The 57,671-nt window shown below is 59.9% G+C and carries 49 protein-coding genes; 38 read left to right on the forward strand and 11 right to left on the reverse strand.

Annotated features, from left to right (window positions below; genetic code table 11):
* Nucleotides 1-761, forward strand: a 761-nt coding sequence (locus ACTHV6_RS04315; protein ID WP_441386044.1) for an FAD:protein FMN transferase, incomplete at its 5' end; no start/stop codon positions are given.
* A gap of 7 nt (nt 762-768) precedes the next feature.
* Here the strand turns inward: ACTHV6_RS04315 and ACTHV6_RS04320 are convergent.
* On the reverse strand, nt 769-1,389 hold the full coding sequence (locus ACTHV6_RS04320; protein WP_441386045.1) for a hypothetical protein: 621 nt from the start codon (nt 1,387-1,389) through the stop codon (nt 769-771).
* Between the two features lie 18 nt (nt 1,390-1,407).
* The gene (locus ACTHV6_RS04325; protein WP_441386046.1) at nt 1,408-2,016 is read right to left on the reverse strand and encodes a hypothetical protein; all 609 of its coding nucleotides are present in this window, start codon (nt 2,014-2,016) and stop codon (nt 1,408-1,410) included.
* 279 nt (nt 2,017-2,295) lie between these two features.
* Between ACTHV6_RS04325 and dapA the strand changes: the two genes are divergently transcribed.
* From dapA to ACTHV6_RS04345, 4 genes are all read left to right on the forward strand, one after another.
* On the forward strand, nt 2,296-3,201 hold the full coding sequence (dapA, locus tag ACTHV6_RS04330; protein WP_441386047.1) for a 4-hydroxy-tetrahydrodipicolinate synthase: 906 nt from the start codon (nt 2,296-2,298) through the stop codon (nt 3,199-3,201).
* Between the two features lie 63 nt (nt 3,202-3,264).
* On the forward strand, nt 3,265-4,605 hold the full coding sequence (locus tag ACTHV6_RS04335) for an AI-2E family transporter (RefSeq protein WP_441386048.1): 1,341 nt from the start codon (nt 3,265-3,267) through the stop codon (nt 4,603-4,605).
* Nucleotides 4,606-4,632: 27 nt separating this feature from the next.
* On the forward strand, nt 4,633-6,291 hold the full coding sequence (locus ACTHV6_RS04340) for a ribonuclease J (protein ID WP_441386110.1): 1,659 nt from the start codon (nt 4,633-4,635) through the stop codon (nt 6,289-6,291).
* Nucleotides 6,292-6,362: 71 nt separating this feature from the next.
* Nucleotides 6,363-8,984, forward strand: a complete 2,622-nt coding sequence (locus tag ACTHV6_RS04345) for a DNA translocase FtsK 4TM domain-containing protein (protein WP_441386049.1) — start codon at nt 6,363-6,365, stop codon at nt 8,982-8,984.
* Nucleotides 8,985-9,006: 22 nt separating this feature from the next.
* Here the strand turns inward: ACTHV6_RS04345 and ACTHV6_RS04350 are convergent, their stop codons facing one another.
* Nucleotides 9,007-10,266 carry a CapA family protein gene (locus tag ACTHV6_RS04350; RefSeq protein ID WP_441386050.1) on the reverse strand — a complete coding sequence of 420 codons (1,260 nt, stop codon included), beginning with the start codon at nt 10,264-10,266 and terminating at the stop codon, nt 9,007-9,009.
* Nucleotides 10,267-10,408: 142 nt separating this feature from the next.
* Between ACTHV6_RS04350 and pgsA the strand changes: the two genes are divergently transcribed.
* The 7 genes from pgsA to betT all read left to right on the forward strand — a co-directional run bounded on the left by pgsA (nt 10,409) and on the right by betT (nt 18,140).
* Entirely contained in the window at nt 10,409-11,002 is a 594-nt protein-coding gene (gene pgsA / locus ACTHV6_RS04355) for a CDP-diacylglycerol--glycerol-3-phosphate 3-phosphatidyltransferase (RefSeq protein ID WP_441386051.1), read from the forward strand.
* Nucleotides 10,971-11,519, forward strand: coding sequence for a CinA family protein (locus ACTHV6_RS04360; RefSeq protein WP_441386052.1), 549 nt, complete (start codon nt 10,971-10,973; stop codon nt 11,517-11,519). Before pgsA ends, ACTHV6_RS04360 begins: the two co-directional genes overlap by 32 nt.
* Before the next feature lie 141 nt (nt 11,520-11,660).
* The gene (locus tag ACTHV6_RS04365; protein WP_441386053.1) at nt 11,661-12,068 is read left to right on the forward strand and encodes a helix-turn-helix domain-containing protein; all 408 of its coding nucleotides are present in this window, start codon (nt 11,661-11,663) and stop codon (nt 12,066-12,068) included.
* Nucleotides 12,065-12,304 carry a DUF3046 domain-containing protein gene (locus ACTHV6_RS04370; RefSeq protein ID WP_441386054.1) on the forward strand — a complete coding sequence of 80 codons (240 nt, stop codon included), beginning with the start codon at nt 12,065-12,067 and terminating at the stop codon, nt 12,302-12,304. Before ACTHV6_RS04365 ends, ACTHV6_RS04370 begins: the two co-directional genes overlap by 4 nt.
* A gap of 484 nt (nt 12,305-12,788) precedes the next feature.
* A complete protein-coding gene (locus tag ACTHV6_RS04375; protein ID WP_441386055.1) occupies nt 12,789-14,297 on the forward strand; it encodes an aldehyde dehydrogenase family protein in 1,509 nt (502 codons plus the stop codon).
* Complete coding sequence (gene betA / locus ACTHV6_RS04380; protein ID WP_441386056.1) at nt 14,294-16,000, forward strand: choline dehydrogenase; 1,707 nt, start codon at nt 14,294-14,296, stop codon at nt 15,998-16,000. Before ACTHV6_RS04375 ends, betA begins: the two co-directional genes overlap by 4 nt.
* Nucleotides 16,001-16,052: 52 nt before the next feature.
* Nucleotides 16,053-18,140, forward strand: a complete 2,088-nt coding sequence (betT, locus tag ACTHV6_RS04385) for a choline BCCT transporter BetT (protein ID WP_441386057.1) — start codon at nt 16,053-16,055, stop codon at nt 18,138-18,140.
* A 3-nt stretch (nt 18,141-18,143) separates the two neighbouring features.
* Here betT and ACTHV6_RS04390 read toward each other — a convergent pair whose 3' ends face one another.
* Complete coding sequence (locus ACTHV6_RS04390; RefSeq protein WP_441386058.1) at nt 18,144-18,827, reverse strand: lytic transglycosylase domain-containing protein; 684 nt, start codon at nt 18,825-18,827, stop codon at nt 18,144-18,146.
* Between the two features lie 53 nt (nt 18,828-18,880).
* A complete protein-coding gene (locus ACTHV6_RS04395; protein WP_441386059.1) occupies nt 18,881-19,231 on the reverse strand; it encodes a hypothetical protein in 351 nt (116 codons plus the stop codon).
* A 289-nt stretch (nt 19,232-19,520) separates the two neighbouring features.
* On the opposite strand from ACTHV6_RS04395, the gene recA reads away from it, so the two are divergent.
* Genes recA through dapF form a run of 5 tightly spaced genes read left to right on the forward strand, consistent with a single transcriptional unit; the run spans nt 19,521 to nt 24,507 of the window.
* A complete protein-coding gene (gene recA / locus ACTHV6_RS04400; RefSeq protein WP_441386060.1) occupies nt 19,521-20,612 on the forward strand; it encodes a recombinase RecA in 1,092 nt (363 codons plus the stop codon).
* Nucleotides 20,612-21,145: a regulatory protein RecX gene (locus ACTHV6_RS04405; RefSeq protein ID WP_441386061.1), complete on the forward strand. Its 534-nt coding sequence runs from the start codon at nt 20,612-20,614 to the stop codon at nt 21,143-21,145. Before recA ends, ACTHV6_RS04405 begins: the two co-directional genes overlap by 1 nt.
* Nucleotides 21,146-21,178: 33 nt before the next feature.
* A complete protein-coding gene (gene miaB, locus ACTHV6_RS04410) occupies nt 21,179-22,711 on the forward strand; it encodes a tRNA (N6-isopentenyl adenosine(37)-C2)-methylthiotransferase MiaB (RefSeq protein ID WP_441386062.1) in 1,533 nt (510 codons plus the stop codon).
* Nucleotides 22,712-22,720: 9 nt separating this feature from the next.
* A complete protein-coding gene (gene miaA / locus ACTHV6_RS04415; RefSeq protein ID WP_441386063.1) occupies nt 22,721-23,638 on the forward strand; it encodes a tRNA (adenosine(37)-N6)-dimethylallyltransferase MiaA in 918 nt (305 codons plus the stop codon).
* A 23-nt stretch (nt 23,639-23,661) separates the two neighbouring features.
* Nucleotides 23,662-24,507, forward strand: coding sequence for a diaminopimelate epimerase (gene dapF / locus ACTHV6_RS04420; protein ID WP_441386064.1), 846 nt, complete (start codon nt 23,662-23,664; stop codon nt 24,505-24,507).
* A gap of 4 nt (nt 24,508-24,511) precedes the next feature.
* Here dapF and ACTHV6_RS04425 read toward each other — a convergent pair whose 3' ends face one another.
* A complete protein-coding gene (locus ACTHV6_RS04425; RefSeq protein ID WP_441386065.1) occupies nt 24,512-25,129 on the reverse strand; it encodes a class I SAM-dependent methyltransferase in 618 nt (205 codons plus the stop codon).
* A 121-nt stretch (nt 25,130-25,250) separates the two neighbouring features.
* On the opposite strand from ACTHV6_RS04425, the gene hflX reads away from it, so the two are divergent.
* The 3 genes from hflX (at nt 25,251) to ACTHV6_RS04440 (ending at nt 29,812) form a co-directional block, all read left to right on the forward strand.
* Entirely contained in the window at nt 25,251-26,771 is a 1,521-nt protein-coding gene (hflX, locus tag ACTHV6_RS04430) for a GTPase HflX (RefSeq protein WP_441386066.1), read from the forward strand.
* Nucleotides 26,768-28,696 (forward strand): ATP-dependent DNA helicase, encoded by a 1,929-nt coding sequence (locus ACTHV6_RS04435; protein WP_441386067.1) that lies wholly within the window; start codon nt 26,768-26,770, stop codon nt 28,694-28,696. The genes hflX and ACTHV6_RS04435 overlap by 4 nt, the downstream gene beginning before the upstream one ends.
* A gap of 105 nt (nt 28,697-28,801) precedes the next feature.
* Nucleotides 28,802-29,812, forward strand: coding sequence for an L-lactate dehydrogenase (locus ACTHV6_RS04440; protein WP_441386068.1), 1,011 nt, complete (start codon nt 28,802-28,804; stop codon nt 29,810-29,812).
* An 84-nt stretch (nt 29,813-29,896) separates the two neighbouring features.
* On the opposite strand, the gene lexA is transcribed toward ACTHV6_RS04440, so the two are convergent.
* Nucleotides 29,897-30,610: a transcriptional repressor LexA gene (gene lexA / locus ACTHV6_RS04445; RefSeq protein ID WP_441386069.1), complete on the reverse strand. Its 714-nt coding sequence runs from the start codon at nt 30,608-30,610 to the stop codon at nt 29,897-29,899.
* A 191-nt stretch (nt 30,611-30,801) separates the two neighbouring features.
* Here lexA and ACTHV6_RS04450 point away from each other — a divergent pair, with 191 nt between their 5' ends.
* Together ACTHV6_RS04450 and nrdR are read left to right on the forward strand one after the other, a co-directional pair.
* Complete coding sequence (locus tag ACTHV6_RS04450) at nt 30,802-31,239, forward strand: hypothetical protein (protein ID WP_441386070.1); 438 nt, start codon at nt 30,802-30,804, stop codon at nt 31,237-31,239.
* 69 nt (nt 31,240-31,308) lie between these two features.
* Nucleotides 31,309-31,794, forward strand: a complete 486-nt coding sequence (gene nrdR, locus ACTHV6_RS04455) for a transcriptional regulator NrdR (protein ID WP_441386071.1) — start codon at nt 31,309-31,311, stop codon at nt 31,792-31,794.
* On the opposite strand, the gene ACTHV6_RS04460 is transcribed toward nrdR, so the two are convergent.
* The 3 genes from ACTHV6_RS04460 to ACTHV6_RS04470 form a co-directional block, all read right to left on the reverse strand.
* Nucleotides 31,791-33,806 carry an AMP-binding protein gene (locus ACTHV6_RS04460; protein WP_441386072.1) on the reverse strand — a complete coding sequence of 672 codons (2,016 nt, stop codon included), beginning with the start codon at nt 33,804-33,806 and terminating at the stop codon, nt 31,791-31,793. The genes nrdR and ACTHV6_RS04460 overlap by 4 nt on opposite strands.
* Before the next feature lie 52 nt (nt 33,807-33,858).
* The gene (gene serA, locus ACTHV6_RS04465) at nt 33,859-35,070 is read right to left on the reverse strand and encodes a phosphoglycerate dehydrogenase (RefSeq protein ID WP_441386073.1); all 1,212 of its coding nucleotides are present in this window, start codon (nt 35,068-35,070) and stop codon (nt 33,859-33,861) included.
* A 71-nt stretch (nt 35,071-35,141) separates the two neighbouring features.
* A complete protein-coding gene (locus ACTHV6_RS04470) occupies nt 35,142-37,400 on the reverse strand; it encodes a UvrD-helicase domain-containing protein (protein WP_441386074.1) in 2,259 nt (752 codons plus the stop codon).
* 223 nt (nt 37,401-37,623) lie between these two features.
* Between ACTHV6_RS04470 and ACTHV6_RS04475 the strand changes: the two genes are divergently transcribed.
* Nucleotides 37,624-38,898, forward strand: coding sequence for a PAC2 family protein (locus tag ACTHV6_RS04475; protein WP_441386075.1), 1,275 nt, complete (start codon nt 37,624-37,626; stop codon nt 38,896-38,898).
* 10 nt (nt 38,899-38,908) lie between these two features.
* On the opposite strand, the gene ACTHV6_RS04480 is transcribed toward ACTHV6_RS04475, so the two are convergent.
* A complete protein-coding gene (locus ACTHV6_RS04480) occupies nt 38,909-39,805 on the reverse strand; it encodes a spermidine synthase (RefSeq protein WP_441386076.1) in 897 nt (298 codons plus the stop codon).
* 49 nt (nt 39,806-39,854) lie between these two features.
* Between ACTHV6_RS04480 and dinB the strand changes: the two genes are divergently transcribed.
* From dinB to ftsZ, 15 genes are all read left to right on the forward strand, one after another.
* Nucleotides 39,855-41,147 carry a DNA polymerase IV gene (dinB, locus tag ACTHV6_RS04485; RefSeq protein WP_441386077.1) on the forward strand — a complete coding sequence of 431 codons (1,293 nt, stop codon included), beginning with the start codon at nt 39,855-39,857 and terminating at the stop codon, nt 41,145-41,147.
* A gap of 66 nt (nt 41,148-41,213) precedes the next feature.
* Entirely contained in the window at nt 41,214-41,603 is a 390-nt protein-coding gene (locus ACTHV6_RS04490; RefSeq protein WP_441386078.1) for a DUF3040 domain-containing protein, read from the forward strand.
* A 356-nt stretch (nt 41,604-41,959) separates the two neighbouring features.
* The gene (gene mraZ, locus ACTHV6_RS04495; RefSeq protein WP_441386079.1) at nt 41,960-42,391 is read left to right on the forward strand and encodes a division/cell wall cluster transcriptional repressor MraZ; all 432 of its coding nucleotides are present in this window, start codon (nt 41,960-41,962) and stop codon (nt 42,389-42,391) included.
* A 109-nt stretch (nt 42,392-42,500) separates the two neighbouring features.
* The gene (rsmH, locus tag ACTHV6_RS04500; protein ID WP_441386080.1) at nt 42,501-43,505 is read left to right on the forward strand and encodes a 16S rRNA (cytosine(1402)-N(4))-methyltransferase RsmH; all 1,005 of its coding nucleotides are present in this window, start codon (nt 42,501-42,503) and stop codon (nt 43,503-43,505) included.
* Nucleotides 43,502-43,930 (forward strand): hypothetical protein, encoded by a 429-nt coding sequence (locus tag ACTHV6_RS04505; protein ID WP_441386081.1) that lies wholly within the window; start codon nt 43,502-43,504, stop codon nt 43,928-43,930. Before rsmH ends, ACTHV6_RS04505 begins: the two co-directional genes overlap by 4 nt.
* Before the next feature lie 45 nt (nt 43,931-43,975).
* The gene (locus ACTHV6_RS04510; RefSeq protein ID WP_441386082.1) at nt 43,976-45,874 is read left to right on the forward strand and encodes a peptidoglycan D,D-transpeptidase FtsI family protein; all 1,899 of its coding nucleotides are present in this window, start codon (nt 43,976-43,978) and stop codon (nt 45,872-45,874) included.
* Nucleotides 45,867-47,378 carry a UDP-N-acetylmuramoyl-L-alanyl-D-glutamate--2,6-diaminopimelate ligase gene (locus ACTHV6_RS04515; RefSeq protein ID WP_441386083.1) on the forward strand — a complete coding sequence of 504 codons (1,512 nt, stop codon included), beginning with the start codon at nt 45,867-45,869 and terminating at the stop codon, nt 47,376-47,378. Before ACTHV6_RS04510 ends, ACTHV6_RS04515 begins: the two co-directional genes overlap by 8 nt.
* Nucleotides 47,375-48,775, forward strand: coding sequence for a UDP-N-acetylmuramoyl-tripeptide--D-alanyl-D-alanine ligase (locus ACTHV6_RS04520; RefSeq protein WP_441386084.1), 1,401 nt, complete (start codon nt 47,375-47,377; stop codon nt 48,773-48,775). The genes ACTHV6_RS04515 and ACTHV6_RS04520 overlap by 4 nt, the downstream gene beginning before the upstream one ends.
* The gene (gene mraY, locus ACTHV6_RS04525) at nt 48,776-49,861 is read left to right on the forward strand and encodes a phospho-N-acetylmuramoyl-pentapeptide-transferase (RefSeq protein WP_441386085.1); all 1,086 of its coding nucleotides are present in this window, start codon (nt 48,776-48,778) and stop codon (nt 49,859-49,861) included.
* Nucleotides 49,843-51,321 (forward strand): UDP-N-acetylmuramoyl-L-alanine--D-glutamate ligase, encoded by a 1,479-nt coding sequence (murD, locus tag ACTHV6_RS04530; RefSeq protein ID WP_441386086.1) that lies wholly within the window; start codon nt 49,843-49,845, stop codon nt 51,319-51,321. The genes mraY and murD overlap by 19 nt, the downstream gene beginning before the upstream one ends.
* Nucleotides 51,314-52,618 carry an FtsW/RodA/SpoVE family cell cycle protein gene (locus ACTHV6_RS04535; protein ID WP_441386087.1) on the forward strand — a complete coding sequence of 435 codons (1,305 nt, stop codon included), beginning with the start codon at nt 51,314-51,316 and terminating at the stop codon, nt 52,616-52,618. Before murD ends, ACTHV6_RS04535 begins: the two co-directional genes overlap by 8 nt.
* Nucleotide 52,619: 1 nt before the next feature.
* Complete coding sequence (locus ACTHV6_RS04540) at nt 52,620-53,789, forward strand: UDP-N-acetylglucosamine--N-acetylmuramyl-(pentapeptide) pyrophosphoryl-undecaprenol N-acetylglucosamine transferase (protein ID WP_441386088.1); 1,170 nt, start codon at nt 52,620-52,622, stop codon at nt 53,787-53,789.
* Entirely contained in the window at nt 53,789-55,153 is a 1,365-nt protein-coding gene (murC, locus tag ACTHV6_RS04545) for a UDP-N-acetylmuramate--L-alanine ligase (RefSeq protein WP_441386089.1), read from the forward strand. Before ACTHV6_RS04540 ends, murC begins: the two co-directional genes overlap by 1 nt.
* A complete protein-coding gene (locus ACTHV6_RS04550; protein ID WP_441386090.1) occupies nt 55,150-56,304 on the forward strand; it encodes a cell division protein FtsQ/DivIB in 1,155 nt (384 codons plus the stop codon). Before murC ends, ACTHV6_RS04550 begins: the two co-directional genes overlap by 4 nt.
* A 146-nt stretch (nt 56,305-56,450) precedes the next feature.
* Complete coding sequence (ftsZ, locus tag ACTHV6_RS04555) at nt 56,451-57,638, forward strand: cell division protein FtsZ (RefSeq protein WP_441386091.1); 1,188 nt, start codon at nt 56,451-56,453, stop codon at nt 57,636-57,638.
* Nucleotides 57,639-57,671: the final 33 nt, after the last annotated feature.

The raw sequence follows: 57,671 nt of genomic DNA on the forward strand, positions 1-57,671 counted from the left end.
CGGCGGCGGTGCTGGGCGCCGCCAAACTCTATGAGCATCAGACCTCTGGCTGGTTCTGTGCGCTTGTTGGCGCGCAGATGCGCGAGTGGGACCAGCGCCTGGCGGTGTACGCGAATGGGGGAGAGGCGGCGGCCCCGCTCTCTGCCAAGGCCCCGTCAACTGCGGAACACGGCACTCGCGGCCGGATCGAGCTGGATGGGCAATGGTGCCGCGTGACCGATGCCCCCGCCCGCTCGGTGGATCTTGGTGGCATCGCCAAGGGGTACGCTGCCGATCGGCTTCAGGAACTCGCCCGAGAGAGCGGGGCCAGTGACGTCCTCGTCTCGCTGGGCACCTCGTCGATAGCCGTGGCGGGCGCACCCGCCGTGATCGGGCTGGCTAGCCCGTGGGCCGGTTGGGACCGCATTGGTTCCGTGATCCTTGAATCGGGGGCGCTCGCGGTGTCCGCCGATCCGGGCATGGCAATCGGGAGCGTACGGGGCCATACTCACGTGTTAGATCCGTGGGCGGGGGTACCAGCCACCACGGATCTGTGCGGCGCCGTCGTGTGCGGCCGCGACGGGATGGCGTGCGAGGCCTTCTCCACCGCTTATCTGGCGATGGGGCTGGAGGCGGCGATGAGCCTTGATGCCCAGCATCCGGAACTGGATTCGATTTTCATGACGATCGACGGCAGGCTTCTGGCAAGCCCGAACCTTCAACTCCGAACGGCACCCGGCTTCCAAGCATGGCTTGCTGATAGGCGGCAGCATCATGAGTGATCCCCAGCTAGCGAGTGCGGAGCTGGGGGAGGGTGAATGGGCTGCCGTCCGCATGTGTTAGTTCGGTTTTTTCCGCAATGCGTGCGGTTTCGAGATCTGCGACGATGAAGGGTTGTGGGTCACGCATGACGATTTCAATATGTGTGCCTTGAGTGCGAAGCGCTGCTAGCGGTGAGACGTCCACGTCCGGGGGTAGCAGGTATGCGGTGGATTGCGAGTTGAGTGGACCGGTGACGTTGACTCCTACGCCTTCTCCTTCGAACATTTCTGGCGGGACGCAGGCGGAGGCATAAACGCTTGGCGCGTTAGCCTTGGGCGAGGCGAGTTCGGTTGCAACGCAAATGTTCCGATCCTCAGAGAGCGCTATCCAGTGTTTACCGAACGATGATTCTCCAAGCTCCCGCACGGAGTTCGCATCAAACTCCGAATCCTCTGCAGCGAGAAAACTGGGCACAGCGGAGGAATCTAGGGAATCCAGCCTGCCAATCGCGGGTGCTAGGTCGGTCAACTCAGGCGTCGCCCTATTCTGAGAGTTCACGGTAGCGATGACGCCGCCTGCACTAATCGCAACGAAGATCGCTGCGATTAGTGCCAGAACGAGTGTGCCGCTTCTCCGTCTTTCAGCCACGAGAACTCCCGGCGAATATCATTGTCTAGTTCCTGATAACTCGAATGTCCCGCTTCCTTCACGAGGAAGAGTGATCGGTGAGCCATTCCCGGGGGCCTTAGTTCCTACCACTGCAACAGGTTGCGGATCTGTTGATAGAAGCTCGAAGCCATCGGTGGAAGCGAGTTCTGATGCGTCAACGTCCGGGGGAAGGAGATAGGCGGTGGCTGACTGCAATCCTTCGCCGCCAGCTGCTACGTAGATGCCGTGATCGTTGAAGATATCGGGTGGGGTACACGAGGAGGCGTCAACCCAGTTGTCCTCGGAATCATTATAGAGCTGGCTCGCAATACAGATGTTGCCCTCGGGATCGGTCGCGACCCAATGTGTGCCGTAGTCCGAATCTCCCAACACACGAGCTGTGTCAGGATCGGCTCCATTGTCCAGAAGCACATCCGGTATTGATTCACTGTCCGGTGCATCAGTTTGGGCGATGATGGGCACGAGCTCCTCTGCCGTCAAAGAGGGAGGGGAAGGATCCGTCGATGGGTCTTCGCTAGCCGGGGAAGCGTTATTGCATGCCACGATTGCTAACGATGTCATCGCTAAGATCGCGACACCGGAAACCCGAGTTTTTTTTGCATTCATTGCATTCTCCTTGAGTGTTTCAATTGGCGCTTAATACGTGAGCGCTGCTTATTCGTTTCTGGGGAGATTGATCTGTTGTCGATTTCGTCTATTTCTGATGTCTTCCACGCGTTTCTGATAGTCAAATATCAATGGAATTGACTTGACCCTAACAAGAATCTCAGCTGATATCGGCAGTTTCATCAAAGCTATATGAAATCGTTATGGGGAAGTAATCAGGGCGGGGCACAGTGTGGACACGGTGCCCCGCCGGTTACCGTCACGCGGTAGGCTCATACCATGACTGAGTCCGCTACACCTCCAGCACGTGTATTTGGTTCCGTCTCCGTGGCAATGGTGACACCCTTCCATGAGGACGGTTCCCTCGATATCGATTCGGCTGTTCATCTGGCCGATCACCTCGTCAAGCAGGGCTGTGATTCCATCCTGCTTTCTGGCACCACGGGCGAATCGCCCACCACTCATCAGCCTGAGAAGGACGAGCTTGTCCGCGAGGTCAAGGCGGCCATCGGCGGCCGTGCGTTCGTCATGGCGGGGGCTGGGTCCAATGACACGGCTCATGCGGTGAGGATTGCTCAGGGTGCCCAAGAATCGGGCGCTGACGGCCTTCTGATTGTGGCCCCGTACTACAACCGTCCCTCCCAAGAGGGGGTGTACCAGCACATTCTGGCTATTACCGAGGGCAGTGACCTGCCGGTGATGATTTATGACATTCCGGGCCGTACCGGGGTGAAGTTGGAGTTCGATACGTTGCGGCGGCTGGCGGAGCACCCGAGGATTCTGGGTGTGAAGGATGCGACCGGGGACGTTGCTTCCGGATTCGTCAAGATGGCGGAAACCGGACTTGAGTATTATTCGGGCGACGACGGGCTTAACTTCGCATGGCTCGCCCACGGCGCATCCGGCGTCATCTCAGTGGCCGGTCATGTGATCGCCAGTCAGCTGCGCGCTCTGGTGAGCGAGGTTGACGCGGGTGATCTTCCCACCGCTCGTCAAGAAGCAGTCAAACAGCTGCCGGTTATCAACGCCATTATGGGTGGCGGCCAAGGCGCCGTGATGGCGAAGGAAGCACTCAAGCTGACCGGCGTGATCCCATCGGCCACTCTCCGCCTGCCGCTCGTGGGTGCCTCGAAGGCCCAGCTGGCAGAGCTTGCCGATACGCTCCGCCAGCAGGGATTGATGTAGCCCGAAACACCCATCTGGCGGGTTTCGTGGGAAATGTTCGTCCTCTAGGGCACAATGGGCCTCGTGAGGATAAAGAAGGCAGCTTCAAGAAAACAGACCACCGCGGATCAACGTGCACGTTTTTCGGCCAAACGTCTGCGGGACAGCAATTGCTCCAAACAGGCCGAGGAAGCTGCGCGCGCAGATACCAGCGGCAACGCTCCTGACACCGCGAGCTTCCCAGCTGATTTTGCAGACGCGCTTGCCGGTTCTGCACCGCGGGTTCATCATGGGGCTGACGGGAAACTGGACCGTGGTGATGTCATCGGCTCGTCCGGGCGTTGGCTTGCAGGCTGGTGCCTGCGCCTGCTTGTCATAGCCGCGGCAGCTTGGGTGCTGTGGAAGGGTGCGAGCATCATCTGGACGGGTATTCTCCCCGTCATTCTTGCCATCATTGTGTGCACCGTTTTGTGGCCGGTGGTTCATCGGTTCCTCATGTGGCACTTCCCGCCAGCGCTCGCCGTACTCACCACAATCATCGGGTTCTTTGCGCTGATCATCGGCATTTTCGTGGCGATCGCGCCGTCTGTGGCCTCCCAATCGCGGGAACTGTATGGCCAGGGTTTGGAAGGCATACAGCGAGTTCTCGATTGGATCGCCGGGCCTCCTCTGAACATCGAAACTACCCAGCTAGACACAGTTGTTGGTCAGGTTGTGGATTGGATTCAGGATCAGGCATCCACGATCACGCAAACGGCCATCTCGGGAGCAACGGCAGCTGGTTCCGCCGTTGTCACCTTCGTGATGGTGATCGTTTTGACGTTCTTCTTCCTCAAGGACGGCCGCCGGTTCCTCCCGTTGGTTCGCCGCGTGACCGGCCCCCGGGTTGGCTGGCATCTGACAGAGGCGGCAACCCGGTGCTGGAACACGCTTGGCGGGTTCATCCGCACGCAGGCGATCGTCAGCTTCATTGACGCGTTCTTCATTGGCTTGGGGCTGTGGGCGATGAGCGTTCCACTGGCCGGGCCGCTCGCGATCATCACATTCTTCGCTGGCTTCATCCCGATCGTGGGTGCGTTCACGGCTGGGGCTCTTGCCGTGTTGGTGGCGTTGGTTGCGAACAGCTTCACTACTGCCATCTTCGTTCTTATCCTCATCGTCGGTGTGCAGCAGCTCGAAGGCAATATCCTGCAGCCGGTTCTCCAATCGCGAGCGATGAAGATGCACGCCGCGGTGATCCTGCTATCTGTGACAGTTGGTGGCGGCGTGTTCGGCATCGTGGGCGCGTTCCTCGCAGTGCCGGCGGCCGCCATGGTCACGGAAGTGTTGCGCTACTTGGGCGATCTCACCGATATTAAGTCCGGTGAAAAGACAGTGGAGGAGATCGCGTTCGCCACCGATACGGCGGATGGGCCGCTCGCGTGACACAATGGGGGAGTGACTGACCATGTGATGCCCGCGCCCCCCACCGAAAACACCGTACGGATTGTTCCTCTTGGTGGCCTAGGCGAAGTAGGTAGAAACTGTAACGTCCTCGAGTATCGAGGAAAACTGGTTGTTGTTGATTGCGGCGTTCTTTTCCCTGAGGAAAGCCAACCGGGAGTTGATCTGATCCTCCCAGACATCGATTACCTGAAAAATCGGGTCAAGGACATTGAGGCGATTGTTCTCACCCACGGCCACGAGGACCATATCGGCGCCGTGCCCTATCTGCTTAAGCTGCGCCCGGATATCCCGGTCATCGGCTCGCAACTGACCATTGCCTTTATCGAGGCGAAGCTTCAGGAGCACCGCATTCGCGCGCACTCCCACGTTGTGGTTGAGGGCGATGTGGAGAAGGTGGGTCCCTTTGAGATGGAGTTCATTGCAGTGAACCATTCCATCCCGGACGCACTGGCCGTGTTTGTCAAGACAGCCGAAGGCAACATCCTCATCACCGGCGATTTCAAGATGGATCAGCTTCCACTTGATGGACGGTTGACCGATCTCCGCGCCTTCGCCAAGGCTGGCGAACAAGGTGTGGATCTGTTTATGTGCGATTCCACCAATGCGGAGGTCCCGGGCTTCGTCCGATCCGAATCGGAGATCGGCCCTGTTATTGACGATGTGTTCTCCCGGGCCACCGGGAAAATCGTAGTGGCCTCGTTCTCCTCTCACGTTCATCGCGTTCAGCAGGTACTCAATGCCGCGGCACGCCATGGCCGCAAGGTGGCGTTCGTGGGGCGCTCGATGGTGCGCAACATGGGCCTCGCTTCAGATCTCGGGTATCTGGAGGTCCCAGAAGGAGTGCTGCGAGATCTTGGGGACATGCGCGATCTGCCGGATAACAAGCGGGTCTACATGTCCACCGGATCTCAGGGCGAACCTATGGCCGTGTTGGCGCGCATCGCGAACAAGAGCCATCCGAAGATCAGCGTGGGCGGCGGAGATACCGTGTTATTTGCCTCCTCTCTCATCCCCGGAAACGAAAACTCTGTGTATCGGCTGATCAACGGCCTCATGAAGCTTGGTGCGCATGTCGTTCACCAGGGCAATGCCAAGGTGCACGTGTCCGGTCACGCGGCCCAAGGCGAACTGTTGTACTGCTACAACATTCTTGAGCCGGCGTTCGCCATGCCCATTCACGGCGAGGTTCGCCATCAGGTGGCCAACGGCGGCATTGCCGTGAAAACCGGCGTGCCACCCGAAAACGTCATTCTGGCGGAAAACGGCTCGGTCATCGATATGACTGACGGCGAGGTGTCGTTGGCTGGCTCGGTACCCTTCCATGAGATTTACGTGGATGGCTCCTCTGTTGGAGACATCACGGAAACGGAACTCAAGGATCGCCGCACACTTTCCGAGGAGGGCTTCATTGCCATCTTCGCTGTGGTGGATCAGAGCGCAGAGCAGATCGTGACGGGCCCGCACATTCAGGCCCGCGCCATGGCGGAGGATCAATCGGTCTTTGACGATATCCTGCCAGAGGTAACGGTCACGCTTCAGGAAGCACTCGAAAAGGGCACGGATACTTACGGGATGCAGCAGGCGATGCGCCGCATGATTGGCCGCTGGGCCTCGCGCAAGCTCCGCCGTTCACCCATGATTATTCCCACGGTTGTGACGGTCTAGCACCCGTGGCGGCGTGCCGAGGCATGTACGGGGGCGCGTGCGGCGCTAGGGTTTAGAGTGTGAGTCCACGAGTGCCTAGAGATGCTAATAAGAAGCAACCCGCCAGCAAAGCAAAGAACGCTGGCGGGAAGGCCTCTGCCAGCAAGCAAACTCCTGCGGGCAAGAAGCAGGAGAAGGACACAGAACCCAGAGAGCCCATGGGCCCCCTCAAGCGCGAGGGAATCTCCTTCGGGGTACTCGCACTGGCCATCATCGTGGCACTACGTGAATGGTTTGGTCTCTCTGGCGTTCTTGGCACAGGAATCCACTATGTGACGGCTGGGGCCGTGGGCGCCTTGTCCATCTTTGTCCCGATCCTCTTGATCGTTGTTGCCGTTCAGATCTTCCGAACGGTGCCCCGTCCCACCAATAAGAGGATTGCTATTGGCCTCGCGCTGATCGTGACGTCTGTTGACGGGATCTTGCACCTCATTTCCGCCCCGTCCAGCCCCGTCAATGATTTTGATGGCGTTCTTTCTGCCGGTGGCCTGCTCGGGTGGGCCGTTGGTGCATCGCTGCGCACTCTTCTTTCTCCATACGGGGCCTACCCGGTGCTCATTCTGGTTCTCCTGTTCGCGCTGCTGTACATGACCAATACGTCGGTGCATCAGCTCTGGCAGATGGTGCGATCGAAGTCCGGTGGAGGACAGGATGATCAGGAAAGCGAAGGCGAGGACGGTATAGCCAATCGCGGTTCATCCGCCACGCGTCCTTACGATGCGGCGCACGAGGTGGAAGCGGAAGATACCCCACGCCGCCAGCGCCTCCTGCCCCGGAAGAAGAAGCAGGAAGCACCGGAGGAGCCCCCGTCCGTCCCCGACGATGCCGCGGCCACCGCCGCGCTCGGGGCCTACCGTCACGATGACCAACCGAAGCCCCACAAGAAGTCCCGGCCCTCTAGCCCGGCACCCAGCCCCGAACCGATCGAGGGAACAGACGCGCCAGAAGGGCTCCCCGCTCCCGATACCACAACGGTGATACCCGGGGGCCAACAGTTGGCACTGGACCCCTCAGTGACATATTCGCTTCCCAGCCAAGAGCTTCTGAAGCATGGTGCGCCCCATGCTGAGCGCACGCAGGCCAATGACGAGGTGGTAGATCGCCTGACTCAGGTGTTCTCCGAATTCGGCATTGATGCCCGGATCGTTGGGTTCTCGCGTGGGCCAACGGTCACCCAATATGAGGTCGAGTTGGGCCCCGGTATCAAGGTGGAGCGTATTACGGCGCTCTCCAAGAACATCGCCTATGCGGTTGCCTCGCCGGATGTTCGCATTCTGTCACCGATTCCGGGTAAATCGGCGATCGGTATCGAGATTCCCAACACGGATCGCGAGACTGTGCTGCTCGGAGACGTCCTGCGTTCTCAGGTTGCTGCCCGCGCCACCCACCCACTGACGGTGGGAGTTGGCAAGAATGTGGAAGGCAAGTTCGTCATTGCCAACCTTGCCAAGATGCCCCACATGCTCGTGGCTGGTGCGACAGGGGCTGGAAAATCCTCGTTCATCAACTCCATGATCACCTCGATCATGATGCGCTCCACCCCTGATCAGGTTCGAATGATCCTCGTGGATCCCAAGCGCGTGGAACTGACAATCTACGCCGGCATTCCGCATCTGATCACGCCTATCATCACCAATCCGAAGAAGGCCGCAGAGGCTCTCGAATGGGTGGTCAAGGAAATGGACGCCCGCTATGACGATATGGCGGCCTACCACTTCAAGAACATCGACGATTTCAACGATGGCGTTCGCGCTGGCACCGTCACGCCCCTCAACCCGGAGCGTAAGCTCACCCCGTATCCCTATCTGCTGGTTGTGGTGGACGAGCTGGCGGACATGATGATGGTGGCCCCACGTGATGTTGAGGCCTCCATTCAGCGTATTACACAGCTTGCCCGCGCCGCCGGTATCCATCTGGTGTTGGCCACCCAGCGCCCGTCCGTGGATGTGGTGACTGGCCTCATCAAGGCGAACATTCCGTCGCGCTTGGCGTTCATGACGTCCTCACTGGCCGATTCGCGCACCATTTTGGATATGTCGGGGGCTGAGAAACTTATCGGTCAAGGTGACGCCCTCTTCATGCCAGCCGGTGCCTCCAAGCCCATCCGCCTGCAGGGTGCTTGGGTGGACGAGGAAGAGATCGAGCGCGTGGTGCGCGAGTGTAAGGGCCAACTCCAACCTCACTACCGCAACGATTTTGAGGAAGTACAGGAGCAGAAGAAGCAACGCGAGGAAATCGGTGACGATCTCGAGGTCCTTCTGCAGGCGGCAGAAATTGTTGTGACAACGCAGTTCGGTTCCACATCCATGCTCCAGCGCAAGCTTCGCATTGGATTCGCGAAGGCTGGACGCATGATGGATTTGCTGGAGCAGTATGAGATCGTGGGGCCATCCGAGGGATCGAAGGCTCGCGATGTTCTCGTATCGCCGGAGTATCTGGAGAACGCGCTAGCGATGCTACGTGGAGAACGCGATTCGATCTTTGATGAGGCCGAGGGAGCAGGCTCCGAACCGGAACCCGGTGCCACGGAGGTTATGACGAACCGGTACGATACTGATCCGTTAGCTCATTCGGCCCCGAGTCCGACCGCCGATTGGTACGAGGATGGCGACGACGACGGCGATGAGGACGCGTGGCAGCTCACCGGCCGCTAGATCCGTCGTCGTCCTCAACTCACTACTTGCGATACTGATCCACGAGGGTCCCCTCGGATACGGGCGGGTCAGTCCGCTGTTCGCCACTATCGGCCATCACCGGGTAGGTAGCGTCTGCTCGGGCGGCAATCTCGGACTGGTTGAGAGTCATCCCCGAATCCGTGTATCCCTCCTCAAGGGCGTGGAGCGGGTAGAGATAATAGCTTCGATCGTCCTGAGTGACAGCCGTCCACTCGAGGTTACTGACGCTCGCCGGGCCTTCGGGTGGAACGTCCACGGTGGCGGTAGTGATGAGCCCCGTGGTGACGGCGTATCCGTGATTATTGATCGTTTGTCCAGAGATCATGTTGCCCATGGACCACACAACCCACATTCCGTTGCCGTCAGGTCCGCCGTCAATCTCAGTGACAGGCTCTGGCACATGTGAGTGGTTGCCGAACACGAGGTCTACTTGCCCCGATTCTGCCAGTTGATCGGCGATCTCCGTTTGCTCCTCGATCGGCTCGCTGACGTACTCCGTGCCCCAGTGCATAGAGACCACAACAAGGTCCGCGCCGGCCTCCCGTGCCGCGGCGGCATCATCGATTAAGTCACCCACCGAACGCTGGCCCAGATCACCCACCACGTTCCAGGACCATTCGGCGCCCTGAGGCAACGGGATGCCGTTTGTCAAAGTGCTGGCGGACAGGTGGGCAATAGTGACATCGCGGCCGCCGGATTCGAGATCATAGTACTGAATCTGACCGGCTTCCTCTTCGGTGCGCGCTGTGCCATGATGGCCGAGCTCCGCCTCATCGAAGGTGTCAAGCGTGGACGTGACGCCATCGAAACCGCGGTCCATCGAGTGATTGGTGGCCAGAGAGCACCCGTCCCAACCCATGTCTTTGAGGGACGTGGCAATCTCGGGTGGCGCCCCGAACGCCGGGTAATTGGAGGGTTCCTGCCCGGGAGGAACAATGGGAACCTCCATGGAACACAACGCAAGATCGGCGCCCTCGATCCACGGGTTGATTTGTTCAAACAGAGGACCATAATCGAGGACCCCGCCAGATGCCTGCTGTGCAAAATGGTTGACGGACAGGTGGAGGAGGATATCTCCGCCTGAAACGATCGAAAGGGTAGAAGGGTCCGCCGTTGGGGTTGGCGTTGGGGTGGCCTCTGGCGCCGATTCGGAAGCGGTAGCCGATGACCCTTCTGAATCTCCGGGGGTAGATGGGGTGCAGGCCGCCAGCAGTGCGGCGGCCCCCAGAAGCGCTGTGAGTGAGAGACGGGTGGAGCGCACGGTTCCTCCTTGAATTGACTGATCGCGATTCTAGCCGATGGGGCGTGTGGACCGGCGGAACCGCCGGTGAGTGGGAAGGTATTTCGGGCGGGAGGATCCCGGCCTTCCCTGAGGCCCCGGCCGAACGCGGTAGGCTGGGAGAATGAGCAGTGAGCAGGGTGAGGCGAACGAGGTTCCCGTTATCAACATCGCGAATGCGCTGACGGTTCTCAGGTTGGTGCTAGTTCCGGTATTTGTTGTTGTGTACTGGACTGATACGCCGGGCAGAGCATGGGCCGCATGGGGGATCTTCGCGCTTGCGGCGTTGACGGACAAGCTGGATGGATACCTAGCGCGTAGCCGTGGCCTCATCACTGATTTCGGTAAGCTTGCCGATTCGATTGCTGACAAGTGCCTCATTGGGGCGGCACTCATCATGTTGTCTCTTCACGGGCACCTGTGGTGGTGGGTCACGGTAGTCATGATTGGACGCGAACTGGCCATCACGCTGATGCGCATGTACATGGTTCGCCAAGAAGTGATGGCCGCGGGGCGGGGCGGAAAGATCAAGATGTTCATGCAGTCCCTCGGCATTGGTGGGCTGGTGATCCCGTGGGCAAGCTTCCTGCCGGGCGCTCTGGCAACGGTGCTGATTTGGATCTGCTACGGACTGATCGCAATTGCTCTGTACTTCTCGATCTCCTCCGCTGTGGAATACGTCCGTGATGCGCGTCGGATCTCCGGGGAAGGACAATAGTGTGGTGGCTGATGGCGAAGAACTGCGCCGCACCGTGGAAGCGCTCAAAGCCCGTGGGCTTACGCTGTGCTGTGCCGAATCGTTGACTGGCGGGGCGTTGGCCAGCCGGATCGTCAACGTGCCCGGTGTGTCCGCCGTTTTTCGGGGAGCGGTGGTCAGTTACGCTACGGACGTGAAGGCGAGTGTTTTGGGAGTCTCTCAGAACCAGTTGGATGAGACGGGCCCGGTGGACGAAACGGTGGCGCGCCAGATGGCACGCGGGGCGTGCCGTGTTTTGGCGGCGGACGTTGGCGTGGCAACCACAGGAGTTGCGGGGCCTGGACCCGCGGATGGCCACCCTGCCGGCACCGTGTGGATCGCAATCTCCGGAGCGTTGGGGGAGCGCGCCGAGCTGCTGGCACTTGACGGCAGCCGAACAGAGATCAGGGAGGGCGCCGTTCAATGCGCCCTGGGCCTTGTGGCGCGTGCTCTCGATGATGTGGTTACGAACACAAAATCGAATCTTCTCCAAGAATGACGGGTTCTCTCAGCTTTCGTACAGAAATAGTTGGCATGGTGTACACCATGAAGCCGTATACTTGAGTGTGGATGGCTCAAGTTTGGTCAGTAGTTGAATATTTTGGGAATGATTTCCAAAACTGCTGCGTTGAGGAGAGTGATGAGCATGGATCTACGAACCGGCGTTAACCGGAAAGACCAAGGAACTGCACGCAAGATTGTGCGCGTGCCTGAACCCGCTCACGAGGAACAGGCGCTCCTGCGCCGAGAGCTCGGAGAGGTGCTGCGCGAGTACCGCCAGCGTCAGGGCCGCACACTCCGCGAGGTTTCCTCCGATGCTCGAGTCTCCCTCGGATATCTCTCCGAGGTGGAACGGGGTCAGAAGGAAGCTTCCTCTGAACTACTATCGTCAATCTGCACTGCACTTAACGTCCCTCTCAGCCACGTGCTCCGGCTTGTTGCTGATCGCATTGATTTCTCGCAGGGCCGCGTACCCCCGCACATGAGGGTCCCGGACTCCGTGCCGGAAGAACTGGTGCGCGCCGAGATGTCCAAGCTGCATCGGTGAGAGAGTCAGAGTTCTGGAGTGCGGTGGACTGGACGTTCCCGGATGGGCACGGCAGGAGCCTCACGCAGGATCTCGTGTTATCTGAGCTAGGGGATCGAAGTCCCCTTCAGGCAATTGACGATGGGACAAACCCGCAGAAGGTGTGGGAGGCGATGTGCCGATCGATGGATCTGCCTGAGCGCTACCAGTACATCCACCGGGTCAAGCCAGAAGAGCGTGACGATCTGGGACGGTAGCGGCGAGACAAAAGGTAACCGAAGGACAACTTAATACCGCGTGGTGGGGACCGGCCCGTATGGGTTGGTCCCCACCACCATGTCATGCCAGCGGCGTTGCCATCATGGTGTGGCACGGGTGCAGCGGACCTAGGAATTGCTTCCGGATCGTCATGATGGATGAGGTGCCCCTAGGCAGCGAATAGCCCCGTTTCACCGTGTGATCACAATTGTTGTGTTACTGTGGCGCACCGGCGCCGGTGTTGGACCCTCAGAGTCCACATGATGGAATATTCGGCGGATGAATTTTCCACGAGAATATCAGCGGATTGATTTCCTCCTGTTTCCCTTACGGGAGCCGGGCGAAACTCTCCCCTCCCAGTGCGCGGATCGGAGCTCTTTTTGGCGATTTTTCGCCGACTTGCATTTGACCGGGACTCGTTATCCCTGTTTGACTCAAAAGCGGACAGGAACACCAGAGAGTCAACTACGAAGGAGAATCTCCGTGCATGAACTGTTTATTGATGGGGAGTGGAAGGAAGCCAGCGACGGCAATCACCGCCGCATTAACTGCCCAGCAGATGGTGCTTTAGTAGCCGAAGTTTCAGAAGCTACGCCGGATGATGCAACCGCAGCGGTCCGTGCAGCACGGCGGGCATTCGATACGGGATTGTGGGCGCTCACCCCTGCAACAGACAGGGCCATGTTGCTCTCGCAGGTGGCAGACCGCCTTCAACAAGAAAAAGAAACTGTTGCGAGGCTGGAAGCCCTGGACACTGGGCGAATAATCGCTGAGACCAGAATAGACGTAGATGATGTGACCGCCGTGTTCCGCTACTACTCCACGTTGGCCGCTGCTGACGCCGGACGAATCGTGGATACCGGCATGCCCGACGTGGTGAGCAAAGTGGTATACGAGCCGATAGGCGTGTGTAGCCTCATCACGCCATGGAATTATCCGCTCCTGCAAACCTCGTGGAAAGTGGCGCCCGCCCTTGCCGCGGGCAATTCATTTGTTCTCAAGCCGAGCGAACTGACGCCTTCCACCGCCATTTGGCTGCTGGCAACACTTGAGGAACTCGGTTTGCCTGCAGGGGTGGGCAACCTGATTCTGGGCGCGGGTGGCCGTGTTGGCCCACCGCTGACGGAAAGCCCGGAGGTAGATCTGGTGTCCTTCACTGGCGGGTTGGTGACCGGCCGCAGTATTGCGGCATCGGCAGCCCCGACCGTCAAGAAGGTAGCACTCGAATTGGGAGGTAAGAACCCCAACGTAGTTTTTGCGGATGCAGATTTCGAAGCTGCTGTGGACGGCGCGATGAACGCCGTGTTCTACACGTCTGGTGAAGTGTGCTCTGCAGGTACCCGCCTCATCATTGAAGAATCGATTCATGATGAGTTCGTTGCCGAACTGGTCAAGCGAACCGAGGCCATCAAGATCGGTGGCCCGTTCGATGAGAACGCCGAAACCGGTCCGCTCATCAGTGCTGCCCACCGCGACAAGGTGGAAAAATATGTTGATGCTGGTATCGCCGAGGGCGCCAAGCTTCTGGTGGGCGGGCGACGCCCCGAGGGTGAAAAATACGCCAACGGATACTACTACCTCCCAACGATTCTCGATGGATGCAGCACTGAGATGTCATGCGTTCAGGATGAATCCTTCGGCCCCGTCATCACGGTGGAGACCTTTTCCGGGCACACCCGCGATGAGGCCGAATCGGAAGCCCTGCGTATAGCCAATGACACGGTCTACGGCTTGGCGGGCGCCGTGTGGAGCCAAGATGGTGGACGCGGCGAACGCGTAGCCGCGCGGCTACGCCACGGAACCATTTGGATTAATGATTTTGGCCCGTACGTTCCAGGTGCCGAATGGGGCGGGTTCAAGCAGAGCGGAGTTGGCCGCGAGTTGGGCCAACAGGGACTCGATGAATACCGCGAAACGAAACATATTTGGAGGAATACACGCCCTGCACCTACTCACTGGTTCGGTGCAGAAAACGAAGGAGGACAACTATGAAGAACTATGATTACGTGATCGTTGGAGGCGGCTCCGCTGGATCCGTGCTAGCCAACCGGCTCAGTACCGATCCTCATACCTCGGTGCTCGTTCTGGAAGCTGGTATGGATGACTTCCGGTTCAATCCGTTTATTCACATGCCTGCCGCACTGTCATTTCCCATGGGGAGCCCCATTGACTGGCAGTATGAATCCGAACCAGAGCCTTACATGAACGGACGCCGTGTTTCCCATGCTCGGGGCAAGGTACTTGGCGGTTCCTCCAGCATCAACGGCATGATCTTCCAGCGCGGCAACCCCATGGATTACGAGCGGTGGGGCGCCGATCCGGGAATGGAGAACTGGGATTACGCCCACTGCCTGCCCTACTTCAAGCGGATGGAAACCACCCGTGCAGGTGCCGATGCGTGGCGCGGTGGCTCCGGCCCACTGATCCTTGAGCGCGGACCGGCCGAGAATCCCCTGTTCGGTGCCTTCCTCGAAGCCACACAGCAGGCGGGATATCCTCCCACGGACGATGTGAACGGATACCGGCAAGAGGGGTTTGGCCCCTTTGACCGCAACGTGGCCAATTCACGCCGCTGGAGCGCCTCACGCGCCTACCTCCACCCCGCTCAGGGCCGGAAAAACCTCACCGTCCATACGCTGAGCATGGTGACGAAGCTACGCACCGCGGGAAACCGCGTGGTGGGTGTGGACTATGTTCGTGGCGGTCACCAGAAGAAATCGGTGAGTGCTGGCGAAGTCATTCTGGCCGGAGGTGCCTTCAACACGCCTCAGCTGCTGCAGCTCACCGGAATTGGCAACCCCGCGGACCTGTCTCCACTTGGAATCCAGACGATTTCTGATCTGCCCGGCGTTGGCGAGAATATGCAGGATCACCTTGAGGTGTACCTCCAGCACGAATCCAAGCAGCCCGTTTCGATCGGATCGTGGTACAAGCTCTATAACTACCCACGCATCGGCGCCGAGTGGCTCTTCCTTCGCAGTGGGGTTGGAGCCTCCAACCATTTCGAAGCAGGCGGGTTCATTCGCAGTAACGAACAGGTGGATTACCCGAACCTCATGTTCCACTTCCTTCCCATTGCCATTCGGTATGACGGCAAGCGTCCGGTTGTTGAGCATGGATATCAAGTCCATATCGGTCCGATGTACTCGGACGTGCGTGGATCCCTCAAGATCAAGTCAACGGATCCGACTGAGCACCCAGAGTTGCGCTTCAACTATCTCTCCACTGAGAACGATCGCCGCGAATGGGTGGAGATCGTTCGCAAGGCTCGCGAGATCCTCTCCCAGCCTGCCTTCTCCGCCTTCGATGCAGGAGAGATTTCTCCCGGGCCTCAGGTGGAGAGCGAAGAGGAGATCCTCGATTGGGTGTCCAGAGATGCTGAGACAGCCCTCCACCCATCGTGTACTGCCAAGATGGGAGTGGGCGAGGACGCCGTCGTCGACCCCAATTCAATGAAGGTATACGGGGTGGAAGGCCTACGTGCAGTAGACGCTTCTTCTATGCCCTACGTGACGAACGGGAACATCTACGCACCGGTGATGATGCTGGCCGAAAAGGCTGCGGACCTCATTGCGGGGAACACTCCTCTGGATCCCATCAATGTCCCGTTCTACAAGCACGGGACCGGCATGCCGCTATGGCCAGAAGGCGATCCGCGTAACAACGAAACTACCCCGGGCACAGTCCATCACTGAGATATAGGCCTATCGAGGCACCACCATGCCCCTACCGAGGAATAACCAAAGTATGAGCGAAAAGACCACCGAGGCATCGAAAGTACCCGAGGATAGCGAATCCTCACGTCCCATGAAGGAGATGCCGGCGCCGGTTAACTGGACGGTGTTCATAGGCGCCGCCATCGGTATTCTGGCCATCGCGTTGTGGGGCATTCTCGCTCCACGCAACGCGGAAAACGTTCTGAATACCGTCGTGGGATGGATCTCCGATGCATTCGGCTGGTTCTACATCCTCTTGGCGCTCATCGTGCTGATATTCGTCATTTATCTGGCGCTGTCACGGTTCGGAGATGTGAAGCTGGGGCCTTCGCACTCCGAACCTCAATTCGGTGGCTTCACGTGGGCATCCATGCTGTTTGCTGCGGGAATCGGCACAGATCTCATGTTCTTCGCGGTGGCCGAGCCGGTGACGCAATACCTGCACCCGCCCAGCGGCGAAGCCGAAACGGTGGACGCCGCCCGTGAGGCAACCGTGTGGACGCTGTTCCATTACGGAGTGTCCGGATGGGGCATGTACGCGCTCATGGGAATGGCGCTGGCGTACTTCGCCTATCGCATGAACCTCCCGCTGGCCGTTCGATCGGCACTGCGTCCCATCTTCGGGAAGAAGACGGAGGGGCGCTTGGGGGACTCGGTGGATCTGGCCGCCGTGCTAGGCACCGTGTTCGGTGTGGCAACATCGCTGGGAATCGGTGTGGTTCTCATTAACGTGGGGCTCAACGTGCTGTTCGATGTGCCGCGCAGCATCGGCGTGCAGATCGTCATTGTGGTTCTGGGCGTGGCAACGGCAACTCTCTCCGCAGTATCCGGCGTGGCCAAGGGGATTCGGCGCCTATCAGAACTCAACGTGCTCTTAGCCGTCGTGTTGGCTCTGTGGATCCTGATCACTGGGAAAACCCAGTACCTGCTTGAAGGCCTTGTGCTGAACCTTGGGGACTTTGTCCGGCTGTTCCCCGACATGATGCTCCAAACGTTCGCGTTTGAGGACACAGGGACCTGGATGAGTGACTGGACCTTGTTCTTCTGGGCATGGTGGATCGCGTGGGCGTCCTTCGTTGGACTATTCCTTGCGCGCATGTCCCGTGGGCGCACAATCCGGCAGTTCGTTGGCGGCACGCTCATCATCCCGCTGGTGTACATCCTCATGTGGATCTCGATCTACGGAAACGCTGCGCTTGATCTCATCCGTGGAGGAAACCGCGAATTCGGTGAGAATACCGTGCTGGACCCAGAAGGGGGGTTCTTCCGGCTGTTGCAGGAGTACCCTGCCTTCACGTTTGTTGCGGGCCTCGCCATTGTGACGGCGCTACTGTTCTACGTTACTTCCGCAGATTCGGCAGCGCTGGTCATGGCAAATCTGACATCCAAGCTTCCCACGCCTCAGCATGACGGGCGGCCCGCGCTGCGCATCTTCTGGGCAGCCACCACGGGGCTGTTAACCATCGCCATGCTTCTGGTTGGCGGCATCGGTGCATTACAAAGTGCCACCGTCATTATGGGGCTGCCCTTCGCGTTTGCCATGATTCTGGTGATGATCGGGTTGTATCGAGCGCTGCGAGTTGAGTCCTACCAGACTGAGGTGGAAAACGAGACGATGGCGCTTGCTCTGTCAGGGCGCGCCGAGCGCGTGGATGCTCGCACCTCCTCAGTCCAATGGAAGCGACGGCTCTCGCGCGCCCTCTCCTTCCCCGATGTTGCCGCAGCAAACAGGTATGAGCAGGAGACCCTTCTGCCCACGTTGCACGAGGTTGCTGACGAGATGTCCAAGAAGGGCGTTGACACGGCTGTTGTCAGTCTCACGGACGAAGAGGGCGAAGCGGGTGAAGACTACATTGAGTTGATCGCACAAGACGATGGCGATCAACCCTTCCGCTATCAAGTGTGGCGCCGTAGGGCTCCTATGCCCACCTTTGGCGGCGGGCGCGCCGTGAGCGGACACGAAGAGTATGTCCGGCTAGAGGTTTATCTTGGGGCGTCCGGCCGCGGCTACGACATTATGGGCTACACCTACGCCCAAATAGTTGACGATGTGCTGGATCAATACGAGCGGCATCTGGAGGTTCTGCGCAGGCAGGGCAAGGCGGCTGGAGACAACTAGAGGCTATTCGGTGGCGGTGCTGGTGCTGGCGGCGTAGCTTTCTGCGCGGTCAGCGACGGTGTTGGCGTAGCTGAGGGACTGATTGTAGGCAAGCACTGCGGTGTTCCACCCATCATCGGTGGTGAGATCGCCGCCCCGTTCACACAGGAGTACTCCAGCGCTCAGGGCAGCATCGTCGAACTGATGCGGATCGGCCTGTCCATCCCCGTTTCCGTCGCGTCCGTAAAAGGACCACGTCTCGGGTATAAATTGCATGGGGCCAACTGCCCGATCCCATTCGGTATCTCCATCGAATGCGCCACCGTCCGTATCGGGAATAGCCGCGACGCCTTCACCGCCGTCCAGCGGAACTCCCACAATAGCTGGGGAAACGGTGCCATCTGGCCCGATTGTTGCGCCTCCGTAGCCTCCGTGGCGAGACTCGGTAGCGCCGATTCCCGCCAGAGTGTTCCAGCCAATACCACACTCCGGCATCAACTCAGCCAGCTGGATCGAAGCGCTTGAATAGGCTTCGAGGGCGCGCTCTGGAATCCCCGTACGTTCGGCCGTTTGCTCCACCCATGCTGGGTTTTGGGGGTCGGGTATCTCTTGGCTGGGTGCGGCCGGACGAGTGAGTTCGCGCGGGCTTCCGGTTGAATTTGTGGGAACGCATCCCGCTAACAGGATTGCTGAGGCTAAGGCCAGCATTCTGAAGGGAGTGATCGCTCCTCGCCGTGAGACTGCGGTGGGTGCTTGGCCTCTCACTGCCAGTTGCCGAGGAACGATTGGATGGCGACGAACAGGAAGATGAGAGCACCGATAACCGCCAACGCCTTCTTCCACGTTTGCCACGTTCCATCAAGGTAGAAAGCAACGAGCGGGAGGTATATCGCCAGCTCCACGCCGCCAATTCCTAGGAGCACCTGCTGAGCGGAGTGCGCCGCACCTAGGATCCACAGGATGATGAGCGGAGCGAACGTCAACCCGATGACGATCCCACACGCAATGTCCAGCTTCTGGTGCTCACGCACCGTGTCGAGAGCCTCGAGGGCCTCCTGCGAATCCGCAGGTGCCGGACTCTCGCCTGTCGGTAGATCTTCGGATGTGGACATGATGGCCTCCTAGAGATAGTCCGTCGCTTCCACAGTTTACCGGCAGCGGGCGTGTCCTCCACCTCAGATGGGGACACGCCCAGCTCAAACTTTCTTCGAACGTCCGTTCGGGCGTACGCTGTTCCACAGATCGATGTGGTGGGCGCTCATCCACAGGGAGAAGAGCCGCCACACAATATGTCGGAGGTCGGGCATAGGATCTCGAGTGTCGCTCGGAGAGGGCGGCCATGTCAAAGACCTGTTCTGTCAATCTGCCGCACATGTGGCAACAAGATGAAGGATGAACGATATGGCAAGTAGGAACGCCACAAAATCCGAAAAGGTTTCGCAGGCTACGTCAGATAATCGCGAGAGGGCACTCGATACGGCGCTATCTCAGATTGATCGCCAGTTCGGTAAGGGCTCAGTGATGCGCTTGGGTGATAAGCCCGTCACTCGCGTAGAAGTCATTCCCACGGGATCTGTGGCTCTGGATGTTGCACTGGGAATTGGTGGGTTGCCACGCGGGCGCGTTGTTGAGGTCTACGGGCCCGAATCGTCCGGTAAGACAACAGTCGCGCTTCACTGTGTTGCCAACGCGCAGAAGAACGGCGGGATCGCGGGCTTCATTGATGCCGAACACGCGCTAGATCCTGAGTATGCACGCAAGTTGGGCGTGGATACGGATTCACTCATTGTTTCCCAGCCAGATACTGGCGAACAGGCACTCGAGATTGCCGATATGCTCATTCGCTCCGGCGCACTTGACGTTATCGTGGTTGATTCCGTGGCTGCGCTTGTCCCGAAGGCGGAAATCGAAGGCGAAATGGGTGACTCACATGTGGGGCTTCAGGCACGCTTGATGAGCCAGGCACTGCGTAAGATCACGGGCGCCCTTTCGGCATCGGGAACCACGGCGATCTTCATCAATCAGCTGCGTGAAAAGATCGGTGTATTCTTCGGAAGCCCCGAAACCACAACGGGTGGTAAGGCGCTGAAGTTCTACGCCTCAATTCGCCTTGACGTCCGCCGCATCGAAACCCTCAAAGAGGGCAACGAACCCGTGGGCAACCGCACGCGCGTCAAGATCGTCAAGAACAAGATGGCCCCGCCTTTCAAGCAGGCTGAATTTGACATGATGTATGGGCAGGGGATCTCCCGTGAGGGCGGGATCATTGACATGGGCGTGGAGCTTGGCCTCATTCGTAAGTCTGGTGCGTGGTACACCTACGAAGGCGATCAGCTTGGCCAAGGTAAGGAAAAGGTCCGCCAGTTCCTGAAGGACAACCCGGAGATGGCAGATGAGATCGAAGAGAAGATCTTGGTGCAGATGGGTATCCGGCAAGATCCGAATGCTGAATCGGTAGGGGATTCCGCCGCCAGTGAGGATGTTGATTTCTAATGCCCCGCAGGCGAAAGCCTGACGTCCAGGAGCTTAGCCGTGAGGAGCAGTCCCAGCTGGCCCGTGACATTGTCACGCGCCAGCTGGCGATGATGGATCGTTCGCGTGTCCAGCTGGAACGAACGCTGGCGCGCAAAGAGATTCCGGCGGACGTGGGTGAGGAAGTGCTGGCGCGCTACGAGGAACTGGGGCTAATCGATGATCGGCACTTCGCGGAAGTGTTGACACGCACCCGGTTCGCGGAGAAGGGTGCATCCCGGCGCGCCATCGCAGCCGAACTTGAGCAAAAGGGTGTTGAGCGGAGCATCATCGAACAGGCAGCTGAACAAATTGATTCGGATGCTGAGTTTGAAGCGGCTGTTGATTTGGCCTCAAAAAAGCTGCGCATCGCCGGCGGGAAGCCAGAGACGCTCTACCAGAGGACGTACGCAATGCTGGCACGCCGCGGATTTAGCTCAGGTATGTGCAGTTCGGCGTTGCGAACAGCCCGGGAGCGGCTGGATAGTGAGCAGGATCAGGAAAACTGGGGGTAATTGCTGGGTGCTGCTGGATTAGACTAGAACGCGATGTCTGAACTACCACGCACGTATGCCATCCGCACGCTCGGATGCCAAATGAACGTCCACGATTCCGAGCGCCTTGCCGGCCTTATGCAGGAGGCCGGCTACGTCCCGGTTGCACAGGTGCCGCACAAGGCCGCCCGAGCGACCGAGGCGGGCGATCAAGGTGCGGATGTTGTGATCCTCAACACCTGCTCGGTCCGTGAAAACGCTTCTAACCGCCTGTTCGGCAACCTCGGCCAACTCGCATCGGTTAAGCGCGAGCGTCCCGGCATGCAAATTGCCGTGGGAGGGTGCTTGGCTCAACAGATGCGCGAGGGCATCGTGGATCGGGCGCCGTGGGTAGATGCCGTGTTGGGCACACACAATCTGGACGTTCTGCCTGCTCTGCTGGAGCGCGCCCGCCACAATCATGAGGCGGCCGTGGAGATTGAGGAATCGCTCAAGGTATTTCCCTCAACTCTGCCCACCAAACGCGAGTCTGCATACGCCGGCTGGGTGTCCATTTCCGTGGGATGCAATAACACGTGCACGTTCTGCATCGTTCCTCACCTGAGGGGCAAGGAACGCGACCGCCGCCCGGGCGATGTCCTGAGTGAGGTCGAGGCGCTGGTTGCGCAGGGCGCCATCGAAGTGACCCTGCTGGGCCAAAACGTCAACTCCTACGGCGTGGGTTTTGGCGATCGGCAAGCTTTCAGCAAGCTGCTGCGTGCATGCGGTCAGATTGACGGGCTCGAGAGGGTGCGCTTTACCTCCCCTCACCCCGCCGCGTTCACAGACGACGTCATCGAGGCGATGGCGGAAACACCGAACGTTATGCCGTCTTTGCATATGCCGATGCAATCGGGTTCGGATCGAATCCTGCGCGCGATGCGGCGCTCATATCGTTCGAAGAAGTTCTTGGGGATCATCGATCGGGTGCGTGAACTTATCCCCGACGCGGCTATCACCACGGATATCATCGTTGGCTTCCCCGGGGAAACCGAAGAGGATTTTCAGGCAACCTTGGATGTGGTGGAGAAGTCCCGCTTTTCCGACGCCTTTACCTTCATCTACTCGCCCCGCCCCGGCACCCCCGCGGCGGACATGGACGAGCAGGTGCCAGCCGATGTGGTCAAGGAACGCTACAACCGCCTGCTCGCCTTACAGAAGCGTATTGCGGAGGAAGAGAACGTGGCGCGCGTAGGCCGCGAGGTCGAGGTGCTTGTTTCTTCCGGCGAGGGCCGCAAGGATGCCCAAACCCACCGCGTCTCGGGGCGAGGGGCTGACAACCGGCTGGTTCACGTTGCCCTGCCCGAGGGGCTGAGCGAATCCGAACGGCCACGCCCCGGCGATATGGTGCGGGCGGTGGTCACACACGGCGCTCCCCATCATTTGGTTGCCGATTCAGCGCTTGACGGTGGCCCGTTTGAGATCCGCCGTACCCGGGCCGGCGATGCGTGGGCGGCGCGCGAGCGCAGGGCCGCCGAACTTCAGGCGGAGGCCGAAGGCAAGGTACCCGTGTCCATCGGTATGCCGAAGCTTCGTGTTGGAGTTTAAGGCAACCCCGTGATCATCACGATCGTTGGGCCCACGGCGAGCGGAAAGACGGCCCTGTCTATCGAGGTAGCCGAGGCCCTCGGTGGCCCCGATGCTGTTGAAATCATCTCAGCCGATGCCATGCAGCGCTACCGTGGCATGGACATCGGGACGGCGAAGATCACCGCCACAGAGCGCCACGGCATCAGGCACCACCAGCTGGATGTTTTGGACCTTTCCGCTGAAGCGAGTGTGGCTGCCTACCAGCGCGATGCCCGCCAAGATCTTGAGTCAATCCAGAGCGGCGGCAAGATTCCGATGATCGTGGGTGGGTCCGGCCTGTACGTCTCCGCCCTGCTGGATGAGCTCGAGTTTCCCGGGCACGATGCCGCGATTCGGGCGCAGCTGGAAGAAGAAGCGGCAGCAGGTGGCTTTGATCAGCTACTCGCCGAATTGGAGGAGAGGGATCCTCAGTCCCGCCGCACCATAGATCCTCGTAATCAGCGCCGTATCATCCGCGCGCTGGAGGTGATCCGCCTGACCGGCGAACCCTTTACTCCCAAGTTCCCGCGGCACACCAGCCACTACGAGGGGTTGGCCACCTTCGCCGTTACGCGCGAGATGCCACTGCTCGAAGAATCGATCACGGCACGTACGGCGGGGATGTTCGAACAGGGTTTGATTGAAGAGACCCGCACACTACTCGGTCGGGGCCTACGCGAAGCTCCCACCGCCTCACGCGCCACGGGTTACGCGGAAGCCATCGCTGTGATCGATGGACGGATGAGTGAGGACGAAGCGGCCGATTCGATTTCATTCGCCACGCGACGGCTGGCCAAGAAGCAGGGGACGTGGTTCCGTGCAGACCCCCGGCTGACATGGCTGGATCTATCCGGTGGTGACATCAACGCCGCAGCTGCCCAGATCGTCCGGTCGGTACGGAGCTAGCGACCTGTTGTAGAGTGGCGCCTGTGATACCGGCGAACACAACTTTGACCAAGGGCCACGGGGCGGGCAACGATTTCATCATGGTGCCCGATCCAGAGGGGGCCTTGGAAATCAGCGCGGCGGACGTTGCCGCGCTGTGCAACCGCCACACCGGCATTGGGGCGGATGGGCTGATCCGCGTGGTCAGGAGCGCAGCTAGCGGGGCCATGGAGGCTCGCGGCGATGCCCCCGAGTGGTTCATGGACTACAGAAACGCGGACGGCTCGATTGCCGAGATGTGTGGTAACGGAGTGCGCGTGTTTGCCCACTATCTTGCCACCCACGGCCTCGCTTCGCTGGGCCTCGGTGAGCACCTGACGGTGGCCACACGGGGCGGGGACAAGACGGTCACTCGGGAGTCGGAATCAATCTACACGGTGGACATGGGGGAGTACGGGCTTCCCTTCGGGGCAGGCGGGGCGGACACCCGCGTCACGGTCCCGGGCCTGGGCCCGCGCCCCGCGCTGAGCGTCACGATGCCCAATCCGCACACCGTCGTGATTCTGGACAGTATGGCTGAGCTTGATGCCGCCCAGCTTGACCGCCAGCCCGGCTATGACCCGGTGCCTCGTGAGGGAACAAACCTCGAACTGGTGGTACGCCAGCCTGATCGCGCCCAGATGCGCGTTCTGGAACGGGGCGTGGGGGAAACACTCGCCTGTGGCACCGGAACCTGCGCCGTGGCTGTTGCTCTGCTCCTTGCCGCCGGCACCACCGAGGGCACCGTCCCGATTCATTCTCCCGGAGGGGATCTTTCGGTGCGGATCGAAGCTGGCCACGCGCACCTGACCGGGCCTGCACAGCTCGTTGCAGAAATAGCCCTGCGCTAGAAACCTACTGGGCCACCCGCGTGGCGGCGAGGATCCTGTATCCCTTGGCCGAGGCGATTTTGTTGCAGCCGTATCCTTGGCCTTGGAGCCAGCGCTGGAGGGAATCTGCCCCGAGGTTCTTTTGCACCACGAGGTAGGCGATCCCTTCCGGGGCCAGCCTGTCCAGCCATGTGGTGAGCAATTCGTGAAGAGCTTCCTTGCCGATGCGCACGGGCGGGTTGGACCAGATAAGGGAGATGCCCCGCCCATCCAGCGCGTTTTCTGCCTCGGCGGGGGAGAGAACCGTCCCGGTGAGGGAGGAACGTTCGAGATTCTTTCGGGTCAGGTCGCGGGCGCGTTCGTTCACGTCTACGCCCCATACCTCGCCCGCTCCGGCCTCGCGTGCTAGAGCGAGAGTGATCGGCCCCCATCCGCATCCGATATCCACGGCCAGCTGTCCGGCGGAGAGTACGGGTTCGGGAACCTTGTCCAGCAGCACAGCGGTGCCTTTATCAACCTTGTCGTGGGCGAAAACGCCGCTGTGGGTGAGGACCGAGTATTCACGCCCGCGCAAGTGGACGGTGCGTTCGATATCGGCGCCGGGGGCGGAGGGGGATTCGGAAAAATAGTGCTCGTTGGTCACCGTGTAAGGATACCGCGAGATCGTGGGTGGGTACGGCTGGGAGCGGAATCTCAGCCCCGTGTGCCCACGGCGGGGCCAAAGCGTGCAAAAATGGGGGTGCAAACCATGGGGCAAGGAGCTTATGAGCCAATCACATAACGAGCCGTCAGTGCACGGAGACGTCGATGACATTCGGTCCGGGCGTGGCACCGCCCTGCAGGCAGATCCCGCCTACCTTGGCGACTGGGCCGGAGACGGCTTGGAACGCGATGAACGCACTGCGCTTCGCCGGGTAGAGAGTCTCGATGCTGGCATTGAACGCGAAGAGGGCGTTGATATTGAGTACCGCCAAGTGCGCTTGGAACGCGTGGTACTCGTTGGCCTGTGGAACGGCGGCACCGAAGAGGCGGCCGAGGATTCCCTACGCGAGCTTGCCGCACTGGCCGAAACCGCAGGATCCGTTGTACTTGATGGCATCATTCAGCGCCGCGATACACCTGACCCCAGCACGTATCTGGGCAAGGGGAAGGCGCACGAGCTGGCCGAGATGGTGGCATCGCTATCCGCCGATACGGTGATTGTTGATTCAGAGCTTGCACCATCCCAGCGGCGCGCGCTGGAGGACGTGGTGGATGTGAAAGTCATCGACCGCACGGCGCTCATTCTGGACATCTTTGCTCGGCACGCAAAGTCGCGCGAAGGAAAGGCACAGGTGGAGCTGGCCCAGCTCGAATACCTACTTCCCCGGCTGCGCGGCTGGGGCGATTCGATGTCTCGCCAGGCCGGTGGCCGGGTTGCCGGGGGCGCCGGAATCGGCTCGCGAGGCCCTGGCGAAACCCAGATCGAACTTGATAGGCGCCGTATTCGTACACGGATGGCTAAGCTTCGCCGCGACATCTCCAAGATGAGTCCGGCGCGCGAGCAGCAACGATCTGAGCGAAGGGGGAACCGCGTGCCCTCTGTCGCCGTCGTCGGCTATACGAACGCGGGGAAATCTTCTCTATTGAACAAACTGACCGGGGCGGGCGTTCTGGTGGAAAACGCTCTCTTCGCAACTCTGGACCCCACGGTCCGGCGTGCGGAAACGCGCGACGGGCGCGAATATACGATGTCGGATACGGTGGGGTTCGTCCGTCAACTTCCCACTCAATTGGTTGAGGCCTTCCGCTCCACGTTAGAGGAGGCGGGGGAGGCCGATGTTCTCCTGCATGTGGTGGATGCCTCCCACCATGATCCAGTGGGACAGGTGAGCGCCGTTCACGAGGTTCTTCGTGACGTCCCCGGTGCTCAGAAGGCTCGGGAGATCATCGTGTTGTCCAAGGCGGATCTGGCCGATCCGGTGGATATCGCGGCGCTGCGCTCGCGGTACCCCGGAAGCGTGGCGGTTTCGTGCCTGACCGGCGAGGGTCTTGATGAACTCACGGACGTCATTGACGAGGCCCTGCCGCGCCCCACGATCGAAATCAGCACCGTTGTTCCCTATGCAGATGGATCGCTTCTCTCGCGGATTCATGACTCGGGCCAGTTGATCGAGCCCGTTCAGTATCGCGAATCGGGTACGTGGGTGCACGCTCTAGTCTCTCAGGAACTCGCCGCTGCTCTGGACGAATCCGCCGCCTCTGCACCATCGCCGGAACCTCTCAGTGAGGCAGAGGAGCAGTGACGAAGAAGGTTGGGCAGATCCTCGACGCCGTTGTGGAGGGTCTGGGTGGCTCGCGCCGTGAAGGCCAGGCCACAATGGCCGAGCGAGTGACCGAAGCGTTGGAAAGTGATGGTCACCTGCTCGTGCAGGCCGGAACCGGTACTGGTAAATCGATCGGCTACCTCGCGCCTGCGATGTACTGGGCCGTGACCTCGGACCATCCCGTCATTATCTCCACGGCTACGCTCGCGCTTCAGCGCCAAATCCTCCTTCAGGATTCGCCGCGAGTAGCCAAAGCGGTGACTGCCACCACGGGTAAAACGCCCAAGGTGGCCTTGCTCAAGGGGTGGAACAACTACGTCTGCCTGCGTAAGGCAACGGGAGGTTATCCGGAAGAAGACGCGCTCATATCGCGGGCGGTGGGCGAATACGGGGCAACGGCAACTGGTGAAGAGGTCACGCGGCTGCGCGAATGGGCGATGTCCACCGATACGGGTGACCGCGACGATCTTGTCCCCGGGGTGAGCGATCGGGCGTGGCGGCAGGTTTCCCTCAGCAAACCCGAATGCATCGGCAACAAGTGCCCACTGCGCGATTCGTGCTTTCCCCTGCTTGCGCGTGGGGTTGCCGAAGATGCCGATGTGGTGATCACCAATCACTCGATGCTCGGCATCCAAAGCGCGGGAACGCCGGTGCTGCCGGAAGCGGGTGCCTATGTTGTTGACGAGGCGCACGATCTTGTTGACCGTGTCACCAGCCAGCTCACGTCCTCCATATCGGCACCCGAGGTGGCGGGGCTTGCGCGCCTGCTGCGCCGGGAGAAGATATTGGCCACCGATCTGGAAGCGGCAGGCCAAGCGGTGGGTGATGCTCTGGACGGCATGAGTGACGGCAGAGTCACCACAATGCCGAACGCCTTAGCCGATGCACTCCTCACGCTGCTCGGGGAACTCCAGCAGGCAAACTCCGATGTGGCCGACCTCCCGGGCAAGGATGAATCTGATGCTGCGGCCAAGAGCGTGGCGCGCGGGCGGGTTCAGGGGCTGGCGGATGTGGTGGAGCGGCTGCTCTCCGATGAACGCTCAAGCGGGAAACTCGTCACGTGGGTCCAACGGGATATGGATGACCGTCCCTCCCTGCACGTGGCGCCGCTGGATGTTTCCACCTCGCTCGCGGACCACCTGTTCGAAGCCAAGCCAGCGGTGCTGACCTCCGCCACACTGGAGCTCGGTGGTTCCTTCCAACATGTGGCCACCGAGGTAGGTTTCACCTACCCGAGTCAGGGCCCGTGGGATGGGGTGGATGTGGGCTCACCGTTCGACTACACGAAGCAGGGAATCTTGTATGTAGCCGAGCACCTGCCCACACCGGGACGCGATGGCTACGGGGAAGAGCAACTGCGCGAGATCACCGAATTGATTGAGGCAAGCGGCGGCGGAGCGCTGTGCCTGTTCACCTCGCGCCGCGGGGCCGAACGAGCTGCTGAATACGTGCGCGAACATGGACAAACTCCTGTGCTCGTTCAGGGAGAGGACCAGCTGCCCACCCTCGTGCGGGAGTTCAGCGAGAACGATGAGGTGTCCCTCTTTGGGACGCTGTCCCTGTGGCAGGGCGTGGACGTTCCGGGGCGGACGTGCCGGCTGGTCATCATTGACCGTATTCCCTTCCCACGGCCGGACGAGCCTCTCTCGCAGGCTCGCACTCAGGCTGTCAGCGCGAGCGGGGGTAACGGCTTCATGCAGGTGGCTGCTGCTCACGCGGCGCTTCTGCTGGCGCAGGGTGCGGGAAGGCTCGTGCGGCGCACAGACGATAAGGGGGTTGTGGCGATCTTGGATCCTCGGCTGCGTACTGCCCGATATGCCGGATTCCTCCTCTCCTCGCTTCCGCCCATGTGGCGCACAACGGACGCCACGGTGGTGCGAGAAGTGCTTGCCCGGCTGCGTTGAGTGTTGGTAGATGTGAGTTTTCGTTTTAGGGCGGCGAGTTACTCAACAAGTCCGTAAACTAGGGGTCGTGGCAGAACTGCTGCCCCTAATGTGTGAGGAGTTGCTGTGACAAGCACACCTGAAGTCCAATCAGTTGTTGATCCCCAACCGCCCGCCGCTACAGCACCAGATAAAGGCTCAAAACTCGCCGTCATCGGAGCCGGAGCCGTGGGCTCCGCATGCGTATACGCTTCCATGATCAAGGGAGTTGCACGCGAATACGCTCTGTATGACATTGCCGAAACGAAGGTCAAGGCTGAAGCTTTGGACATCGCTCAGGGATCCCAGTTTGCCCCGGTGGCAACGGTTGAAGGGTCCTCTGACATGGCGGTCATTAAGGACGCAGACGTTGTGGTGATCACCGCCGGAGCCAAGCAGAAGCCCGGACAATCACGGCTGGACCTCGCCGGGGCCACGATCAACATCATGAAGGATGTGATCCCTAAGGCGGTGGAGCAGGCACCGAACGCCGTGTTCCTTATGGTGGCTAATCCAGTCGATGTTGTCACGTACGCGGGGCTCAAGATTTCTGGAATGAGCCCCAATCAGTTCTTCGGTTCGGGCACCGTGCTGGATTCATCGCGGCTGCGCTACCTCATCGCTCAGCACTGCGGCGTATCCGCCCAGACTGTCCACGCGTACATTGCCGGTGAACACGGCGATTCGGAAATTCCCCTGTGGTCCTCGGCCACCATCGGTGCCGTTCCACTTCTTCAGTGGGGCGAAACGGTTGATGGAGAGCGCTTGGACGAGGGACTGCGCGAATCGATCCACCACGAGGTGGTCAACTCCGCCTACTCGATTATTGAAGGCAAGGGCGCCACAAACTACGCGATCGGTCTATCCGTTGCGCAGATTGCTGGAACTATTCTTCGCGACGAGCGGCGAATCCTTCCGGTATCCACCCTGCTGGATGATTGGATGGGAATCTCGGACGTCTGCATGTCCGTCCCCACCATCGTTGGACGCGCAGGTGTTGGCCGGCGCTTAGTTCCCGTTGTCACGCCTGATGAGTACAGGGGCCTTCGCGCCTCTGCCGATTCCATCCGTCAGGTCGCGGCGAAGTTTGGGGTCTAAAGTCAAGCAAGAGGCATAACGTCAAAGGCGGGAGCAGCTCAATGGCTGTTCCCGCCTTTACTGGTTCCAGTACTCACCCCGTCACTACAGCGAGCGAAGAACCGTCACTACCCGCCCTAAAATATCGGCGTCATCTGCCGGGATTGGGGAGAATGCAGCGTTCCTCGGCAACAGAGTCACGTGCTTGTTGGAGCGCTGGAGGACTTTGACGGTTGCCTCACCTTCCAGCATGGCCGCAACGATCTCCCCATTTTCTGCTGTTGGCTGGCGCCGGACAATCACCCAATCACCATCGCAAATGGCAGCGTCAATCATCGAATCGCCACTCACCTTCAGGGCGAAGAGCTCACCATTTCCCGTCAGTTGTCGAGGCAGAGGGAAAACGTCCTCCACGTGCTGTTCAGCCAAGATGGGTTGGCCGGCGGCGATGCGCCCAACAACCGGCACGTTAGTGGGCGAGGAAACGGAAAACGAATCATCGCCGGATTCAAAGGTTGGCGATGATTCGGTGCGTGGCGCAGCGCGCCGCGGACGCAACTGGACGGTAGGTGCCTGCTCCTGCGTGCCGTAGGCCAAGCCTTCGTCAGTGAGTTCCATGGTCCGGGGGCGGCGCGTATCACGCTGCAAAAAGCCCTTATCCGCGAGGATATCCAACTGATACTTGACCGAGGATGTCGAGGACAGGCCAACTTCTTGCCCAATCTCCCGAATGGTGGGCGCGTAGTGATTCCGCAGCGTGTGGTCACGAATGCACGCTAGGACGGCAGCCTGGCGTTTGGTGAGTTTTTCCTCAGCCATGGGTGTGGGTCCTTTCTGGATCCAAAAGGTGTGGGAGCCCTCTGTTTGACTTCATTTACAGGATACCTGCTAGGCAGGCGCCGGCCAAACACTTGTTCTACCGCGTGTCGAACAAACCTTCTAGACAAGGTCGCGCCAACCCTGTAGGCTACAAACAGATGTTCGACGAACCTTAGTTCGAAGGAGTAATTATGAGTGTTCAACCGCTTGTTGCCGCAGATTCGCCGGTTGCTGCCCCGCGCAGAACACTGCGCGTTGTACCGGAAGCTGGTCGCCAGCGCGCCACAATCGATCGTTCTGCAGAACCCATGATCGATGGCAGCCACAGCGAGGCTGGCACACTCCGTCTGGTCCGTATGGGGGAGCGCAGGAAGCCCATCGCTCCGCGGACAGTTTCAGTTCACCCAGATTCGGCTAGGCCCATGGCAGCCCATCGGACGGCTTCAGTTCAGCGAACCGGGTTCGATATCGCGTTCAACGTGGCGGCGGTGGCAGTCATTGCTCTCGCCCTGCTGGTACTCGGGATCGTGTTGGCGATCGTCTCAAGCCCTGAGGTGGGCGCCGTCGCGTCCGCGCAGGTTCACGCATCGCTCCCTGAGATAATCGGCAGTGCCAACCCTTTGGGGTAGGAATCGGTTGCACGCGGTGTCTTGTTCTCCTATGACGTAGGAGCGCGTTGTAGTTGCTAGAATTTGCGCATGCATTGTCCGTTTTGCCGGCATCCCGATTCGCGCGTCATCGATTCACGTACAACTGATGACGGTCAAGCGATTAGGCGTAGGCGCGAGTGTCCGAACTGTAAGCGGCGTTTCTCCACGATGGAAACAGCAAGCCTGATCGTACTGAAGCGCTCGGGCTCCTCTGAGCCGTTTTCACGCGAGAAGATTATCTCTGGAGTTGGAAAGGCATGTCAGGGCCGTCCAGTCGGAGAAGACGATCTAGCGCTTCTGGCTCAGCAGGTTGAGGAAAAGGTGCGCGCCTCCGGAAGCTCACAGATCGACGCCCATGAGATCGGCCTAGCGATTCTGGAACCGCTGCGCGAACTGGACGATATCGCCTACCTGCGCTTTGCCTCCGTGTACTCGAGCTTCCAAACTCTCAATGATTTTGAACAGGCCATCGCCGATCTGCGCAACCATCAAGCAGACAAGGCATCTGACGGTCCAGCGGGCAGTGGCAGCTAGCTCTGTGGGGATTGATCAGGCGTATCGCCGGCGCCGCCATCGTTCTGCTGCTTGCCCCACTTACTGAGCCAAGCCGAGAAGGCTTCCTTGGAGATTCCTTGGCGGTGTAGCTGATCAGAAAGATCCTCGCGGCCCTTATCGCCGTTATCGCTGTCCATATACTTTTCTTGAAGTCCTTCGATGGATTCTCCAAGCGAGCCCAGCCATTCCTGAAGCTGCTCTCTGGTGGCGTTGTACTGCTCAGACAGGACTGCCGTCAGGTTCTCCATAGCTGCACTGGCCGCGCCGGTTGCCTCCGAGGCCTTGGCGCGCCACTGGCCGGCGCTCAGCTCGAAATCGTCAAGCTGTTCTTTGATCGAGCGGCGCATCACCTTGCCCAGTTGGGAGCGCGGGAGATCCTCCACCACGGCGATGGATCGAGGAATCGCATAGTGGGAGAGCTTGTCATAGGCCCACCTGCGCACCATATCCAGATCTACCGTGGTGTCGGGTTCAAGAACGAGGGCCGCCACAACGGATTCGCCGCGATTGTCATCTGGCATTCCGATCACTGCGACATCGCGAATGCCGGGCATAGCGCGCAGAACATCTTCGACCTGTGTGGGATACACGTTGAAGCCACCTTGGATGATCATTTCCTTGGCGCGATCTGCCATGACGATGAACCCATCCTCCCACCGGCCCAGATCGCCAGTGCGCAACCAGCCGTCATAGAACGCGGCGGCCGATTCGTCCGGCTCGCCCAGATAGCCGTGGAAAACCTGCGGGCCACGCACCAAGATTTCCCCTACATCATCGGCGTCGCGGGACAGATCCTCCGGATCGGCGATACGAACTTCTGTTGACGGGAAGGGAACGCCCAGTGTTGAGGGACGCCGCTCGGATGACACGGGGGAGCCTGCGATGATTGGGCTGGCTTCTGACATGCCGTAGCCCTCGATGATGAGGCCACCGGAGGCTTCCTCCCACTGGGCAGCAAGTTCAGGGGAAAGGGCCATCGCTCCGGAGAAGCTCCATCGGATGGAGGTGAGATCTGCGGATGCCTCCGATTGTGCGGCTTGAAGGACGCGTGCATACATGGGCGCTACGCCGGGGAACAGAGTGATGGGGCGGCGCTTCTGAGCTGCCAAGAAGGCGGGCACATCGAAGTTCGGCAGAATGACCAGTGTGGCGGCCTGCGCCACACCAATGCCAAGGATGGTTTGGAGCCCGAAGGCGTGGAAGAAGGGAAGCACTCCGGCGAAGGTTTCCTGGCCTGGCTGGATGCCGTTGACCCACAGGGTTGTCTGGGACACGTTCGCGGCAATGTTGTGGTGGGTAAGCTGTACGGCCTTCGGTATCCCGGTGGTGCCGCCCGTGTGGATCAGTACGGCAACCTCATCCAGCGAGGGCGCCTCAATCTGAGTTTCTCGTGGAAGCAGGGGAGTCTTTTCCATGATGCGATCAAAAGACAGAATCCCGCTGGGCACTTTTCCGCGCAGCCGGGCCTTTTGCTCCTTCGCAGCCTTCACTGGAAGCTTGAGGAGCATGCGGGACGTCCACGGCAGAGCGGAAGACATATCCACGGAGAGGTAGGTCCTGCCGCGGAAATCGCCATCCTCCGTCAAGCGTTCGAGCGTCTGCTCCCACGCGATCACCACGGTGGCCCCGTGGCGCTCCAGCTGCTCGTGGAGTTCGCCGGTGGGAGCGAGCGGATTGTGTTCGGCCACCGTTGCACCCAAGGAAAGCACGGCGTAGAACGCCACAACATGCTGCGGACAGTTCGGCATGATGAGGCCAACAACATCCCCGTGGCGCACACCAGTGCGATAGAGCGCTGCCTGTGCCTTTCGCACGGCGTGGCGGAGCTCGCGGTAGGTGAACGTCCGCCCGAGGAAATCAACGGCGATGCGTTCGGGGAATTGATTGGCCGCATCGAAGAGGTAGTGATCGATCGTTTGCGTGACTGCTGGTATCTCGGCCGGAACACCCGGGGCGTAGTGGGGTCTGGTCGATTCGCTCTGGGTCATCATCGCTTCCTACATAGCCGATTGGAACTCCAGCCATTCTAATCGCGAAAGCGAATCAGTATTCCCGCTTGAGGACACGAAGGCGGATGTTTTGTTCCGATTCGGCAAGCTGCTCCACGGTATTGGGGGGCAAATCCCCGGAAAGATCGGTCACCATGTAACCAATGTCGCCTTCCGTGGCGAGGATCTGCCGGTTGATGTTGGCTCCGGCGTTGGCAAACACTTGGTTGACCTGAGCCAGAGCGCCCGGCGTATTGTGGTGGATCCACGAGATGCGGTACAGCGAGTCCAGTGAGGGGCTAGAGGCGATGTGGGGCAGGTTCACCGAAAGTTCGGTGGCGCCCTTGCGCCAGTAGTCCATGAGCTTGCCCGTGACGAAATAGCCGATCGATTCCTGAGCCTCCACGGTTGAGCCCCCGATGTGAGGCGTCAAAAACACGTTGGGGAAACTGATGAGGGGCGAATCGAAGGGATCGCCGTTGGCATCGGGTTCCTCTGGGTACACGTCAATGCCTGCGCCGGAAATTGAACCGTCGGCGAGCTTATCGGAGAGGGCGTTGATATCGACGATTGATCCGCGGGACAGGTTGATGAGGATTGCTCCGGGCTTCATCTTGTCCATCTGGTCGCGCCCAAAGAAATTGCGATTGGCCGGCCGGCCATCCACGTGGAGGGACACGATGTCAGAGCTGGCTAGCAGCTCATCCAAGCTACGCAGCCTGCGGGCGTTGCCAATGGCAAGGCGTTCAGCGATGTCATAGAACAGCACCCGCATGCCCATGGCTTCGGCCAGCACGGAAAGCTGGGAGCCGATGGAACCGTAGCCCACAATTCCGAGAGTCTTTCCCCGCACCTCGTGCGCGCCAGCGGCCGATTTCTCCCACACGTTGTCGTGGAGGCTGGCGTTCTTCTCCGGCAGGTGACGTGTAAGGGCAATCGCCTCACAGATCGCGAGCTCCACAACGGAACGAGTATTGGCATACGGCGCGTTGAACACGGCAATACCGTGATCATTCGCCGCCTCTAGATCGATCTGGTTGGTCCCGATGCAGTAGGCGCCGATCGCAACGAGATCGGGACATGCCTCGATGACCTCGCGCGTCACGGCAGTTTTGGATCGCAGCCCAAGCATCTGGACGCCCTGAAGCGCATCGATGAGTTCTTGGCCTTGGAGGGCGTGGTTGATTCGGACGATCTCATGATCCGCCCGAGCAAACAGATCATCGGCCGAGGCGTGAGGGTTTTCCAACAGAAGTATGCGTGCCACGGAACAACTGTGCGTGAGTTGCCCGCCAAGAGCAAACGGGCCCGCATGCTGGGACCTATGTCCGCCTACGATTATTCGGCAGTTTCCATACCCGGTGGCAGGGGAGCGGTGTGAATCACATGAAGTTGGCGCGTGGGCCGTGTCATGGCTACGTACAAACTTCCGGGGCCTTCCGCGAGAATTTCGTGGGGTTCGAGGACGACGACGACGTCGAATTCCAACCCTTTCGCTTGATATGCGTCAATGACGTGGATGCGCGCACCCACATCGTGACCGCTCGTATCGAACGTCCACTCGCTCAGCTCGGATGCGGAACTCAGCCTGTCTTTCAGCGAATCGTGCAGACCCTCGGGTGCGATCACGGCGATGGTTCCGCCGCCCTGCCCGTATTCGCCATCGAGGTAACGTGCCCACGTGGCTACCGCCGCCGCAGCGGATTCTTCTAGCGTGTCCGGTGTTGATTCCTGAGCCGTGAAGCTCCCGGGAATGTCACGTGCCGGGCGAACGGTGCGAACCGGGAAACCCGCGTTCATGAGAGTGCGAGAGGCCGCTTCCAGAACGGTGCCGGGCGTGCGGTAGGAGATCGTGAGCTCTTCCTCATGGCTCTGTTCGGCGAGCCTGCCAAGGATTTCTTTCCATCCGCCATCGGGTGATCCCGCGGGGCGTTGATCAAGATCGCCCACCACGGTGAAGGAGCGCGTGGGGCACCGGCGAATGAGCATCTCCCACTGCATGGGGGAAAGCTCCTGAGCCTCATCCACCACCACATGGCCGTAGGTCCACGTGCGGTCCATCGTGGCGCGTTCTGCAAGGGTTGCGTGTGAATCAGTTGTGCTCACGCGTTCGGTGAGCATCTGGGCGTCAACGATGCCTTCTCCAAGGTTCATAGCGTCCATGGTTTGGGCCACATAGGCGGAGAGCTCAGAATTTCGTGCTTGGGCGGCCTCGCGCTGATTTCGTTCAAAATCGGTGGAGAAGAAGCCTAGGTATTCGGCAAACTCGTCGATAATCGCCACATCGGCCTCCGTCAGCCCGCTACCTTGTGGACGGTAGATTGCGCGGCGTTCGGCTTCACTGAACTCGGGTGCAACCTCGGCAAGCCGTTCCGGATGAGCGAGGAGCCGTTCAAGAAGCTGGACGGGGGAGGACGGTAGCCAATGAAGGTTGATCTCGCGCCTAGCGTCCCTGCTTGCCGCCACATCGCTGATAATCCACTGGTTATCGGCCAACTCCAGTTCTTTGGCGGCGGCAACCTGACCGGCAAGCACGTCAACGAGCGCCCTCGCGTAGGTGTCCCGAGCCTCGTTGTGTAGCTGTTCGGTCCGTCGCGCCTTGCGTTGGGCAGCCTCCACATCCTTGGGACGCAAGGTCACCTTTTCCGCATCGATCTGGAAGCTCACGGGCTGCGCCAGTGGCCGCTCCAGCAGCTGGCTCACCGCTCGCTGGGCGATATCACGCCAGGCCAGCCCAGATTTGACGCGCTTGGCCGCCGCACTCTCATCGGCTGTGGCCGTGATACCGGGCATGAGCCCACCAATCGTGGTGGCCACAACGTCCGTTTCGCCCAGCGAGGGAAGCACTTGATCGATATAGCGTAGGAACACGGGCGATGGGCCGATCACCAAGACGCCGGAGCGTGAAAGCCGCTCCCGCTGCGCATACAACAGGTAGGCCGCCCGGTGCAGCGCAACGGCAGTCTTACCAGTTCCAGGGCCTCCCTGAACCACCAATACTCCACGCGAATCTGCGCGAATGACGCGGTCTTGTTCAGCTTGGATCGTTGCCACGATATCGGTCATCTTGCCGTCACGTGCCTGGCTCATGGCGCTCATCAGGGCGCCTTCACCGGTCAGTTCCAGATCCGAATCGGAGGCAGAATCTGAACGGAGCAGTTCATCTTCGATGCCCGTGACTTCGCGCAGCCGCGTTTGAATATGCCTGCGCCGCACTACGTTGCCAGGATGGGCGGCCGTGGCCTGATAGAACGGTTCGGCCTGAGGCGCGCGCCAATCCAAGAGGATGATCTCTTGAGCCTCATCGCGCAATCCGATCCGCCCGATGTGTTCGAGAGATCCGTCGTGAAAATCAAGGCGCCCCATGACCAGCCTGTTCTCGACGTTACGGATTCGCAGAAGGTTATCTTCGTAATGCGTGGCGAACGAATCGCGTTCGCTGCGTGCGCCGGGGCTCTCGAGTCCACTTTGAGCCCGAACATCCGCCAAGCGCTTCTCATAGCTCAACCGTTGACGGTCCAACGCCGTGTAGGACTCATCAACATGGTGCTGTTCGTGGGCTATCGCGCGCTCGCGGGGGGTTAGTTCATCCGACAAGAGGAGTCCTCTCCAAGTCCGTGGCATAAGCCTGATCGACGCGTTGACGGCTAAAGCCGGTTGTCCATTGTTCACTCTTTTCGCTGAGCATTCAATTACTCCACTCACATTCTGGAATTTCGCCTATGGCGCGATGAGGGAATGCAACCGGGACGATACCTGTTATGACCGTGTAGGAGCAGTTCGATGTGCATGAGACAATGAAGGCTGAAAGGAGTTGGGCATGGGTAACTACATCTCGTTTCCTGACGGTGTACCGGAGCACAGCATCACGAAGTTGGTGCTCAATCTGGTTGATCCGGCCACTGACGCTGGGTCGATAGCCCGTCTGGTAGCCAGTTCTCTCGGCACCCTTGAGGCCGGGACCGCAGCGAACATTGATTCCGATCCGCTGATTGATTACCGCGCGCAGCGGCCGTGGGTGAACTATCAAAATGGCCACTTGGCGGGGATGTGGCGTGAAGGCATGACGCTGTCCGCTGTCAAGGATGTGGAAGGGACAGAGTTCTTGCGCCTGCACGGGGCGGAACCGGATTTTCACTGGGATTCACTCGTGGCCGACATGCTCGATATTGTTGAGCGATTTGGCGTTCAGTCCATCTATTCCTTTACGGCCATCGGCGCCCCCGTTCCACACACGCGTCCGGCAGATATGATCGTTCGTTCAACAGAGCCAGATGCCAGCCCGGATACGCTGGAGGCAGATTTCTGGTATCAGGCGTCCTTTGCCGATTATTTGGAGTATCACGCCTCGCGGTTGGACATTCCGATGACCAACGTTGCGGTGCGCGTGCCCGTGTATCTGGCTAGCCACCATTACTCTGCGGGAGCCGTGGGCACACTTTCCATGATCGGCCAGATTTCAGGGCTCCGTTTCCCCGTTGGCGATCTCCAGCACGATGTGGCACGCCAGAATGAGCACATCACCGAACTGTGTGAAGAGAACCAAGAACTAGGCCAGATCATCACAGCCTTTGAGAAGGAATACGATGAGAAGGGCGTGACTCCGGGCTTCGTGACGGCCCCGGACATGGACATCACGGTGCCTTCCGTTGACGAAATAGGCCGAGCAGCCGAACAATTCCTCGCTCAGGTTGATTCCGCCAACGAGCGTCCGCATATGGACAACCAGTTTGATCCTCAGGGGCTCGCTCGAAGGATCGATGAGATCCGCCGTGCCCGATCTTGGCGCGCCGATAACGGCGAAACGCACAGGAGTACGTGGGATCAGTTGGGCGGAAACGGCGCGCCTAGCCAAAGAGAACAGCGCGACGCAGAAGATTCCCCCTCATCGCATTCAGAAGGTGAAGGACCGTCAGAAGTCAATCACGCTAGCTCACCGGCTCAGGCCGATCACTCAGATGACCAGCCGATTCCCGATGGTCCTGAGAACGGGCCTACAGAGGAATCCGCTGGCTCCGCACAAGAGCCGGAATCTGATGACCCATCGGGAGGCCCGCGGTGGGGGCGTCACTCATGGGGATTCGGGAAAGAGTAGCTGCGGCAAGCTAGCCCTGCACGGATGATGACCAGAGGATACCTGGCTGGAGTTCGTCGTCGTTAAAAACCTTCGATCCGGAGGCTTTCCGAAGCAAACTCGGGGTGTCCAAAACGCTTGCGGGCAGGGACAGCCTCCGGACCCGTTTGGAAATCTCGCCCAACGGAAACTCGTGATCTGAAGCCGCAATCACGATGTTGCCAAATCGGCGTCCTTTTAAAATGGACGGGTCCACGATTGCCATGATGTGGGGGAAATGTTCGGCAACGGTGGCGATCTCCTCTCCCAAGCGCGTAAAGCCCGTGGAAGCGATGGAATTCATGATGTACAGCCCGCCGGGGGAAAGCACCTCGTGAGCACGTTTGACACACTCAGACGTCCGTAGCTGGAGGGGGACCTCGCGAACGCGGAACGCATCGCGGATCACCACGTCCCAGCGCGCCTTGGTGGTGTCAAGGGCATGGCGTGCCTCATCGTTGCGAATGCGTAGGCGAGGCGCTGGTGGTAGATCAAACCACTCGCGCACGTCTCTTGCCAGCTGACGGTCCAATTCGATCGCCAACTGCTTCGAACCGGGATGGCCCGCGTCCATCGCACGAGCCAGAGCGCACCCGGCCCCGCCCAGATGAAGGGCACGTAGCGGAACTGTATCGCCAAGCGTTGCACCGATGATCAAATCGATGTGCTGCATGTATTCGAACTCAAGGTAGCGCGGATCGTCCAGATCCAGCGCCGAAGATTCGGCGCCGTCAAGATACAGCGTGATGAGGCTTGGCCGGTAGGGGCTTTGCCCGATCTCCGCGATAGAAAAATCAGTGGAAACCGGTTCGGAAGGGAGCCGATCGAGCGGGTTTTCTCCTCGCGTCCGGTCGGGCTGCTTCTGCCGTGTATTCTTCGAGCGAGTCACAGCCTCACCCTATCAACTTTGGTGGCGTAGGCTGAGTGAGGGAGGAATCATGTCACGTGCACCGCGGGCCAGCTGGGCCCGGCGCAACTGGGGGACCGACGATTCGAACACCCCCATTCTTCACGTGGATATGGACGCCTTCTTCGTGTCCGTTGAACTCTTGGATCGCCCAGAATTAGCTGGCCAGCCGGTGGCTGTTGGGGGTGCCGAACGCGGTGTTGTGTCCGCCGCTTCCTACGAGGCCCGCACGTACGGAGTGAATTCTGCGATGCCGGTGGGGCAAGCCAAGCGGCTGTGCCCGCAGCTTCTCATGCTCCCGCCCAACGGGGAACGGTATCGTGAGGTGTCGCGGGCCGTCATGAGTATTCTTGACGATTACACGCCCTTGCGCGAACAAGTTTCCGTGGATGAAGCGTTCTTGGACGTGTCAGGCGCGCGGCGCATTTTTGGCAGTCCCGTTCGCATCGCTCAATCCATGCGCGAACGAATTCGCAGTGAGCAGGGAGTTCCGGCCTCAGTGGGCATTGCTGCCACCAAGCACGTGGCAAAGATCGCCTCAGCCCATGCAAAGCCGGATGGGCTGCTGCTCATCCCACAAGAGGCGACCCTCCCATTTCTCCACACACTCCCCGTGGGTTCACTGTGGGGTGTGGGAGAGCGTACCCGGGAGCGGCTCGATAAACAGGGCGTTGAACGTGTGGGCGATCTGGCCGCGCTTGGCGAACATCGGCTGACGAAGCTCCTTGGGGACGCGCAGGGCAAACACCTGTATGCGCTCGCGATGGGAGTGGACCCGCGCCCCGTCACGCCCAGTCACGCAGAGAAATCCATTGGCAAAGAGGTCACTCTCTTTGAACGCGTGAGCGAGAGAAGCCAGATCGAGGCAATCTTGCTGGATCAGGCCCACGCCACGGCCCGCCGGTTGCGCGAACGTGAGCTCCTAGCCCGCTCGGTTGCTATCAAAGTGAGATTTGGCGATTTCACAACGATCAGCCGCTCGAAGGCGCTGGCAAGCCCAAGCAACGTGGCTCAAGATATCTATCTTGCCGCCAAGCGGCTCCTCGAAGGAGTGAATATCCCGGCTGACGGATTAAGGCTCATCGGGCTGCGCGCGGAACAGATGGTGCGCGTGGGCGAAGGGATCCAGACAGCGTGGGATGATGACCCACGGCGCCTGAAGGCCGAGGGAGTGATGGACCTTGTTGGCCAAAAGTTCGGGCACGGGGCCATCGCTCCAGCTAGCCTTTTGACGCACGAAGGTTCGGGAAGTCATGCCGAGAATGCTACCGAGCATCCTCACGGCGCCCAGCGAACAGATGAAGGCCGAGAGCATAAACAATGACACCAAGTTTCTCGCGTTGGCGGTGACGCGATAGGATGGTGTGACACCAACCGATGAGGAGACAAGATGGCTCTTTCGGACTACGAGCGCAAGATGCTCGAGGAGCTTGAGGCCCAGCTGGCTGACGAGGATCCCAAGTTTGCGGATACCTTGAAACCAGAGCCGCCCGAGCCCTCTACCCCCATGCGCCTATCCATCCGTCACCTCGTTCTCGGGCTGCTCGTTGCCGTTGTGGGCATCGCAGTCTTGGTTGTTGGTATCGCCTTTGAAATCGTTATTGTTGGCGTGGCTGGCGTTGTCATCATGTTTGGTGGCTTCTGGTACATCACCGAGGGTTTCCAGCCCGGCCCTGTGAGTTCAAGCCATCAGGGGAAGAAACCCCGCCCAAGCAGCGATGGGGGATTCATGTCCCGTCAGGCGGATCAATGGCAGAAACGGCGCGGCGGTAACCGTTAAACCTGCCGCACACTAGTTGTACTTAGGGAGTCACCTTCGGGTGGCTCCCTTTTTTGGGTCTAGGTCCTCCACTTCCCTCCACAACGGCTGCCTGGGACCTCCCGCCGGCTGGGCTGCTCGCGAAAATTTCGCGTATTTGCTCAGTTTTCGGCGGTATCTGTCCTGGTGCGCTGAGGTGGGGAAGTCGTGTGTAGAACCGCCGCACTTGGCTGGGCTGGAGTGATACTCGGCGTGCCCTCCACCTCCTTTTTGTTGAGATTCCTGTGTTTTTCCTATGAGTACTAGCCAAGAGACTCTTGCCTGTGGTGCAATGTGGAGTAAAGTGGAGGAAATGACATTGCAGGAGGGGGTGAATCGTGTTTCTTGGAACATACGAGCCGCGGCTTGATGACAAGGGGCGCCTCATTCTTCCTGCAAAGTATCGTGACCAGCTCCAAGGCGGGCTGGTCATGACCCGTGGGCAGGAGCACTGTCTGTACGTGTTCCCCTACTCGGAGTTCGAAACCATGCAAGAACAGCTGCGCCAAGCGCCGCTGGCCTCGAAGGAAGCTCGATCGTACCTACGCGTGTTCCTTTCGGGAGCCGTTGATGAGATACCCGATAAGCAAGGAAGGATCACGATCCCGGCCAATCTGCGAACGTATGCCGGGCTGCAACGCGAACTTTCGGTGATTGGCACCGGCAATCGCATTGAGATTTGGGACCAAGCCGCTTGGACCCAGTATTTGGACGATCAGGAATCGGCATTTGCCGATCGTGAGGACGAAGTTATTCCGGGGCTCTTCTAGCCCTGAGCGGTGGTCTCTCTTGCCAATCTGAGGCAATTCCCTAGCCTCAGAGGGGCAGGAGCGGCCCACTTTTCAGGGAAAGGACACCTGGGTGGGAAGGGAGAGCGGGATGAGTGAGCCCATCCGGCCACGTGCCACAGGCGATGCGCTGCATGTTCCGGTTCTCCTCGAAGAATGTATCGAGCTGCTGGAGCCGGCGTTGTCCGGCTCTTGTCCCGTCCTGATCGACGGGACGTTGGGAATGGGGGGCCATACCTCTGCCTTTCTTGAGCGTTTTGAGAATTTGACTGTGATTGGTATTGACCGTGACCCGGCAGCCATTGCTCTGGCGAGCGAACGGCTCGCCGGATTTGGTGAGCGGTTTCGGGCGGTGCAGGGCACGTACGATCAGATCGATTCTGTGGCCAAGAAATTCGGGCACGGGGGAGGAGAACCGGGCACCGTTGATGCGGTGCTGATGGATCTTGGAGTCTCCTCACTCCAACTGGACGAACGGGAACGCGGATTCTCCTACTCTCATGATGCGCCGCTCGATATGCGGATGGATACCGGTGGCGGCCAGACGGCAGCGGACATTCTGGCCGGTGCTGATGTGAAGGAGCTGACCCGCATCCTGTCTCATTACGGTGAGGAACGGTTTGCCTCACGAATCGCACGCCGCATCGTGAGCGAACGCGAACGCCAGCCCATTACTCGGACCAAACAGCTTGCAGATCTGGTCAAGGATTCCATTCCGGCGGCCACCCGCCGTACCGGCGGCAACCCCGCCAAGCGCACGTTCCAAGCCTTGCGCATTGCGGTGAACGATGAGCTGTCCGTGTTAGAACGTGCCGTGCCGCGAGCGGTCTCGGCCATTCGGGTGGGTGGACGCATTGCAGTGGAGTCCTACCAGTCCCTTGAGGACAAGATCGTCAAGCGGGAGTTTGCGGCGGGGGCTACCTCGACCACTCCGCCGGGCCTACCCGTTGAACTACCGGGGCACGAACCCTATCTACGCCTTCTGACACGGGGCGCAGTCAAAGCACATCCAGAGGAGGCCGCGATGAATCCACGAAGCGCCTCCGTCCGTCTCAGAGCCGCCGAGCGGTTACGCAGGGAAGGGAATCGCCCATGAGCGCTGTTCCAGCGGGCGCACCGCGCAGATCCCATGACCATCAGGTGATCGGAGGCTTGCCCAAGCTTGAGCTAGTCCCAACCCCAGCCCCCGCAAGAGGCTTCTACGGAACCGTCATCCTGTGTGTTTCCCTATTTCTTGGTGCCTTTGGGCTCGTGTTCTTCCTCAATACGCAGATGGTAGCAACCGCCTACGAACTACAAAACGTCAACCAGCAGATCAACGAGGCGGCAGCCACGGAGTCCACATTGATGGGCGAGGTCGTGAGTGTCTCAACGCCTGAGGGGCTGGCTCAGCAGGCCGATGATCTCGGCCTTGTCCCAGCTGAGGACATCCGCCATCTGGATCTGAAAACCGGTACCGTTGTTTTACCGGCGGATCCCGATGCGCAATTCCAAGTTGCGGCACAGGATTCGGGAGACTAAGAGTGGCGAACAGGGCGGAAAAGGCTAAGACGGAGCCGTAATCTTATGGCAAATGATCACAATCGACCTGAGGATCAGGCGCGGCGGGCTGGGGCCAGCGGGCGACGGCCTCAGCCGAAGAGCCGATCCACTCTCACCCGCCGCCTCCAGACCCTTCTTGCCATCTTCACGGCCTGCACACTCATTCTCGGGATCCGGCTCGTGGATCTTCAGGGAGTCCGCGCGAATAAGCTCTCGGATTCTGCAGCGGAGTTTCGAACCCGTTCGTACACACTTCAGGCGAAACGAGGGGATATCCTCGATTCCTCTGGCGCCGTTCTGGCAACCTCCGTGGAACGCTACAACGTTGCCGTGAATCAGCAGCTCATCGGCGAGTACATCAAGTATGACGAGAATGATGAGGGCGAGGTTGTGGCCGTTGGCAGCGGTGCAGCTGCCGCAGCGAAAGAACTGGCTCCGCTCTTGGAAATGGATGAAGCTGAACTGGGCGGCAAGCTCTTGGGAGGAGGGGATAAGCGCACCTTCGTTTATCTGAAGAAGGACATCTCTCCTGAGCTTTGGCGCGAGATTCGGGCACTGCGCATTCCGGGCATTGAGCCCGAGCAATTCATGAAGCGCGAGTACCCCAACGGAAAGGTCGCGGGCAACATTCTCGGCTACACGGGGATGATTGGCGAGAACCCGGAGGATGGTGGCGCTGAAAAGGCCACGGGGCAGGCGGGGATCGAACGCTCGCAAAATGATGTGCTCACGGGCCAAGATGGTTCCCTGACTGTCCAGATCGCTGGTGGGGCCGTGCTTCCTAACGGGGATCGTTCGGAGGAACCTGCGCAAGACGGGGCTGATGTGCAGTTGACGGTCAATCGGGATCTTCAGGACAATCTTGAACAGGCCGTTGACAAAACTGTGGATGATCAAGGCGCACAATGGGCATCCGCCGTGGTGCTCGAAATCGGTACCGGCAGCGTGCTGGCGCTGGCCGATTCGAGTACGCCGGACCCCTCCAACCTTTCCGCTACGGATCCCGACAACTGGGGATCGCGTGCCGTCATGGCGCCGGTGGAACCAGGATCAACTGGCAAGCTCATGACCTTTGCCGCCGCCATTGATCAGGGAACGGTGGAGCCGCTCAGTACGTTCAACGTTCCGGACGTCATCACGATGCCCAACGGGGAGACGATCCGGGATAACGATAATCATCCAACTCAGGACATGACCGTGGCAGGGATTCTGGCTCTGTCCTACAACACGGGGCTGATCCAAATCGGGGATACGATCTCTGACGATACGCGGATCGATTATATGAAGAAGTTTGGAATCGGATCGAAAACGGGTATCGAACTGCCGGCCGAATCAGCTGGCGTGCTGCGTGACCCGTCAACGTGGGACAACCGCAGCCATTACACCACGATGTTTGGACAGGGTTGGTCCGCCACAACTCTTCAGCTTGGCCAGATGGTCTCGGTGATCGGCAACGATGGGGTGCGGGTTCCGGTTCACATCATCGATAGTGTGACGGACGCTGACGGTACAAGCCAGCCCGCGGTGCTTGACGATTCTGTGCAGGTCATTTCTCCTGAATCGGCCGATACGATGTTGGATCTCATGCAGGGTGTCACCGATCCGAACTCCACCGGTTGGCGGGCTAGAGTGCCCGGATACAACATTGCGGGAAAGACCGGAACTGCACAGGTGCCGGATGAAAACGGGGAGCTGACTCGCCGCGTAGGTACGTTCGTGGGATTGGTTCCGGCGGAAGATCCGCAAATTGCGATCGCCGTGGCGGTCTACAATGCTCCGGGAGCCGGTTACGGCGGAGAGGTCGCTGCTCCAGTGTTTAAGGACGTCACAATTTTTGCCGTCCGGCAGCTGGGCATACCGCCATCGACCGAGCCTCTTGTACGTTTACAGTGGTACCCGGGTGAGGACGTGGGAAATGACTGAGCTATCCAGACTTGCGGAGATCATTGATGGGCGCTGCACTGGCGATGTCGCCGTATCGAGTGTTACCTCCGATTCCCGCGCCGTGCCCACAGGGTCATTGTTTGGCGCAGTTCCCGGCTTGCATGTTCACGGTGCGAGGTTTGCTGCCTCCGCCGTTGCCGATGGTGCCATCGCCGTGGCAACGGACCCTGAAGGCGAACGCATCATCACGTCCATGATGGACGATGTTCCCCCGCTTCTTGTGGTGGACAATATTGCCGCGCGTCTGGGAGAGATAGCGGCGGAGGTGTATGGCAATCCCAGTGCTGGCCTGACATCGTTCGCTGTGACGGGGACCAACGGGAAGACCACCACGGCGTTCATGCTGGACAACGTACTGGGCAAAGCCGGCCGTACCACCGGCCTCATTGGCACGGTGTCCGTGAGGTTGGCGGGAACTGAGGTGCCGGCGGCGCTTACCACGCCCATGCCGGCCGATCTCCAGCGCGTGCTCGCTGACCTTGTTCGCCGCGGGGGTACGGACCTCGTGATGGAAACGTCCTCGCACGCACTCGCTCAGGGGCGAACGGATCCGGTGCGTTTTTCCGTGGCCGGGTTTACGAATTTGACGCAAGATCACTTGGACTTCCACCGCACGCTCGAGGAGTATTTCGAGGCGAAGGCTTCGCTCTTTACTCCGGAACGTTGTGAGAAGGCCGTGATTATTGTCGACGACGAATGGGGCCTACGCCTCTGGGAGCGCTCGATCAGTCTCCTCGGTGCTGAGAACGTGTACGCATTGGCTGTTGCCACTCAGTTACCCGAGGGGGCACGTGGGTGGCAGGTCACGGAAGTGAACGAGGGTGCTGATTCCACCGCCATCGAGCTGGCGAATCAATCGGGTGAGCACATCAGTTTCACCACGGCGCTTCCCGGCCAGTTCAACGTGGCTAATGCCGCCCTTGCCGTCACGATGGCGAACGTCGGAGGTCTGGAACTGCGCGATTTGCCCGAGACGGTAGATCCTCAAGTTCCCGGGAGAATGGAAACGATTTCCTCACGTCCCCGTGTTGTGGTGGACTTTGCCCATAACACGGACGCGTTGGCCAAGGCCATCACCGCACTGCGGCCCACCACCAAAGGCAAGCTCATCGTTGTGACCGGTGCTGCCGGGGAACGGGATAAGGGCAAGCGGCCTGCCATGGGGCAAACGGTTGGGCAGCTAGCAGATGTCGCCATCATTACAGATGACGATCCTCACGACGAGGACCCTGCTGTTATCCGAAACGGTGTTCTGGCCGGCGCTGAGGGCTTAACGGCCCACGTTGAAGAGATCGCGGACCGTAGCCTAGCCATTGAGGCCTCCATCTTGGATGCGGGGCCAGACGATACAATCCTGCTTGCCGGGCGGGGTCACGAAACAATTCAAGAGGTGGCCGGCGAGCGGATTGAATTGGATGATCGGGTGGAAGCCCGCAAGGCGCTGGCTCAGTGGGCCTCCAAGCCAAAGGAGAAGATTGTATGATCGCCGTGACGCTGGAGCAGCTGGCTGCCGATGTACAGGGATCCTATACGGGCTCCGGAGAGATTTTGGCGCGCGGCGTGAGCACCGATACCCGAACGATTGAACCCGGGGCAGTGTTCGCCGCGATCAAAGGTGCGCGTGTTGATGGCGCAGCCATGGCGGGCGAGGCTCTGGAGGCTGGAGCCGTTGCGGTTCTCACCGCGGATCCCGAGACGGCCATCGCAAGCGGAGCTCAGGATAGCCAGCTTATTGTGGTGGGCGATGTTCAGACGGCCATCGGAGATGCGGCGCGAGCTAACCTGCGGCGCGCGCGTGAGGTGGGCCGTTCCGATCTCAAGGTTGTTGCCATCACGGGATCGGTTGGCAAAACAACTACCAAGGACTTGTTGGCCGCACTGCTGGCGGGACGTGGCCCCATCATTGCCCCACCGGGGTCATTTAACAACGAACTCGGTTTGCCGCTCACCGTGTTGAGAGCGAACGAAGATACAGCCACTCTTGTGCTGGAGATGGGTGCCGATCATATCGGCAACATCGAGTACTTGACCAGCATCGCTCCGCCAGACGTGTGTGCAGTGCTCATTGTGGCGCGAGCTCACTTGGGTGAGTTCGGCGGTATCGAGAACGTGGCGCGTGCCAAGTCCGAACTTGTCACCGGCACCCGCGCCTCGGGCCCGGTTATTCTGAACGCCGATGATCCTCGCGTTATGGGGATGAAGGATCTCGCCAAGGGGCCGGTCACCACTTTTTCTGTCTCCGGCAACGGCGAAGTAGCTGCGCAGTCCGTCCGCGTTGACGCGGCGGGCCGGGCCAGCTTCACACTTGTCACCTCGGTGGGCCGCGAAAGTGTCAACCTGAAGTTGGTGGGTGCCCATCACGTGGCCAACGCACTGGCCGCGGCCAGCGTGGCGCTTGTCATGGGCGTTGATCTCCACACGATCGCTCGTGTGCTCTCGAACGTAGCTGCCGCCAGCCCACACCGAATGGACGTTCGCTCAAAGGGCGGCGTGACCTTCATTGATGATTCGTACAACGGCAACCCGGATTCCATGAGGGCGGGGCTCGCCTCGCTCGCACATCTTGGCCGTGATAAGCGCCGGATTGCCGTACTGGGCGCCATGCTCGAACTTGGTGAGGCGACTGAGGCAGAACATGCAGCCTTGGGCGAAGTAGCCAAGAATGCCGGTGTGTCCATCCTGATCTGCGTTGGTGATTCCCATACGCTCGATCAAGCGGCAAGTGCCGAGGGAATTGATGTGTTCACGGCGAAGGACCCGCGCGAAGCTACGGGAGTCCTGCGCCATCTGCTTCAACCGGGGGACGCTGTGCTCTTTAAGGGGTCAAATGGATCGGGCGTGTGGAAAGTGGCCGATGCCATGCTCGGGAGGGAATCCTAAATGCTCGCGATCCTAATTTCGGCTGCAACCAGCCTGATTATCTCTCTGGTGGGGACACCGCTCCTCATCAAGGTTCTCGTATCGCGCCAATACGGGCAGTTCATCCGGCAAGACGGTCCCACCACCCACCTCACCAAGCGCGGAACGCCCACCATGGGCGGGGTGATCATCATCTTGGCAACGGTGATCGGCTACACCTTCGCGAACCTCGTGAGTGGCCGAGGCCCGAACGCCTCCGGGCTTCTCCTGCTTTTCCTCATGGTGGGGCTGGGCCTCATCGGCTTCCTCGATGATTTTGCTAAGATCCGCCACAAGCAATCTGAGGGCCTCACTCCCTGGGCGAAGATCATCGGGCAGGCCTTTATCGGCATCACCTTTGCCGTGCTTGCCCTTCAGTTCCGAAACGCCGATAACCGGACTCCGGCCTCCACGCGAATGTCCTTCATCCGCGATTCCAATATCGATCTGGCATTCTGGGGCGCTGGGATTGGCTTGGTCCTGTTTGTCATCTGGGCAAACTTCCTCATCACTGCGTGGTCCAACGCCGTCAACCTGACCGATGGGTTGGACGGTTTGGCGGCCGGTGCGTCAATGATTGCCTTTGGTGCGTATACGCTGCTCACCACGTGGCAATCGAATCAGGCATGCTATGGCGTTCTTGGTGCAAGTCCCGGTTGTTATGACATCCGGGATCCGCGCGATCTTGCCATCGTTTCGGCGGCTATCGTTGGGGCCTGTTTCGGATTCCTGTGGTGGAACACCTCACCGGCCCAGATTTTCATGGGTGACACTGGATCGCTTGCACTTGGCGGCGCATTCGCCGGGCTCTCGATCCTCACACACACAGAGTTCCTTGCCGTCATTATCGGAGGGCTCTACCTACTTGAGGTTCTCTCGGATGTCATTCAGGTTGGCTTCTTCAAGCTCACCCGCAAACGTGTGTTCCGAATGGCGCCACTCCACCACCATTTCGAATTGAAGGGGTGGAAAGAGGTGACGGTTGTGGTTCGATTCTGGATCATCGCCGCCTTGTTCGCCGTGATCGCGGTGGGAATCTTCTATGGTGAATGGTTGGCCAAACAGTGAATATCCCGGGTGCACAGTTCTTCGATCACCAGCGCGTTGCCGTTGTTGGGTTGGGCATTTCGGGTGTCGCTAGCCTTGAGGTCCTAGCTGGTGCCACCTCGGCTACTCTGAGCGCTTGGGATTCGGCCCCCGGGCCAATCGAGGCGCTCGATGTGCCGGTTGACCGTGCCGCATGCATTGAAGATCCTGACGAATTAGCCAAGGAGATTCTCGCTTGGCAGCCTGATATAGCCGTCCTTGCGCCCGGCATTCGGGAGGTCAGCCCTCTGTTTACCACTCTCGAATCCGCTGGATTAGCACTGTGGAGCGAAATCGAGCTGGCATGGCACCTTCGCGCTGCGGGTGACGATGGGGAATATGCTCCGTGGCTATGCGTGACGGGCACGAACGGTAAGACCACCACCGTGTCTATGCTGGCTAAGATCCTCACTCAGGCCGGTCTACGGGGACTGGCCATCGGCAATGTTGGCTCCCCGGCGGTTGCGGAGGTCAGCAGGACCGATTCTGGGGCGCCCGGCGCATTCGCGGTTGAGCTTTCCTCGTTCCAGCTCCGTACCACCCACAGCGTCTCTCCCGCAGGAGCGGTGTGCCTGAATATCGCCGATGACCATTTGGAATGGCATGGCAGCCGCGAGGCCTATTGGCAGGCGAAAGCACGCGTGTACGAGCATACGCAGGCTGCCTGTGTGTATCCGATTGGTGATTCCCACGTCCAAGCGATGGTTGATGGCGCCGACGTCCAAGAGGGAGCGCGCGCCCTTGGTGTCACGCTGGGCATACCTCCCGTTGGGGCCGTGGGCCTTGTTGAGGACATGGCCGTTGATCGCGCATTTGGCGCCTCGCGGTGGGACGAGGGTGTTGAGCTGTTCAGCATTTCCGATATCGAGCATCTTGCTCCGAGCGGTGCCTCACTTCCTGCGCACATCGTGATTGACGCGCTGATGGCCGCCACCCTTGCACGCAGCGTGGGCGTATCGCCGGACGCGATCCGCGAGGGACTGTCCGGCTTTCAGGGGGGCCACCACCGGATCGAATTGATCGATACGGTGGCCGGAGTTTCCTACGTTGATGATTCCAAGGCAACAAACGCGCATGCCGCGCGTGCTTCACTGATGGGCTGCGAGGATTCCTCCGTTGTGTGGATCGCTGGCGGCCAAGCGAAGGGCTCAAGGTTTGACGAATTAGTTGCCGCAGTTGCGGGTAAGTTGCGCGCTGTCATCGTGATTGGCAAGGATCACGAGCCGTGGCGTGCGGCGCTGCGCGATCTTTCGGTTCCCGTCGAATGGATCAACCCTGAAACGTCTCAGCCCATGACGGAGGCGGTTGCGGCCGCCACACGTCACGCTCAGCCGGGATCAACGGTGTTGCTGGCACCCGCATCGGCTTCAATGGACCAATTCACCTCCTACGCTGCCCGCGGGGCAGCCTTTGCACACGAGGTTCGGAGGATACGTGGCTGATAAGCGAAAGAACGGTGCTCGGGCGGATCGTCCGGGCTCTGGGAAATCGCGTGCCACATCCTCCCTTTTCCCTCGGTTGAATCCGTCTAAGGACGAGGCACAGGTACGCGAGGTGATGCGTCAATCCGTCATCTCCACGTTGATTCCCACCTTCGTGTTGCTCATTCTGGGGCTCGTGATGGTCTATTCGGCCACTGCCCCCGCAGGCATCCGTGACGCCAACGCCGTGTCACTTGGCGCCTTCCGGACCGCCAATAACCACCTCGTTCTCTCATTGGTTGGTGTTGCTGTTGGAGGGCTGTGTTCGCTGATCCCGCTGCGGTGGTTCGCAGCTTTCGCGAACTGGCTCTTCGGGTTGGGCCTTGCGCTGCAGGTGTTGGTTCTGACCCCACTTGGCGTTGATGTTGGAGGAAACACGAACTGGATCCAGATTGCTGGCATCCGGCTCCAACCGTCCGAACTGTTAAAGATCGCCACGGTTGTGTGGCTCGCCGCTCATTTGGCCAGACTCAGAGATCGGGAAGCCGATTGGCGTGCCTACATGTTCCCCACAGGGATTGGCGCGGCCGCAGCGTTCGTATGCGTCATGTTGGGCGGCGATTTGGGCACCGGCTTGATCTTCATCCTCATCGCCGCTGGCGCATTCTGGCTGGCCAATATGCCCGCCAGATACTTCGTTGCTGTTGGTGCGCCCGTTGTGGTGATCGCCGGATTCCTTGTGGCGATCTCCGATTCCCGGCGAACTCGCGTCACCGATTTTGCCGCCAACCTCTTTGCCATGCCGGATTCGCAGCATCCAACGCAGCCTGATTTCGCGATGTGGGCCTTCGGCTCTGGAGGCATCGGAGGTTCAGGCCTAGGAACGGGCGCGGAGAAGTGGCCCGGTAATTTGGCCGAAGCGCAAACAGACTACATTTTTGCCGTGATCGGTGAGGAACTCGGGTTTGGAGGCTGTGCGCTTGTTATTTGTATGTTCCTCTTGCTGGGATGGAGCCTCATTCGCGTCAGTATGAACCATCCGAGCAAATTCGGGAGAATCTCCGTGGGCCTTGTAGCCATTTGGATTTGTGGCCAAGCCTTTGCCAATATGCTTGTGGTCACTGGACTGCTCCCCGTATTCGGTGTGCCATTGCCATTCATGTCACAGGGAGGAACGGCCGTTATCGCGGCGCTCTTAGGCATCGGGGTCAGTGTGTCCGCAATGCTGTCCGTTCCCGGCGTACGTGATTCTTTCAAAGTCCGCGGATCCATCGCTCAGGGCGCACGGGCCGTACTGAAGCGGAGCAATAATGAGTGAGATGTCCGAACCAACACGTCCGAAACACAATGGCGAAGGGAACAACGTGGACAACACAGCACAGGGCGTTCGGGTGGTACTTGCAGGTGGGGGAACTGCCGGGCACGTGAACCCACTACTCGCCACGGCCTTCGAACTGACCAAACACGGCGCACAGGTGAGCGCTGTTGGCACAAGCGAAGGGCTAGAAACCGATCTAGTACCCGCCGCTGGTATCGAACTGGACACCATTGAGAAGGTGCCTTTCCCCCGCAGGCCAAACGGTGCGATGGTCCGCTTCCCGCTCGATTTCCGTGCCGCCGTGCGCCACGCAGGCGATATCTTGGTCAAGCGTCAGGCCGATGTTGTGGTTGGCTTTGGAGGCTTCGTCTCCACTCCGATGTATCGCGCGGCTAAGGCACAGGGTATCCCTGTGGTGATCCATGAACAGAATGCGAAGCAGGGCCTCGCTAATCGCTACGGCGCGCGATTTGCTGCCGCTGTGGCCCTCACCTTTCCGTCCACCTCACTGGCGGCCAAGCAAGGCCAGACCGTCACGGTTGGACTTCCGTTACGCCCGGCCATTTCAGACCTTGCACAGGCCAGATTGGACGGCGGCGATGCTCCGCGCCGGGATGCCGCCGCACGGTTGGGCCTTGACCCGGATATGACCACCCTCGTGGTGACGGGCGGCTCGCTCGGCGCCCAACACCTCAATGAGGTAGTGGAAGAGTGCTTACCGCTCCTCCAGGACTTTCAGGTTCTCCACCTGACAGGGCGTGGCAAGGATGGCCCCATCCGCCAAGCAACGGATTCAATGAACTCCTATCACGTGCTGGACTACCTAGCCACGATGGAGGATGCCTACGCCGTTGCCGATCTTGTTCTATGCCGTTCGGGTGCAGGCACAGTTGCCGAACTCAGCGCCCTTGGAATTCCCGCGTTCTTCGTTCCTCTTGCTATCGGCAACGGGGAACAAGAACTCAACGCCGCAGATTCCATCCGCGCAGGCGGCGCAGTGCTGGCACGCGATAAGGACTTCGACGCTCAGGTATTCGCCCAGCGGGTGATGCCGTTGCTGCACGCCCCACAGAAGCTGGCTGATATGGGCCAAGCAGCGCGAGGAGTGAGTCCAGTGGATGCCGCCGCACGGCTTTCCGATCTGGTATTGAGGATCGGGGAGGAGAGCTGATGTACCACTTCATCGGTATCGGGGGAGCGGGAATGTCCGTGATCGCCGAACTCATGCTGGCACAAGGTGCCACAATTTCGGGATCGGATGCCCGAGAAAGCGCAACGACTGACTATCTGACGGGGCTCGGCGCCCGGGTATTTATCGGGCAGAACGCGGAGAACGTTCCGGAGGACGCGACTGTGGTTGTCTCCTCTGCGATTCGTGAATCGAACCCGGAGCTGGCAATTGCGAGGATGCGCGGACAAGATGTCCTACACCGTTCGCAGGCGTTGGCGCTGGCTGCCAAGGGGCGCGATTTCATCGCTGTTGCGGGCGCCCACGGGAAAACCACAACCTCAGCAATGCTGGCAACTACGCTGCGCACGCTGGGTGGGGATCCTTCGTGGGCGATTGGCGGAAACGTGACGGGAGTGGGGGCAGGCGGCCATCTGGGCGCCGGGAAAGCCTTTGTTGCCGAGGCAGACGAATCCGATGCATCATTTCTCAACTACACGCCACGGCTGGCGATCGTCACCAACGTGGAGCCTGACCATCTCGATCATTACGGCACCCCAGAAGCATTCGAGCAGGCGTTTGAGCAATTCGCTGAACGCATCGTTTCCGGAGGACTCTTGGTGGCCTGCTCGGATGATCCGGGCGCAGCTCGGCTGGCTGAAAGCGCCCTAGCTTCTGGCATCCGGGTAGTGACGTATGGGCGAGGCGATGGAATTCCCGGCGCAGAGCGCCACGTTCGGATCACAGAAGAATCCCACCGCGAGGGGCGTGCACGCGGTACGTTCAGCGATTCCAACGCCGCGTTTGAGGTGGATCTGGCCGTGGTGGGCGCTCACAATCTGCTCAACGCGGCAGCCGCATGGGCCGGGGCCACCGAAATCGGCTACTCGGGGCGCGATGTTGCACGCGCCCTCGCGAGTTTCTCTGGTACGGGGCGCCGTTTCGAAAAACGTGGCGAAGCGGCGGGGGTAACTGTCATCGACGATTATGCCCACCATCCAACAGAGGTTCGCGCAACGCTGGAGGCAGCACGTGAATACGTGGGCGCCGGGCGGATTATTGCGCTCTTTCAACCTCACCTCTATAGCCGAACCCGAAACTTTGCGAGCGAGTTTGCCGCGGCGCTAACTCTGGCCGATTGCGCAATTGTCACGGGCGTGTACGCCGCGCGGGAGGATCCCATCCCGGGTGTTGATGGGCATGTGATCGCCGATAGTATTCCAGGCGGTGAGTTCATTCAGGACAAGGAGGCTGCAGCGGATGCCGCAGCCGATATGGCAAAACCCGGAGATATTATTCTGACGATTGGCGCCGGAAACGTGACGGAGCTGGGCCCGAAGATCCTCGAGAGGCTCTCCGTGCGATGAGACCCCCGAAACGCCCAGCCAAACCCCGCGATCTAGGGGCAAGCAAAGACCGACACGGGGGCGGGGAGATCAGCCATGAGCAGGTCCGTAAAGCCCGTCAGGATGCCGCACCTACGGCCGCACTGAGCCCTGAGGAGGCCCAGCGCATCGCTGACTCGGTGACGGGAAAGTGGCAGGGCAACAAACCCGCCGCCCCATCACGATCCGGGCGTACGGACGATAGCGCCGGTTCCACTGAATCCGCCACATCTGCTCACAGCGCCCACAGCGGGCAGAGCCCCGCTGAGCCGGTCGAAGCTCCGAACGCCCCCGCCGCCTCACCTCCCCTCCGTGAACGGCTTGCCCTCCAGAAACGGCTTCGCGGGCTCACCTCACGGGTATCTCTGAAGCGTGAGCGGCGCCCCCGCAGGCGCTCCACCACCGAACTCTCCGAACGGCGCCTCGAAAAGCAATCTGAACGCCGGCGCCTCATTCTCAAGCGCGTTGGGGTTCTCGGCGGCGGAGTTTTTCTGGTGCTCACCCTCGTGTGGGTACTGTTCTTCTCCTCGATCTTGGGCTTGCAGAAGGATGACATTACGGTATCTGGGCTCAACGATCAGGAGGCGGTCACTGAAGCCGAGGTGATCGCCGTCGTCGGCGAATGGGAAGGATCTCCAACGCTCCGGCTACCGGAATCGACCATTGAATCCTCCCTCACGGAATCGTTCCCACTCATCGAAACAGCCAATGTGAACGGACAGGCGCCGCACGGTGCGAACGTGACCCTCACGTTGCGCGAGCCCATCGCCTGTTTACTCGAAGATGGTGAATGCGTGGCAATCGATGCCCACGGCGCCAGAATTCCTGTGCCGGAGGAGACCGCCGATGCCCTTCCACGCCTGACCTTGGACAAGGGACAGGATGCGGCAGGGGAGGCCGCCATGTCCATGATTGAGGTGCTTGATGCGTTGCCGGCTGGGACACGTGAGCGCGTCGAATCTATTGAAGTTAGCGATACGCTCCAAATGACTCTCAAACTCAACGGTGGCGCTGAGGTGACGTGGGGCCGCGCGGAGGATAACGATTTTAAGGCTGAGGTGCTGACCGTGCTGCTTGAACAAGAGGCGGACAGCTATGACGTATCGGTTCCGAGCGCCCCGGTGACTGGCTAGTTCTCGCCCAGTTTTGGTGAACTTTACGGGCAATGCTGCGACACACCACGGCGGTCATTGATACCGCTGCCCGTTCCCTCTACCTTTTCCGCGAAGTCAGATACGTAAAACCTCAAGTACTTCTTGAGGTCTGAAAGGAAGAGTCCATGCCAGCCATGAATAACGCTGCGAATATTAAAGTGATCGGGGTAGGCGGTGGCGGCGTCAATGCCGTTGACCGCATGATCCAAGACGGCTTGGTGGGCGTGGAGTTCATTGCCGTCAATACGGACGGCCAGTCACTCGTCAAATCTGAAGCCGATACCAAGCTTGATATCGGGCGGGATGTGTCACGTGGCCTCGGTGCGGGGGCCGATCCCGCCATTGGCACGCGTGCAGCAGAAGAAAACGTTGAAGTCATCCGGGCCGCCTTGGAAGGCTCCGATATGGTGTTCGTGACCGCTGGCGAAGGCGGTGGCACCGGTACCGGCGCCGCGCCCATCGTTGCGAACATCGCTCGTGAACTCGAGGCCCTGACGGTAGGTGTTGTCACCCGCCCATTCGAATTCGAAGGCCTGCAGCGTGCCAACAACGCAATGTCCGGGATCGAATCGCTGCGCAAATCTGTGGACACGCTCATCGTGATCCCCAACGATCGCCTGCTGGAGATCGCGGAGGACAACTTGTCCATTATCGAAGCTTTCCATCTTGCTGACGATGTCCTGCGCTCAGGCGTCAAGGGAATCTCTGATCTCATCACCATTCCCGGGCTTGTGAACCTCGACTTCGCCGATGTGAAGGCGATCATGAAGGATGCGGGCACCGCCCTCATGGGGATTGGCGCCGCTAGCGGTGAGGATCGCGCGATGCGAGCAACAGAGAACGCCATCTCTTCTCCGCTTCTGGAAGCCAGCATTGATGGAGCGCACGGTGTTTTGCTCTCCTTCCAAGCCGGCGCTGATTTCTCCATGAAGGAGATGTCTGGTGCTGCTCGGTTGGTGAAGGAATCGGTGGATCCCAATGCCAACATCATCGTGGGAACGATCATCGATGAATCGTTGGGCGATGAAGTTCGCGTGACGGTTATTGCCGCAGGTTTCGACGATCATACCGATCACCTCCTGCTTCAGGGCCGCGGGCAGCAGCCTCAGGCCGCTTCCTCAGCGCACGCCACCACCGCCGAACCCGAGAAGGAGCCGGCTTTGGCCTTTGAGGAGACCGCCGTGGCAACGCCTGCCCGCCCAGTAGCACAGGCACCCGAACATCAGGAGGTTCCGCCTGCCGTGGCAGAGCCCACCGAGCGCCGCTCCAACAACGATTTGGACATCCCGCTCTTCCTGTTCGAGGAGAACTAAGAGAATAAGGCTTCGGCGCCGATGCGCCGGGGA

Origin of the sequence: Ancrocorticia sp., from assembly GCF_052089425.1 — a bacterium.
Taxonomy (GTDB): domain Bacteria; phylum Actinomycetota; class Actinomycetes; order Actinomycetales; family Actinomycetaceae; genus Ancrocorticia.

What these genes read in the sequence shown, in the direction of transcription:
- ACTHV6_RS04515 (WP_441386083.1), top strand. Translation starts at nt 45,867, where the DNA reads ATGACTGAGCTATCCAGACTTGCGGAGATCATTGATGGGCGCTGCACT.
- nrdR (WP_441386071.1), top strand. Translation starts at nt 31,309, where the DNA reads ATGCATTGTCCGTTTTGCCGGCATCCCGATTCGCGCGTCATCGATTCA.
- miaB (WP_441386062.1), top strand. Translation starts at nt 21,179, where the DNA reads ATGTCTGAACTACCACGCACGTATGCCATCCGCACGCTCGGATGCCAA.
- ACTHV6_RS04325 (WP_441386046.1), bottom strand. Translation starts at nt 2,016, where the DNA reads ATGAATGCAAAAAAAACTCGGGTTTCCGGTGTCGCGATCTTAGCGATG.
- ACTHV6_RS04450 (WP_441386070.1), top strand. Translation starts at nt 30,802, where the DNA reads ATGAGTGTTCAACCGCTTGTTGCCGCAGATTCGCCGGTTGCTGCCCCG.
- ACTHV6_RS04360 (WP_441386052.1), top strand. Translation starts at nt 10,971, where the DNA reads ATGCGCGTCGGATCTCCGGGGAAGGACAATAGTGTGGTGGCTGATGGC.
- recA (WP_441386060.1), top strand. Translation starts at nt 19,521, where the DNA reads ATGGCAAGTAGGAACGCCACAAAATCCGAAAAGGTTTCGCAGGCTACG.
- ACTHV6_RS04340 (WP_441386110.1), top strand. Translation starts at nt 4,633, where the DNA reads ATGCCCGCGCCCCCCACCGAAAACACCGTACGGATTGTTCCTCTTGGT.
- ACTHV6_RS04390 (WP_441386058.1), bottom strand. Translation starts at nt 18,827, where the DNA reads ATGCTGGCCTTAGCCTCAGCAATCCTGTTAGCGGGATGCGTTCCCACA.
- ftsZ (WP_441386091.1), top strand. Translation starts at nt 56,451, where the DNA reads ATGCCAGCCATGAATAACGCTGCGAATATTAAAGTGATCGGGGTAGGC.
- ACTHV6_RS04405 (WP_441386061.1), top strand. Translation starts at nt 20,612, where the DNA reads ATGCCCCGCAGGCGAAAGCCTGACGTCCAGGAGCTTAGCCGTGAGGAG.
- murD (WP_441386086.1), top strand. Translation starts at nt 49,843, where the DNA reads ATGGTTGGCCAAACAGTGAATATCCCGGGTGCACAGTTCTTCGATCAC.
- mraY (WP_441386085.1), top strand. Translation starts at nt 48,776, where the DNA reads ATGCTCGCGATCCTAATTTCGGCTGCAACCAGCCTGATTATCTCTCTG.
- murC (WP_441386089.1), top strand. Translation starts at nt 53,789, where the DNA reads ATGTACCACTTCATCGGTATCGGGGGAGCGGGAATGTCCGTGATCGCC.
- pgsA (WP_441386051.1), top strand. Translation starts at nt 10,409, where the DNA reads ATGAGCAGTGAGCAGGGTGAGGCGAACGAGGTTCCCGTTATCAACATC.
- ACTHV6_RS04550 (WP_441386090.1), top strand. Translation starts at nt 55,150, where the DNA reads ATGAGACCCCCGAAACGCCCAGCCAAACCCCGCGATCTAGGGGCAAGC.
- betT (WP_441386057.1), top strand. Translation starts at nt 16,053, where the DNA reads ATGAGCGAAAAGACCACCGAGGCATCGAAAGTACCCGAGGATAGCGAA.
- ACTHV6_RS04540 (WP_441386088.1), top strand. Translation starts at nt 52,620, where the DNA reads ATGTCCGAACCAACACGTCCGAAACACAATGGCGAAGGGAACAACGTG.
- betA (WP_441386056.1), top strand. Translation starts at nt 14,294, where the DNA reads ATGAAGAACTATGATTACGTGATCGTTGGAGGCGGCTCCGCTGGATCC.
- ACTHV6_RS04490 (WP_441386078.1), top strand. Translation starts at nt 41,214, where the DNA reads ATGGCTCTTTCGGACTACGAGCGCAAGATGCTCGAGGAGCTTGAGGCC.
- ACTHV6_RS04505 (WP_441386081.1), top strand. Translation starts at nt 43,502, where the DNA reads ATGAGCGCTGTTCCAGCGGGCGCACCGCGCAGATCCCATGACCATCAG.
- rsmH (WP_441386080.1), top strand. Translation starts at nt 42,501, where the DNA reads ATGAGTGAGCCCATCCGGCCACGTGCCACAGGCGATGCGCTGCATGTT.
- ACTHV6_RS04460 (WP_441386072.1), bottom strand. Translation starts at nt 33,806, where the DNA reads ATGATGACCCAGAGCGAATCGACCAGACCCCACTACGCCCCGGGTGTT.
- ACTHV6_RS04365 (WP_441386053.1), top strand. Translation starts at nt 11,661, where the DNA reads ATGAGCATGGATCTACGAACCGGCGTTAACCGGAAAGACCAAGGAACT.
- ACTHV6_RS04475 (WP_441386075.1), top strand. Translation starts at nt 37,624, where the DNA reads ATGGGTAACTACATCTCGTTTCCTGACGGTGTACCGGAGCACAGCATC.
- ACTHV6_RS04510 (WP_441386082.1), top strand. Translation starts at nt 43,976, where the DNA reads ATGGCAAATGATCACAATCGACCTGAGGATCAGGCGCGGCGGGCTGGG.
- ACTHV6_RS04395 (WP_441386059.1), bottom strand. Translation starts at nt 19,231, where the DNA reads ATGTCCACATCCGAAGATCTACCGACAGGCGAGAGTCCGGCACCTGCG.
- lexA (WP_441386069.1), bottom strand. Translation starts at nt 30,610, where the DNA reads ATGGCTGAGGAAAAACTCACCAAACGCCAGGCTGCCGTCCTAGCGTGC.
- hflX (WP_441386066.1), top strand. Translation starts at nt 25,251, where the DNA reads ATGAGCCAATCACATAACGAGCCGTCAGTGCACGGAGACGTCGATGAC.
- ACTHV6_RS04520 (WP_441386084.1), top strand. Translation starts at nt 47,375, where the DNA reads ATGATCGCCGTGACGCTGGAGCAGCTGGCTGCCGATGTACAGGGATCC.
- dinB (WP_441386077.1), top strand. Translation starts at nt 39,855, where the DNA reads ATGTCACGTGCACCGCGGGCCAGCTGGGCCCGGCGCAACTGGGGGACC.
- dapA (WP_441386047.1), top strand. Translation starts at nt 2,296, where the DNA reads ATGACTGAGTCCGCTACACCTCCAGCACGTGTATTTGGTTCCGTCTCC.